Origin of the sequence: Egbenema bharatensis FJBBOT/2019, from assembly GCF_048077055.1 — a bacterium.
In the GTDB taxonomy this organism is placed as follows: Bacteria; Cyanobacteriota; Cyanobacteriia; order Elainellales; family Elainellaceae; genus Egbenema; species Egbenema bharatensis.
The window spans coordinates 5,554,960-5,610,715 of the sequence record NZ_CP182236.1; the positions used below are offsets into that span (position 1 = coordinate 5,554,960).

A 55,756-nucleotide genomic window follows, 5' to 3' on the forward strand; every position below is an offset into this window, starting at 1 on the left:
ACCGTCGAATCACATCCCCTAAAACTAAACCCGCTAAAGCAATTTGAAAGAACCCACTGATGAATGCAGCCCGCACTTTGTTAGATTTGCTGTTTCCAACAGCAGATAGCCCAATTCCGTAGACCACCGCATCCGCAAGCATATCCAGGGAGTCTGCAACCAGTGCTATTGAACCGGCAAACAGCCCAATTCCCAGTTCAATCACAAACATGATGCCGTTGACTACGAGCAACTGACGTAATGTCCTGCGCTCTTCTTGTCCTTTGGCTTCCAATTCGCAACCGCAATCTGCCATGCTACTGCCCCAAATCTTAATCGTACCCACGGTTTGAGAAATGGTTCACCCTTGTTTCTGATTCTAAATATGACTATATGGTTATGCTACTATGTAAAAGTTGAGAAAGAGAAATTTGCCATGATCGCTAACATGGGTTTGTTCGATCGCCTGATTCGGCTGCTGCTGGCGGCTGTGTTGCTCTATTTGGGGCTGGTTTTCTATGCCCAAACAGCTCTGGGAATTGGCTTGGCGATCGTTGCCCTGATTCCCCTGCTGACCGCAGTGGTTGGAGTGTGCCCGCTCTATCGCTTGCTGGGCATTCGTACCTGTTCGATTAAAAATTCTTCCTCCAATTTGTAGCACTCGATCTCTATCCAATTTGACCTTTATGTATCACTTCAGCAAAATTGTAAACTGCTCCTTTGATGAGGCGATCGCCCAGGTAACGGAATCCCTCCAGGAGGAAGGGATGGGCGTATTAACGGAAATCGACGTTCAGGCAACGCTCAAAAAGAAGATCGGCGTGGATTTCCACAGGTACAAAATTTTGGGAGCTTGCCATCCGCAGGTGGCGTATCAAATGCTCCAAACCGATGACAAAGCCGGTGTTTTTTATCCGTGCAATGTGGTTGTCCAGGAACACGAAGATGGTCGTGTTGAAGTGTCGGCGGTTGATCCACTGGCCATGTTTTTAATGATTCACGATCCGAGAGCCAAGGAAATTGCCCTAGATGCCAGTCAGAAAGTCCAGCGAGTCATCGATCGCCTTGGTGCAGCTCAAGCCGTTGCCTAAGTCGCCTCAAGTCGTTTCCAGCACAATACCATGTCTTTTCTGATTCCTTTGGCCATCGCTCTGGTGGCTATCTATATTCAATATCAAACTCAGGAAGAAATTGTTGCCATTTTCTCGATTGTGATTGCGATCGTTTGTTTCTTCCTGAGCCTGGTTTTGGCTCCCTGGATGGTGCAAATTTTGATTCTGGTGGCTGGATTAGGAGGGATGCGCTATTTTTGTCGTTCCCATTCCTGTCAGGATGCGGCTGGGAAAGAACCTGATGTCTAATTCGGATGGGGGATTGAATCACTGGTGCGATCGGTTAGCTGGTTAGACTGGGCGGGTAAGATGCCCACCCCACACGCAGGGGCGCACTGCTGTGCGCCCCATAACCCTATACGCCTCTATATGTTCCTATACGCCCTACACCACCTGAGACAAGGGATTCAACCAGAACCGATCGTGGGAGCCGTCACGCTCACCGGAACCGCATTACCTCCGGCTAACACTTGGGGGAAGTGATGGGTATTTGGAGCATGCATCACCTGAATCCCCAGCGTAGCCCGGTTCAGCAGGTCGGCATCGGTGGGAATCACGTGACCCTGGCTATCCAGAATCGAATGGTTGAAGTTGAAGCCATTCAGGTTGAACGCCATGACCCCAACGCCCACAGCGGCTGACCAGATGCCGATCGTTGGTAATGCTGCCATGAGGAAGTGAATGACTCGGCTATTGCGGAATGCCAACGGCGGAATCAGTAGTCGTCCTAAATAGCCAACATGACCTGCCATCAGGTTATACGTGGTTTCCTGTTGCCCAAAGCGATAGCCTATATTCACCGACTCCAGTTCAGAGGTTTCCTGAATCAGGCTGGCTGTTACCAGAGAACCGTGGGTTGCGCTCAACAGTGCGCCGCTAAAGATCCCAGCCACCCCAATCATGTGCAACGGATGCATCAAAATATTGTGACTCGCCTGGAAGGCAAACATGAAGTGGAACGTGCCTGAAATGCCCAGGGGTAAACCTTCGGAGAAGCTACCCTGACCGATCGGGTAAATGAGCAGAACGGCAAATGCGGCGGCCACGGGAGCCGAAAACGCGGCGGCAATCCAGGGACGCATTCCCAGACGATAGCTTAACTCCCACTGCCGGCCCAGGTAAGCCACAATCCCCAGCAAAAAGTGCAGCACAATGAGCTGATAGGGGCCACCGTTGTAGAGCCATTCATCCACGGATGCCGCTGCCCAGATGGGATAGAAATGGAGTCCGATCGCCGCCGAGGTGGGAATCACTGCGGCTGTAATTAAATTATTACCGCTGAGTAAAGCACCCTGAATCGGTTCACGAACGCCTTCCATATCAACAGGTGGAGCCGTAATAAATGCCAGCAGGAAAACGATCGTTGCGACGAACAGAGTCGGAATCATCAGCACACCGAACCAGCCAATGTATAGCCGCCGATCCGTACTGGTGATCCAATTACAGAACCGATCCCAGATTCTGAAGATATCCAGGGACGGTCGTTGTTTAACGGAAATAGTCATGATAAAGCCTCCTGAAATAAGGAGAGATGCATGATTTGCCAGAGTACTACGGGGAGAAAAATGCAGAGGAACCCGATCGCACTCTAGGGGCATCGCCTTTCAGTTAGATCAAACCTTTAGAAGGTTCTACGAAAATTGTAGAACGATACTTCATCGTCAGACAGTTATTTAATGATTATTTAGGGGATGATGACAATCCTTGAAGCAACGGCTTCTGTGAAGGAATGCGAATGGAAAGCGGCACTTCCTGAGGCTCTGGGTATGATCAAAGCAACCACACTGGCCATAGGATGTTGATGCAATAAGGGCGGCCCTATGAACCTCGAAATGACCTCTACTGCACCGCTTTCGCCTCCGTCGATCGGGGATTCAGAGCCGTCGTTACCGCTGGGCATTGCGGTTGGTCATGCCGTGACGAGGGATGAGTCGTCGATCGCAGAATGCAAAAATTGGTTAAGTTTACATCCGGTTTTGGGACAGTTGCCCGTCGCTACCGTACAGTCGATCGCCCAGTCGCTCATCGGTTTCCAGGTGGCAGCCCAAACCCTGATCTACCAGGCAGGACAGCAACCCGTTGGACTGTATCTGCTGCGGCAGGGAACCGTGGAAATTTTCCGCCAGTCGCTCATCGGCAATTCTCTGATCGCTCATCGGCACCAGGGAGATTTGTTTGGCTATACGCTGATGGGTCATTCCGTGGAGGCGGTGTATCAAACCAGTGCGATCGCCCTGACGGCCAGTGAAATCTGGTTTTTACCCCAGACAGCGCTTCAGGCTCTGGTGGCGCAATATCCCTCTGTGCAGCAGCTCATTCACTCGTTGGTGACCCAGGATCTCAATCATTACGCTGCCCGCATTGCCTGGGAGGAGATTCGGCTTCAGGGCTTGCAGGCTTACATCCAATCCGTGCCAGGGGAATCTGGCATTCTGGGGCATAGTAAAGCGGCTCAAAAACTGGCAGAACAGGTCAAGCAAGCGGCAGGAAATCTGAATCCTGTGGTGGTTCAGGCGCAGTCGGGTACGGGTAAAACCTTCCTGGCGGGTTTGATCCATGCTCGATCGGTGCTGGCGGCTCAACCGTTTGCTGAACTGGATTGTGCCGATTTGCCCCGTACCCCTGAAGGCGGCTTAAACACGGATGCTTTGTTTGGTCGAGAGGGACAGAAACCCGGCATTCTGGAACTGCTGGAGCGGGGAACCCTGCTGCTGGATAATGTGCAGGCGTTGAGCCAGGCCGATCGCACTCGCTTAATTCATTACCTGAAAACGGGCTTGATTTTGCCGAATCATGGTGTGGTGAATCCCTCCCATCTGGCAACGGAACCACCCCAACCGCTTCGATCGTCAGTTCGTCTGATTCTGGCATCGCCGCAAAAACTCGAGCTTTCAGAGGTGGAGGCGATCGCCATCAAGCTGTTTACCCTGCCGCAACGCAAGTCGGATATTCCAGAGTTTGCCCGTTTCTTCTTGCAGCAGTTTTGTCATGAGCAAAACCGGACGGTGCTTCAGTTAGATCAAGCGGATTTGCGTCGCCTGCTGAGCTACGACTATCCTGGCAACCTGGCGGAACTGGCGGAGATTTTGCATCGAGCGGTGATCATGACACCCCCAGACCATACGGTCATTGCGGAACAGGTGCTGTGGTCGGTGCAGTCTACGAAGAATGCCTTTCGGCTGGATTTGTTGACCCATGTGCCTGGGTTGCGGCAGGTATTGCTGAGTCGCTGGTATCCAGAAGGGATTTGGGCGGTGATGATGGCGGTGTTTGTGCCGATTACGATATTGGGCTTCATCGGCCCTCAGGATCGCGGCAGCAGTGTCACCCTGAATCTGTTTTGGGCATGGTGGTGGCCGGGGTATTTGTTTTTGTTTGCCTTTGTGGGGCGGCTCTGGTGTGCTGTTTGTCCGTTTATGATCACGGCGGAAGGGCTGCGGCGGTTGTCCCTCTGGCTCTGGCCGCGACGGCAATTGCCCTGGAATCCGCAATGGCTGAACCGTTGGGGAGCCTGGATTTTGTTTGCGGGCTTTGTTGCCATTTATCTGTGGGAAAAACTCTGGGATTTGCCGCACCATGCCTATCTTTCTGCCTGGCTCCTGTTGACGATTACGGCTGGGGCCGTGATATTCAGCCTGATTTATGAACGGCGATTGTGGTGTCGGTATCTCTGCCCGATCGGCGGCATGAACGGCCTGTTTGCCAAATTGTCGATGATTGAATTGCGATCGACCCAGCAGGTTTGTGGCAGTCAATGTCAGACGTTTGGCTGTTATAAGGGCAGTGCTGCAACGCCAATCACCTTTGCCGATGCACTCCCCACGGAAGGGCAGGCCAGTGAAGGATGTCCCCTCTATTCCCATCCAGCGCAACTGCAAGACAACCGGGATTGTATGCTGTGCATGACCTGTCTGAAAACCTGTCCCAACCGATCGGCGCAGTTAAATCTACGCTTCCCTGCTTCCGATCTATTGGACAATCATCGGGGCTTTTGGGCAGAGGTTGCCCTGCTTTTGCTGTTGTTTGGTGGGGTGTTTATGCACCATGCCGACAAAATCTTGGGATGGTTAGGGTTGGGTGCGCTTCCGGTGGATGCCGACCATCTGCGGGTCAGTGTGCCGATCGCCCTGATGCTCTTGAGTATTCCGGCTGTCTTGACCTATTTCACCCATGCGATCGCCCGCCTGCTTGATCCAGCCCAACCCAACTATCTCAAGGTCATCTACGCCTATCTACCTTTTGCCCTCGCGGCCAATTTGCCCACTACATCCCGGCTGCTATGACCGAAGCGGGAGAAATTTTGCCTGTGCTGGCGCAGACGATCGGCTGGAGGGGTGCAGGATTGCCGACCCTGACCTGGAGTTTAGATGTGGCCCAATTTCTGCAAGGGGTAACGCTGTTATCTGCGCTGGCATTTAGCCCCTATCCCCTTTTGCGCATCACGAAGCGATCCTTTTGCCACAATCTGCCCCATCTGTTCCTCATGTTGGGTTTTACGGCGTTCTTGTTTAAATTAATGATTGGGTAGCAGCGAAGCATTAGTAACCAAACGACTGGCTTGAAACAAAAGTTTTCTATGCAAATGCTTTGTTCCTAATGTTCGATCGTGCAGGTAAAACGGTGTGATTTTATTCATGGTTTGCCACCGTAATCATTTGTAGCAGGCAAAAGCTCCAATGGGATAGATGTATGGATGGACTTTGGGATATCAATCTCCCCCTAACTGAGGTGATGCAGTCACTGGGCTGGCTGGAGTTACCGATGCGGGTCATTACCTGGCTGGGATCGGAACTGTTCTTTTTACTATTCGTTGCGCTGGTGTATTGGTGTGTCAATTCACGGTTAGGAATTCAGATTGCCCTGATCTTATTACTCAGCACCAGCCTGAACAGTGTACTGAAGCTAACCTTTGCCAGTCCACGTCCCATTTGGTTCATGACTCCAGTGGAGGGAAGTGTGGCAGCAGCCTCCTTTGGGTTGCCCTCTGCCCATGCGCAAAATGCAGTCGCAGTGTGGGGGCTGATTGCCCAGCGGCAGCGGTATTTATGGATCAAGATTCTGGCGTTACTGTTGATGGTGCTGATTGGTCTCTCTCGCCTGTACCTCAATGTTCATTTTTTCATCGATATTCTGACTGGCTGGATGGTCGGCGGGGTGGTTCTCCTGCTGTTCGATCGCTATTCTCAACCTGTAGCGCAATGGTTTCAACGATATTCGTTCAAGCAGCAGACAGCGATCGCCTTTTTGGTTTCTCTGCTTTTGCTACTTCCCAGTCTTCTGGTTGTCCAAATTCGAGCCATCTGGCAAGTTCCCCTACCCTGGATGGAAACGCTCCAGCAAGCTAGTCCCGCAGCCTCACCGCCACCTTTTTCGCTGGAAGTGCCAGTGTCCGTTGCGGGAACCTGGTTTGGCTTTGTGACGGGGATACAATGGCTCTCGAACCGGCAACCGTTGGAGTTGAAAGGCAAACGACAACCCCGATTGCGTTACCTGATCGGAATTAGCGTGACTGTGGTGATTTGGGCTGGTCTGGCTGCTTTATTTCCCGATGGCCAAACCCCGATCGCCTATGGCTTACGCTATTTACGTTACGCTCTGGTGGGTGGATGGATTGCGGTAGGTACACCTGGCAGACCTTGACAGAGTCGCGCCACGGCTGAACTCCGTGACGTAGGAGCATGGATTAAATAACCTGTGCAACGTTTTACTCTGCTGACTGGGCGGGCAAGACTTCGGCTTGGCTCAGTCGAAACGCTGCCCACCCCACAAGAGTTCCAGTTTATTAAATTTGCATTCCTTAGGAGGGATCTGTAGAAGCTTTCAAAGGGGTGTATCCCAATTTTGCATTGACATTACGACTATCTCCCTGGCAGGCAAGATGCTGGCGCTACGGAAATCGCTCCATTTGCATCAATGGGATGCTTCCGAACAAATTTATCCGTTTGTAAGGGCGCACCGCTGTGCGCCCCTACGGGTTGTTGGGGTTGTTGGGGTTGTTGGGGTGAAATTGATTTTGTGGCTAATTCGCCTGTTTCCCTTTTTCTGCCTCCTTACCTGACCAACACCGTCATGTATTTCCCGGTGGCAAAGGGAGCGGGAATGATTGGGGTGAACTGAACTCGATCGGTGGCAATGCGGCGAACGTAAAATTCATTCATGGTGAAAATCACCTGATCTCGCGTACCGATAATCCAAACCTGTACCCGTTCGTCTTGGGCGACGGGCAGCAGTTCATTGAACTCTGAAGACATATTCTGTTCCTCGCTGATGGGTTTAGGAAGAAAAGCTTAAGGTGTGGGGGAAGAGGGTTTCAGAGAAACAACCCCCCAAGCGTCGTCATGCATCAGCGAGACTGCCGATCGCAGACACAATGATCTACAATCAAACAGCCTTGCCCTCTGCTGGTTTCAGAGTGCCAGGTTAGCTGGTTAGGGTCGTTGGTCGCTTCCCTAATCAGCGTTACACCTCACCTTAAGCGGGTTTGAGTGGACTGGCTCGTTCGGGTGAAAAAACCAGTATCGCAACAGCATAAAGGATACGCGCTCACAATACAAGCGTATCCAGATACTTTTTGGTTGATTGGTTCAAAACCGAGTCGAGAGGGGCAGAAACTTGACTGTCTGGAACAGAACCGCCGCCCAGTCAAAGCCGATCGCCAGGAATGCAAATTGAATCACCTGAAATTCTTGTGGGGTGGGCATCTTGCCCGCCCAGTCAAAGCAGCAGAACGGTGACAGGCGATTTAATCAATGATCCTGAGGAACTGCAACTGGAACCCCAGCCCTATAGGCAAGAACGGCTACTAAAAAAACCGGGGTTATGCCCCGGCTTTCAGGTCTGCGTCGTTTGGATTCAACAACCGTCTGGCCCGCAGAAAGTATGCGCGTACAGTACCTCCGCATCACAGATATAGGCAATGCCGGCATAGTCGTTGAAAAACTTCATTGCGATCTGATCCGCAATATTCTCGGCCATATCCCGATTCGGGGTGAGCACCTCAAACTTGATGTTCCCGTGGGTGTCGGAAACGTTGGGTTGTCCTGACGATCGCACATTGCGACTGCCTTTACCGCCAGTTTCCACCACCGTATAACCCGTCGCCCCAGAGTCATCAATGATATGGGCGATCTTTTTCAGCAAAATCTTTTCCGTAACGATGACGAGCTTTTTGGCTGGCTTAGCCATGTTGGTACCTCCTGACCTACGTAGATTGATCTTATATATTGAGTTGCAGTGGTCTACTGGGGCAAGGGAGCACCGGCAGACCATACCCGTCTGGAATCAGCCGCCCATCAGCGTCTGGGCAAGCCCAACGAAGAGTGGAATGCACAAGGCGATCGCAACTGGTGTACCGATGGCTGTGGATGCGCCGATGTAGGCAGAGGGATTGGCGGAGGGGATACCGGCTCGTAAAGTGGGCGGCCCTGAAATGTCTGAGCTGGAGGCAGCAATAACCGCCAGAAGCGCGACACCGCCAGCACTGAACCCTGTAACGTAGTGGGCAATCATGCCGAGACCGAAGGCGATAAACCCATGCAGAAATGGAGCTACAAAAGCATACAGAGCGTACCACTGAGCCACCTTGCGCAACTCGCCCAATCTTGCCCAGGCCTCCATACCCATGATCAACATCAGGATCGACAGCAGACCGCGGAAGAGGGGATCGTAGAAGCTTTCGTAGACACTTTCCGGTCGGGTTACAATGCCCAGAGCAAGACCCAACAATAGTGCTGATAGGGCAGATCCCTGGAGGCTTTCCTGCACAATGGGCCAGATCCTGACGCGATCGTCTGAAGCACCGCGCTTCTGGCTGAGATACTCCTGCCGGGTTGTGGGATACTCCGGCTCGCTGGGAGCCCCACCTGCGGTACTGGCAGCCCCCCCTGCGGTACTGAAAGACGCGCCTGCGGTACTGAAAGATGCACTTGCAACACTGGGAGCCCCTGCGGTACTGAAAGACGCGCCTGCAACACTAGAGTACTTGTCGCGCTTCTTGTTGGTATAAATGCTGGCCACGACGATCGCCGTCACGAGTGCCGAGATGTCCATGAAGGGATACAGGGCACCGGCCCAGGCCTCGAATTCCATGCCCTGCCCTTCCAGCATGGTGATGCCAGCGACCATCGTAGAACCACTCACGGCACCGAACAAGCCTGCGGTCGCAAGGGCATCCACGACTCTGATGCCCGGCAGCTTGGCAAACGTATAGCGACCGATGAACACAATCAGAATCCCCGTTACCACAGCGAACAGCGCGGGCAACAGCATCTCCGCCAGACTCGCATTGCGAATGGCCATGCCGCCAGTCAGTCCGACTTTGATCAGCAGCATGAAAACAATGAACTTATAAATTGCATCCGGAATTTGCAGTTGGCTACCGAGGGCAGCAATGACGATACCACCCATCAGAAAGCCGAGGGTCGGCGACTGCAACTGAGATCCGAATCTCGTCAAGAAATCAAACAAGAAATCCACGAATACCTCCTTCCGCCGCCTCCAACGAGGAGCGATGATTGTGACAAGTGAACTTTTAAAGAGTTGAAGAACGTAAGGGTGAAATGGTTCACCCCTACAAAACAGGGGTTACGCGAGGGCCTGTCGATTGGGTGTTCAGAGATGGACGCTCTATCAAATGGGACTGGAAGGGTCGCTGTCCCGCACCACTCTTCATAGAGTTTTGTCTATCAAGAACTGAATCTCTATGTAGTTAAGTCTATACTTGAAATGGTCGGATTTTTGCACTCGCTAACCTGAATTTGCAACGCAATGTCAAATTCGGGACATAAGTTTTTCTTTTCAATCCACTTGCAAGGCAGGAGGCTCTGTCGGTGGGGTGGGTTCTAAGGGGGGACTGTAGCGAGCGGCGTTAACCCAAATGACTGCAAGCAGTAAACCAACACCGCAACCGATCAAGAAAATCCAACCGTGGGAGGGTTCTAAAACCCAGAGCAAGCGGCGATTACCGCCATACACCTGCACGACCCACCCCTCATCCGTATTCAATTTTGGCTGTGACTGCCTCGATTCAAACTGATTCATGATTTTCGCTCCATGCTGATTGTGTGTATCACTTACAGTCCGCTTGCCCGTATCGCGCGGCACACCTGTCGAAAATCCCTCATGTGATGTGCGTAGCGGCTTCAGAACAGTGATTGTGTCTTTAAGCTGCTTTTGCTGAATTTATAGATACAAATCTATGCTTCAAGCAAACACCATGTATTTAAGTTTATGCAATGTCTGGCTAATCAGCAGCATTTTTTACAACCTATCGCCTCAAACTTACCGAACTTTTTAATAAGCAGAACTTATAATTATGGAGGTACTGTAGGCGCACAAGTTTTGACTCACCACTCCTCAGTGGTGTAGAAAACATTCATTGCATCGGTTAGGGTTCCAATGCTTCGCCCGTACAGTCCATGCCTGAGCCTAGGGTTTTATGAGTGTAAGTGAGACATTCCTGAAGCAGATCTCCGCCCAACCGCGATCGCTGACATTACCTGACCTGGAACTCTTTTATTGGGAGTGGGATCAGGGGCAGGAGCCATTGCTGTTGTTGCATGGCATGGCGGATCACAGCCTGGTCTGGGCTGGATTGGGGGAAGCTTTAAAAGATCGCTACCACATTCTGGCTCCTGATCTGCGGGGGCATGGCAATAGTGGCAAGCCAGGGAGGGGGTATCGCTGTGCTGATATTATTGCTGATCTGGAAGCGTTGATGGCCGATCGCGGTTGGTCATCGGCCCATGTCGTGGCGCATTCCTGGTCGGCGAAAGTGGCAGCGGTTTGGGCCACTCAGCATCCTGAGATGATTCGGAGTTTAATCCTGATCGATCCCTTTTTCATCAACGCCATTCCCCGTTGGTTAACCTTCACCTTCCCGCTGTTGTACCGCACCCTCCCCTTCCTCAAGATGCTTGGCCCATTTGCTACCTATGCCCAGGCAGAACAACAGGCCCGCCAACTCAAACAGTTTCGCGGTTGGAGTGAATGGCAGCAAGCGGTATTTGAACAGGGCATGGAACAGAAGCCAGATGGCACCTGGGGCAGTAAGTTTGTGGTGCAAGCCAGGGATGAAATCTTTGCGGATGTCATGGTGGTGGCCGGACTCACTACCCCGATCGCCATTCCGACGCTGTTTATTCAGCCAGAGCAGGGATTGAATCGAACGGCATGGCAGCTCAAGCCCTATCAAACCTACCTGCAAAATCTCACCCTGGTTCAGGTTCCGGGCCATCACTGGTGCTTCCTGGTGGAACCGATCGCATTTCAGCAGGCTGTGGCTAAATTTTTAGAGGCTCAATGAAGCAACCTGCTGTAAGAATAACCATCTACCAGCAATACAGCGTTTTTCCAGCTCGTTCAATCAGAATGGTTTGGATGGAAGACTTGAGGCGGGCGATCGTCCTGCGTAGTTGGCACTGCCCTTCGTCAAACTTCCAGGTGGTGGCGTAGTCCTTGCAGTTAATCACCAGGGTATCGGTGGTGGCAAAGGCATAGATGATGCCCTCTCCCTCCAGTTCGCTGAGGGTGAGGATTTGCTGCCCCGCCAATTGCGCAGCGGTTACTTGTTCTAAAAGAATTTCTGCGATCGGATTCATATTAAACCTCTTTGCATAACAAAATTTGCCCTTCCCATAAAACTGGAGAAGGTGATAAAGGCAGGCACAGCAAAAACGGCTCGGATGAATGTTGCGATCCAGGCACTTGCTGAAGCCTGACGGATAATTCAAACGAAAAGAAAGAAAAATCTCGATTCATTCTGTATTCTATTTGACAGAAATTTGAAAATTGGCAAATCTTGGGAAAACTTAAAATAAGGCGTTGTAAGCTAGCGGTGTAGGCTAATTGTGACTGAAGACGCTATGACCCTTGCTCCCCTCAGTTGGGCAGAACTCGAAGCCCTGACGGACTTTCAAATCGATCCCGTCAATGGTGACACCAATGCTCAAGCTCGATTACGCCTCTTTGGTTACAGTGAATCGGAGGTGCGCGTTACCCTCTACCGCGATAACCACGCCTGGTGTCCCTACTGTCAGAAGGTCTGGCTCTGGCTGGAGGAGAAACAAATCCCCTACCGGATTGAGAAAGTGACGATGTTTTGCTACGGGGAGAAGGAACGCTGGTACAAACAGAAGGTGCCATCGGGAATGCTGCCTGCCCTGGAGCTAGATGGACGGCTGATTACCGAAAGTGATGATATTTTGCTGGCCCTGGAACAGGTCTTCGGGCCGTTGAACCAGGGAATGACCGATCCCCAGGTGATGCCCCTGCGACGGCTGGAACGGCTCCTCTTTCGCGCTTGGTGCAATTGGCTGTGCTATCCCACCTCGTCCTCTCGCCAGGAACAGCAAAACCGATCGCAGTTTATTGAAGTGGTGAGCAAAGTTGAATCTGCCCTCGCCAGCACACCCGGCCCCTACTTCCTGGAGCAGTTTGGCACGGCGGATGTCATCTTCACCCCCTACGTGGAACGGATGAATGCCAGTCTGTACTACTACAAGGGCTACTCCTTGCGGGAAGAAAATCCGCACCTGAGAGACTGGTTTGATGCCATGGAAAGCCGATCGACCTATCGCGGCACTCAGAGCGACTTTCATACCCATGCCCATGATCTCCCCCCCAGATGGGCGGCTGCTGGGAAAACGGTGAACCGCAAATGCAGATCAACAAACATCGCGTCGATCATGGCCCCTGGTTTGGCCTACCTGATGTGACCTATCCAGAGCCAGAAAACTCCCGCCAGGAAGCCCTCCAGCGGGTGATCAAACATCGGGCCAACATGATTCGCGTGAATCCAGCGGACGATCGGTTATTTGATCAAGCCTTACGATGTGCCCTGACGTTCATGATGACGGGTGAACCCTGTACGCCTCCCACAGGTTCTGATTCGGCATTGCGATACTTGCGCGATCGGATTAACGTTCCCCGCGATATGTCAATTTATGCCGCTAAACGATTCAGGGCAGCCCTGGAGCAAACGGCAGCCCTTGTGGGGGATGGACAGGGAACGCCGATTCCTCTGCGGCATCGACGCGATCAAGATCCAGCGAATTTTGCCAGGCAATAGTCAAATCGAGCCTGGGCGGGCAAGATGTCCACCCCACAAGAATTTCAGGTGCTTAAATTGCATTCCTGACTGTTCCCTGAGATGTTTCAGCTTTGAATGGTTGCAGTACCGAGTCCGCTCGCTGAGTCAGTTCTGCTGTACCTCGCACAACAATGAGATACTTGCCGGATTCAAGCTGCTGACGATAGGGCAGTAAATCACTCCTTCCTGCCGTCAAGGGAACGCCCTGACCAAATACATAGGCTCCCCAGCCACCAGCGATCGAGGCCAGTAAGCCACCCAGGATGTGATTACCAAACCCGCCCAGGGCTGGAACCAGTTCAATGCCAGTCAGGGCATTAAATGCGAATCCGGCAACAAATCCAAATAGAACAATCCAGGAAAAGCGAATTTGTCCGGTGGGAATGGGTTGGTTAGGGTCGAGCAAATCATACGCCTCTGCGCTTTTGTAGCCATGGCCCAAAATATCAATTTGCGTATTGGGTAGTGCTGCTTGTTCCAGGGCAGCATAGGCGGATTCGGCCTGAGTTCGATCGGGTAAAACAGCAATTAAATAACGCATCATTCCACCTCAGTTGGTTAACACAACGAACGAATCAGGAGCACGATTGCGATCGAAACCTTCACGCATTCCCACCTCATCCTAGAGAGCCAGTTCATTCCTCTCTTCCTGCTAACGAGGGGTTTTATTAATTGCTTTACCGTTTTATGACTATTTAGTTATATTAGTAATGTTAGTTTACATCGTGAAGAAAGTTGAGCCATCCTATGGATAGTCATCTTCCGTTTGAAAGTCCTTCTCTATCAAGGCGGCAACTCCTCAACTTTTTGACTGGAGCAACCGTTGCTGCGACGACCGGCTCTGTGCTTTATACCGTCGGCAAGTTTTTTATACCTCCATCCGAAAACGCTGGAGGAGGCGCAATTCTGGCTAAAGATATCCTGGGAAATCCGATTCCTGCTGCCCAAATTCTGGCAGAACCAGCGGGAACCCGTGCCTTGATTGCTGGATTGGGCGGTGAACCGACTTACCTCATCGTTCAAGATGACAATACCCTGAACCGGATGGGAATTGTTGATAACTGTACTCATCTAGGCTGTACCTTTCCCTGGAACCCGATCGAGCAGCAGTTTCAATGTCCCTGTCATGGTTCTCTCTATGCTCCAGATGGAACCGTCGTACGAGGCCCTGCTCCACTCCCCCTTAAACTGGTTCAGGTTGCTGTGGTTGAGGATGGCATTTGGATTTCGCCCTGGACTGAAACCGATCCTCGCACCGGAGAGAAACCCTGGTGGGTTTAATGGCAATCATCACCCAGGCAAATACAGGTGTAGAGGTTGGACGGTATTCACTCCAGAGGTTCCGGGATTGTTCTAGATAAATGCGTTAGCTTAGTAAATGTGACATTCAGATTCAAGGAGAATCAATATGTTTCCGTTTTGGATGAATCCCTACTGTCATTCCGGATCGATGTCTCAGCAATCCTATCGGCAGCATAAGTTAGAGTTTTTGAAGCAGATGCGCGATAGCCTCGAAACTCGGTTGGCTGCAGTCAATGCAGCGATCGACACAATGGAACGGCAAATGAATCAGGATAACCCATCCAATCCCACGGCTTGAGGTTGCTCTGGGTTGCTGGTAAGACTTTTAGGATCGTGAATCAAATAACCTGTAGATTGTTTTACTTCGTTGACTGGGCGGGCAAGATGCCCACCCCACAAGAAGTTCAGTTTATTTAATTCGCATTCCTTAGCATAGATCGCACCTGATCACACCATCCGCTCTGAATTAATGACAGGGCGGATTTTTGGCACTCCATTCTGAATGCTATCCGGCAGCTAACCCCTGGCTAGACATTTGGAGAATTTCCCGCAGGCTGAAGCCAATTTGACTGAGGGCATCGGTATATCGCAGGAGAAACTCTTCAATTAGCGGCGGTTTGCGCATGCCGATCGCATTAGCATCAGATTCGACCTGGTTCAGCATTTGCCAAATTAAGGGTAAAACTTTTTGGTTGGTGGCCTTCAGTTCGTCTTTGACTGCCTCGAAGTTTGCCTTCAGCCAGACTTCACCAAAGTTGAGATGCTGGTATTCATCCGCTACCACGGACTCCGTTACTTTGCGGGCAAAGTCATCTGCAACTGGAATGTAATTGTTGTAGGCGGCGATCGCAAAGCATTCAATTACCAGGGCTTGAATTAATAGACAAGTCGCGGTTTGATGGCTGGCTGCTGCCGTTTGAAACGCCTGGCGTAACCGGGCAAAAAACTGTTCAGCAAACTGAAGATCTGGAATGACCTCTAAATTGCGGCCGCAGGCTTCAAAGCTTTTGCGGTGGCGATACTCCATTTTGCTGAGACGAACTAACTCTGCGGTGTGCTCTGGCAACAATGCTGCTAACTGCCTGAAATTATCAGCCGCCTCTTGCTCCCCTTCAATCACGATGCCATTGATCCGGCTAAAGGAATCGCGGTAAGCAGCACTGTAAAAATCAAGGGTCTGATTTACTGGAAACTGAGCCACAGTCAACTGTCCTCCTCACATCGGATTGATTAGTTTTATACTGTATCACTATATAAACATTTATAGCTGCAATAACCCGTCAGACCCGTGCAACCTGATTTCGAGCCAACCTGGCAAATCCGCGATCGCTTTCTGGTGCTTCACTCTCGCTGGATCACCCTGATTGGCGAACATCTGCAAACGCCTCAGGGTCAGGAATTAGAATATTGGCGAGTTGAGAAGGCGGATTCTGTCATTGTGTTGCCGATTCAGCAACACCGGATTTTGCTACCCCGGCCCAGCTATCGCCCCGGCATTCAACAGGCAACGCTAGATTTTCCGGGCGGACGGATTGCAGATGGACAAACGCCCGCTGATGCTGCGATCGCTACCTTGCAGCGAGAACTGGCGATCGATGCTTCTGATGTTGGTCATGTCTCACCGTTGAATCCGCAAGGTTGGAGCGTGAACAGCTCTTTTCCAATCAAAACCTCTATGGCTTTGTGGTTCAAATTCGAGAAAACATTGTGGTACAGCCTGATTTGCTGGCAGATCCCTATCCGGTGAGTGCGGCTGGCGTGCAGCAACTCTTGAAAGAAATCACCTGCTTGCAGTGCCGGGCTGTTTTGTTGGAGTGGTGGTGGCAGGAACTCAACCCTGGCTGAATATCCGCAGCAAAGTATTGCCAGAAAAGTATCGTCAGCAAAGTAAAGTTTTGTGAGCGTCCCTTTTTCCGCTTTACCAAGGCATCTGTCTCCCTCCCCCGATCGATTCTCCCAGACGTCTGTCCAGATAAACTAAAATACTATATAGCTATTAATCTGCTGTAGTACTTTGCCTGGACGATGTCGAGATCCTCTGAACCACGAGTCCCTGTGACTGTTTTAGAAGCCGTTGCAGACTATTTCAAAATCTTCGCGGAAACAAGCCGATTACAGATTTTGCAATGTCTTAGAAATGGCCCGATGAATGTCATGGAGCTGGGCGAAGAGACCGGGTTGGGGCAGGCCAATCTGTCCAAGCATCTGAAGGTGATGACCCAAGCAGGGATTTTAACGCGCCAACCGAAGGGAACCAGTGCCTACTACGAAATTGTGGATCCGCTGGTGTTTGAGTTTTGCGAGCTGGCCTGTGCTCAGATTGGCGATCGGCTGCAACAACAGGCGGATACGTTTCTCCGGGCGGCCGCGCTTCAGTCCAGGGAAAGTGCTGTAAAGAAAAATACCAAAGCGTAGAAAGCAGTCTTCAGGCGGTATGATTGATTAATCACTATTTAGTTATTGATAAATCATTGCGTATGCTGCGATCGCTTCCTCCGCTCAAAATTGGTCAACATACGGTTCCCTATCCCATTGTTCAGGGTGCGATGGCGGTGCGCGTGTCAGGTGCCCGTCTGGCGGGAGCGGTTGCCCAGTCTGGAGGTGTTGGAGTCATCTCGTCCCTGGGATTAGGGCTGAATTCACCCTACTTTAGGGTTCAACCCCGACAAGGGGACTTTTTCACGGCCAACCCGCTCGCGTTGATTGATGAATTGCAAAAAGCGCGCACCATTAGCCCGGATGGAGTGCTGGGGGTCAATATCCTGCTGGCTACAAAGGATTATTCTGTATTGGCCAAACGGCCGCTGCCCATGGAGCCAATCTGATCATTACCGCCGCCGGATTACCCCTGGACTTACCCGCTCATACCGCAAACCACCCAGAGGTGGCTCTTGTGCCGATGGTATGTGGACTGGATGCAGTGCAAACGATTTGCCAAACCTGGCACCAACGGTACGATCGCCTGCCCGATGCCCTAATTGTTGAGAATTCCCAGGCCGTCGGTGGCCACATTGGGACAACCTGCGATGATTTCAAGGGTCAGATTGAACGATTGCTGCCCCAAATTCAGGATTACCTGCAAACGCAATTTCAGGTGGAAATCCCGCTGATTGCTGCGGGTGGAGTTTGGGATCGAGCCGATGTCGATCGGATGCTGGCATTGGGGGCGAGCGGGGTTCAGGTGGGGACTCGGTTCATTACTACGACAGAATGCGATGCCGATCGCCGTTACAAAGAAGCTCATCTCAATACCAGCTCTAAAGATGTTGTGATTTTGCCCAGTCCAGTGGGTAAGCCGGCTCGTGCCCTCCGTAATGCCTTTGCGGAGAAGGTGATATCCGGCTCTGCCGATCTGGAACGACGCTGTGTGGCCAACTGTCTGGAGTCCTGCCTGTGCCGGGATCACCGCAAAACCTATTGCATCCTTCAGTCCCTTGCCAATGCCGCTGCTGGAGACATTGAACAGGGTTTGCTGTTTTCGGGGGCGAATGTGGGGCGAGCAGAGGAAATTGTGTCCGTGGCTGAGGTCATGGCAGCGTTAACGGGTGTGCGGGAAGCAGTCGTTGTTTAAGGAATGGTTAAAATGCATGCACTTTCAATTCCCACCTGGATAGTTCACATTCTGAGCGTATCTGAGTGGATGGTGGCTATGGGGTTGGTCTGGATCTATGCCGATGCCAGCCAAAACCCTGTTTGGAAGGGATTTGCGATCGCCATGATGCCGGCCTTGGCCAGTGCCATTCTGGTTTGTACCTGGCATTTTTTCGACAACGCGCCTGCCCTATCGTGGTTAGGAACTGCCCAGGCGGCAATGACGCTTTTGGGTAACTGTATGCTCATGGTGGTGGCCGGGTGGTTGTGGCGACAATCGGTTCGGATTGGAACGTAGCCTAGAGGAGTAAGTTTAATGATTTCTAAAGATACCCTATTTGCCCTTTCGCTCTTTCCCTACCTTGCTTTCCTCTGGTTTCTGGCGCGATCGAAGCAGGCTCCCCCTCTGGCGATGGCTGGGTTTTATTTTACGTTGGTTTTTGTGGGGGTGACGATTCCCGCTGGCATTTATACCAGGGTGGTTTATGGGGAGTCTCTGGCGAATGTGGACTGGCTGCACGGTACGGCTGAATCGTTTTTAACCCTTTCCAACGTCCTGATTGTTCTGGGGTTTCGTCAGGCCCTGTTGCGTTGCCGTTCCATTCATCGTGCTTAACTCGATGAAGCAGATGACTAGATGACTGGCATGGCCCGGTTCGATGGACTGGAATGGGGCGATCGGAGTTCACAAGTTTTTCATTTTCTTTATTTATTAAGTGGGTCGAAGCACAATCCTGATTTTTGAATGGCGATAAAATAGCGATGGCAAAGTTAACCTCGTTTCAACCCAACCCTTTGCTCAAAACCATGAGGATAACGCTCGAAGAACTTTTGCAGCGGTATGCGGCAGGGGAACGTAGCTTTGAAAGGGCAAATCTCCGAGAGATCGATTTGCACAATGCGCATCTGCACGGTGTGAACTTCAACCAGGCGGATTTGCGCCAGGCTCGACTGGGCAAAACAGATTTTGGTCAAGCCAGCTTTCGGGAGGCAGACCTGAGCGAATCCCTGTTGTGGGGCACGAATCTGAGTCAGGCGGATCTGGGCCAGGCGATTCTGCGAGAGGCGGATTTGAGTGGAGCCAGGCTCACGGAGGCGAACCTGGAGCGATCGAACTTGAGTAAGGCAACCCTGGGTGGGGCAAATTTAGTTCGGGCGCACTTGCTGGGAGCGAATCTGTTTGAGGCAGATTTACGTCCCACGTCCGATCAGATTACGGATCTGGGTCAGGCTATTTTGAGCCATGCCGATCTGTCCTATGCCTATCTAAGTGGAGCCGTTTTGTACCAGGCTAACCTGGCAGGAGCCAGGCTCTGCCGTGCGCATTTGAACCGAACATTGCAACAGGGAATGAAGCCAACTGACCTGAGTGAAGCGAATTTGCAGGGCGCAGATTTGAGCTATGCCGATCTCACCGGGGCAGTTTTGCGTCGGGCTGATTTACGCAACGCAGATTTAACGGGTACGGTATTGACGGATGCAATTTTGCAGGGTGCAGTAATGCCGGATGGAACGGTGATCGAGTCAGAAAAGACTAACTTTCTCTAAAGATTAGGAGAATATCAGGAATCTGACCTGATGATGAAAAAGCGCAGCAAAGAAAAACCAGCGGATTGTTCAGCAACCTTTAATTTAACAACTAGCTCCGTTACGATTACTGAAGTATTTGAATCTATGGTTACTACTCATGATGACTCCCATGCTAACGCAGAGTTAACTTTATTTGGACGACCTGCGGATCAAGGTAGATGGCTACTGATTCCTCTGGGGATGAGCATTTTACTGTGTTTAGGAACGGTCTACTCCTGGAGTATTTTCAGAAAACCGCTGGAGGGTGAATTCAATATTGGTGCAACGGAAAGTCTTTTGCCCTACACGGTTGCCCTGGTTTTCTATGCAGCTCTGATGCCGATCGCGGGGTTTTATATTCCTCGGATTGGCACCCGCACGGTTACTGCGATTGGTGGTACGATCGTTGGGCTGGGCTATATTCTCTCTAGTTTTGCCACTCAAATTGGCATGATGACCCTCACCTACGGAGTGATTGCCGGAACTGGGGTGGGCATTACCTATGGGGTACCGATGGCGGTGGTCGCCCGTTGGTTTCCAGACAAAAAGGGGCTGGCAGTGGGGCTAACCATTGTTGGATTTGGATTATCACCTCTGATTACGGCTCCCCTGGTGAATCATCTGATTGATGCGTATACGGTTAGACCCGCACTCCGGATTCTGGGGATCGCCTTTATTTTGATCATTCTGGCGATCGCCACTACCTTAAAGTTACCTCCCCAGGACTGGTTCCCTAAACGGCTTTTAGCGACTCAATCAACCTCTACTCCAGCACCGACCTACGCTGCTAGTTTGCTCAAAAGCCGCTCTTTCTACGGACTCTGGATCTGTTACACGATCGGAGCGTTGGTGGGTTTAAGTGCCATTGGCATTTCCAGTCCTGTCGGGGAAGAAATCATTAATATTGATCCCAAATTAGCAGCCAGTAGTGTTGCCTTGTTTGCCCTGTTTAACGGAGTCAGCCGTCCTTTGTTTGGCTGGTTGTGCGATCGGTTTAAACCCCACTATATAGCGATCGCTTCCTATACGTTGATTTTGATTGCCTGTGTGCTGATGCTGAATGCTCAGGAGGGACAGGTCGCAACTTATCTCATTGCATTCTGCCTGTTCTGGTTCTGCCTGGGCGGTTGGCTGGCAATGGCTCCTACCACGACTCTCAGATTCTTTAACCCAGATCAGTACGCCCAAAATTACGGCATTGTCTTCACTGCCTACGGTGTGGGTGCTTTATTAGGAACACTGGCAACGGGACAAATTCGAGATTGGTTTGGCAGCTATACCTATGCGTTTTACCCGATGGCACTGCTGGCAATGGTTGGAATTGTGGTGGCTAGCACGATGCTGAAGCGCGATCGACTGATTGAACGTCCCTAACCAGAAGACCATTGCACCCATCACATACGCTAAGGTTTGGGCGATCGTTTGTTGAATACTGAAGCCATAGTCAGTAGATCGCAAATTCATCCTGGGGAGGGTAAGTGAATCGCAGTCAGCACAGACTACATTGAAGTGGGACGATGAGAACAGGATTGACCTCGTACATTTGTACTTGTATTATTAGTCTAAGATTCTCAATAAAAAATGGAAGACTCTGACATGGAAGACAATCCCAGTATTCTCTCCCATATTTCCCTAGGCACCAACGATTTTGAGCGATCGATCGCCTTCTATGATCGAGTTCTGCCGACGATCGGTTGTCAGCGAATCATGGAGCATCCGGGAGCCGTCGCCTACGGGAAGCAGTATCCAGAATTCTGGGTGCAAACGCCCATTGACGGTCAACTTGCAACGGTGGGCAATGGCACTCATATTGGGTTTATGGCTCCCAGCAAAGAATCGGTTCATGCCTTTTATGAAGCGGCCCTGGCAGCGGGTGGGGTTGATGAGGGTGCGCCTGCCCCAGACCCGATTACGGTGAACCTTACTATGGCTGCTTTGTCCGCGATCCCGATGGGCATAAAATAGAAGCTTCTTACTGGGATATGCAGCGAGTGGAAGAACTCTACCTGGATTAACTAGAGTAATTTAGCTGGTTCTGTTGGAGGCACCCACTTATTTGCCCTGCGATGAAGGAACCTGGTAGCGTAACTCAACAAATTCATGCCCCACCCGCTCCACGGATTGAAGTTGAAGTGGGGGATGAACGGTGCGCGGAAACAGGGGTGCGCCACTTCCCAGGGTTACAGAAGCAAAGGTGACGGTGATTTCATCCAGTAAATTAGCATCATAAAACTGACCCGCCAGATCGCCACCGCCGACAATCCAAATGCTCTTTTCCCCTGCAACCTCTTTCATCGTTGTATGGATGGGTTCAACTTCGCCCCGCACAAAGCGAATATCTGCATCCGCAACAATCGGCAATTCGCGTGTGGTAAATACCCAGGCAGGCATTTGATAGGGCCAAACCTGGGGTTGAGGATTGGCAATTTGGTGGTCATAGATCCACTGGTATGTAGTAGAGCCCATTGCAATAGCTCCGATGCCGCTCAGAAATTGATTGAACGTATCACCATCGGGTTCTCCAAACTGAAACAGCCACTCCAGGGAGTTATTCGAGTCGGCGATAAATCCATCCAAACTGGATGCAGTGTAATAAATCGTTTTCACAATCAATTCCTATGGTGTGTTTTCTGGATGATGCGATTCATCTTCAGTCTCTCAATGCTTCAGTCCTCCAGGCTTCCAAACGATTTTGCATCTGCCAGATCAAAGATTTCAACTGCATCTTTTCGGCGAAACATTCGCTTTCCTAAATGCGGAAAATCTGCAATTTCCACCTCTACATTTTCTCCCCCCATCAGGTAAACCAGATCCTCATTTCCGGCATTCTTCAGGTGATGGGCCACTGAAGGGGTTGGAAAAGCCATAAAGTCTCCGGCATGAACCTCAAACACTTCACCGTTGACTTCCGCAATTCCATCACCTGATAGGATATAGATCCATTCTTCCTCCCGGTAATGGGCGTGGTAAACAAAAGATTCTTTGCCAGGCGGAATTTTGGCAAAGTTGACTCCGGTGCGCGTTAATCCTAGAATTCGTCCCATCTGAGTTCCTGAGATTTCAGAGTTTGGATTCCAGGGATGCGAGAAGGACTGCAAGTTCTCCTCAATTTGCTGTTGCCGCATTAAAAAAGGCGTTTTGTCGGTCATGTTTTTAATTCCCAGGAAGATTATGGATGATTGATCCGGTTGATCGAGTTTATGGGTTGATTTGGTAGTGAACGACCACGACACCGTTACTGTAGATTTTGCTGTCCGTCAGCTTCAGAGCCGTTTGGGCGATCGTTCCTGCAAAAAGAGGAATTCCTGCACCCATCAAGAACGGATTAATTTTCAGGATCAGTTGATCAATTAGCTGCTCTGCAAATAAAGCTGCCGCTAAATCTGCACCTCCACACAGCCAAATTCCTTGCCCCGATTCCTGTTTCAATTTTTTGACCCGTGCGATCGCATCTTCTGAAATCAGTTCAACTGCTGCATCAGGACTTTCCCTCATGCTACGAGAAAACAGGTATTGCTTCAGGTGCGGGTAAGGATTCGTTACACCGACCTTTAACCCGACCTCATAGGTTCTACGGCCCATCAGTACCGTATCAAACCACTGGTTTTCCCCCTTGACACCCATTACATCATGCAGATGGGCTGGAATGGTTTCAGGAAAAGTCGCTACAATTTCGGCAAGATATTCGCTGTCCTGAGAAAATCCATCATGGGAGCCATCCTGATGGGCAATATATCCATCAAGGCTGCACGCCACATAATACGTTAGTTTTCGCATATTATCCTCTGACTGCGATCGGTTTAATTACTGTTTCGTTTTTGATCATGATTTATTTTCTTTTACAGAAGTCACCCAAACCCAGGCAATCAGAAAGAATTGCATTGGAACCCGGAAGAGTAGATAAATTGGCCCAGCAACATTGCCACCAAAGTCTACCGAATTGAGCGCTGAGTAAACATTGGAGGGAAACACTGCAATGAGAAAAGCGATCGCCAAAATGCCAGTCAGCCGAATAAATTTGGGAAGGAGAAAACCAACCGAAAAGGCAATTTCCATCAAGCCTGTGATATAGATAATTTCATAGCGAAAAGGGAAAACCAGTGGGAGCATATTAACCATGCCATCGGCAAGCAAAAAGTGGCTAATACCTGCAAACAGAAACATTGATGAGAGGGCAATCTGACCGCAGAGCCGATAGTTAACGGATGGCGATCGGAAGCGACGAATGAGAACAGCGAGAACAAAAGTTGCTAACAGGACAATCAATACAGCCATGATTGATCTCATCTTGTCTGCTGACACAGAACTGTCATCGGGCAAAACTGCCAAAGTGTAAAAATATCATTCTCCAGGTTATTTCATTCACGATCCTGAGAACGCGGTTTTCGCAACATTGGAAAGAAAGTTGGAGACGAGCCGACTTGAATGGTTCCCAGCAACTCAAATCCATATCGTTGATACAGTGCAAGGTTACGCGAGCTTGATGCTTCGAGATACGCAGGGGCATTCTCTCGATCGCATGCAGTTAACGTATGGTGCATCAATGCCGACCCATAGCCATTGCCGTGTAGCGTCGGATCAACCCCTAGCAGCGGTAAATACCAGTGCGGCTCATCTGGATGATAGCGATCCATTTGCTCGATCATGGCAAATACTTCCTGCTGATGCGATTCGGACATCGTTTGCTGAAAGAGGGCAGCCAGTTCATCTTCTTGCGGCTGAACGTTGGGTGGTAGCCAAAGTGCTGCACCCCGAAAGTCATCAACAGCATAAACGGTATTATGTTCAAACGCGCTTCTGAAGGCTCTGACAATACTGGGAAAGTTTTTAAAGTAGTCGTGAGGGTCAGGATACGTCCAGCGCGCAACGGGATCTGCGGAGAAGGATAGCGTCATGACCGCAGTAATGCGAGGTTCATCATCGGCTGTTGCGATCTGAACGGATGGTATCATCAGTACTTCCTCAGGGATGCAGAGTATTGCGTTTTAGCAGGCAGTTCTAGCGCATGGCAAAACGCCATTCCAGTAACGAGGGCGGATAGGAGGATAGTGACAAAACGCCAGGTTCTCACTAACATGATCAATCCCTCCATATTCCAGGGCAAAGCCCCAGGGCTAAGAATCTTTTCAGCCTAACCGTCGCGCGCTCCCTTCGCCTCACCCAAACGAGTCATCCGATCGGGGGATTGAGGCAGATGTTTTACTGGAAGGACGATGTCTGAACCTGATTGGCTGACAAAAGTTGTGTGCCCTCACCCCCAACCCCTCCCCTAAAGGGCGATGGGAGCCAATTTACTTCTTTAGTTTCCTCTCCCGAAGGGAGAGGGCTAGGGAGAGGGCTTCCAGGGTTTTGGCTGAGAAGTTTTGTCAGTCACCCAGTGTCTGAACTGTGGAAGTGCGATCGAGTAACTGTTTAAAGTTTTCCCGCCAGGGAGCGAATTCAGTGACAAAGTTGTAACCACAGACGGTGTCTAAGGCGCGATCGGCAATCACTTCCCAGATCCGGGCTGCCCGACGACGAGTTTCAACCTGCGACCCAAAGGGATTCAATCGCATTTTAGATCCTGGTGGAAAGGCATAGTCGCAGATAAATAGCACCTTTTCGTAGATGTACAAAGTGAAACCTGGCGAGTGTCCGCCAATGTGGAACGCTTCGATTCCATGTTCCGTGAAGTCACCATCAAATGGACGATCAACTGGAAAGGGTTGGGCGATCGGAAGTTGGGCATCTAGAGTGTGTAGATGAACTTTTGCCCCCCAGAGTTCACGATACTGATTAGACGCGCCCATGAAATCTTTGTGAGTAAAGTAAATCGTCTCTACTGGCTCTAAATCGCGGTTAAATGCTGATGGACAATCAATCCAAACTGCACCATCCTTCGTTTCAACGCGGTAAGCTGCATGTTCAAACCCTAAACGCGGTACAGAGAGTAATTGCATCACATAGTCATTAATACGATGTGATGTCACCCGATAGATTTTTTCTGCCTCATCCCAGAACACAAACTTGTCATGATGCGCTCCGCAAAATGGGCAGACATCGGGCATCTCACCGATCATATTGTAGCCGCAGGTCTGACAAACCCATTGTTGATGAGATGTGGCAGGCTCCATTGTTTTATTCTTTAAAGTCATGCTTCAAATCTCCTTTCTGTAATGTTGATTTTTGGCTTACAACAGTTTTCACTTGAATCGCCACAGTTTTATTTACGATCGAAAATTGCTGCAAAGGTGAGGACATCATTGGTTGCAAATCTGCTTGAGCTTTCGGGGATTTCTGACGGTGTAAACGGATTGAATATGTCCATCTACAATGTCGAATGTCGTTACGCTATGAACATTGAAATCTACAACTGTGACAATACCGGGATGTCCATTCACTTTCACAATATGAAAAACAGCAGTGGAAAGCCATTTACGGTGAATCGCTAACACAAATCGTGCCACTTTCATTGCACCATGTAGGGGTTTGAGAGCAGCAGCCACTTGTCCTCCACCATCGGACCAATAGGTGACATCCTCCGCTAGCAGCGTCAGCAGACCTTGCAAATTTCCCTGTGTTGAAGCTTCTAAGAATTGTTCGGTAATATGTTCCTGCTGCTGCTGGGAAACAGAAAAGCGAGGGCGTTGGGAGGCAATATGCTGGCGCGATCGCCTGAGAATTTTCCGACAATTCGTTGAACTTTTTCCTACCATTTGAGCAATTTCATCATAGTCATACTCAAACACTTCACGCAGCAAAAATACGGCTCGTTCAATGGGCGATAAACGTTCTAGCATGACTAAAAACGCCATTGAAAGTGAGTCTGCCAACTCTATCTGCTCGGCTGGATCATCAGATTGGGGCATCGTAATCGGTTCGGGGAGCCACGACCCAACATACTGTTCCCGCTGCACACGGGCAGATCGTAAGGGGAGCATCCCACTTTCGTGAAAATAGTCAACTGGCAAGTTGCCCATATCGGACGGCAATACTGGGGGCGGCACTTTACTAGCCTCAATTGCTTGGGTTAGCTGATAATCCAGATGACTACGAATAATCCTTGCAGCCTGACTGGGCAGAAACTCAGCAATTCTTTCCGCGATTACAGCAACATCATGCCATCCAATGTTGGAGCGTTGAATGATCTGTTGTGTTAAGCAAACTCTATCGGGAGTCCACTGAGTGGTGTTCCATATTACTTGGATACTGAGAAAGTCATAGGTTTGCTCATCCAACCAATACTCTTCTAGCAATTCCCAAACATCCTCGGCTGCAAAACTTACGGCAGCTTGCAGGATTGGACAACAATAGACTGCCTGTTCTGCTGGTTTCTCCAACCACTGTCTAAATTCAGGGCGATCGCGCAACTTTCTGAACCAACCTGGACTACCAACCACGGCATTCAAGACTTTAATTGCTTCTGTTTCTGAGTTCAGCAAGGGAATGAGCAGCCCTGCTTCCACAGGATCAGGATTGGGTTGTGCTCCCACAAACTCGATCAGCAGATTACGAATGTGAGGTCTTATCTGCTGTTGGAAGGTTTGCAGCAGATTTGTTAATTGCTTTTGATATTGCCGAGTAGCGGTACCACGCAAATAGTTCAGGCTTCTTAGCAAAACAGGTCTGATGAATAACCCGTCCTGTCGCTCCAGCACAAGATCGGTTAAGGATTGTGCGCCACAAGCAAAGGCACGGGCAAGGGTATGGTCGTAGTATGTTTGGTGACGAAATCCAATGGTTCCATTTTCTGGATTAGTGATGAGCAACCCAGCCTGTTCCAGTGTCTGCCACGCTTTTGGAGATTGATCGGCAAATGCACCGGGTAACCACAAAACTTCTTCCTCAGTCATACGATCGGCCAGCTTTTCCAGGAACGTGATACATTCTTCAGTGTTCGGTTGCTTCTTCACTCGTTCTTCCCAGAGACGGTCTAAAAGATTTTGGGAGGAGGTAAAGGCATCTCCTGGCTGGGCAATAGCGAGAAATATATTCAGGTGAAGTGGATTCTGCAATAACTCTCGAAGAGGTTCTCCCATACCTGCGGGCTGATGTCCTGCCAATTCTAAAATTGAGGCAATCTCTTCCCATGTGGGAAGTTTCAAGAACAAGTGATCAATTTCTGCAAGCCGAGCAAATTGAGAACCGTAGCGGAACTCAAACTCTCGGCAAGTCGCAACAACATGAACATTTTTACTGCCAGATAATCTCTGAATCAGAGACAGGAGCAGGGTCAGCCGTTGGGATTTGCGATCGAGTAATTCAGAGACAGCATCTAACTGATCAATCAAAACAATAATTCGCTCTTTGCTGGCGATCGCATAAATGGCATCACTGGGATGCAACGTAAAATGCAAGTCACGCTGCAAGTCTTCAATCGTGTTGATAGCTCCATTCAACTGGTCAGCTTTAATTGCCAAAACTGAATAGCCTTGTGTGATCAGTTCATTTCCTAAGGTTGCCATCAATGCTGATTTACCTGATCCAGGAACACCTAGAACGATTGTTGTCGATGAGTCCGCCGTTTCAATACAGTTCAGCAACTCATCCAATTCAGGGCGCTTAATCTGCCGACCGTTACTGAGTGTGCGCTGCCAACTCAGTAAACCTTTCGAGGCATCTGCTAAATGCTGTTTGAGCTTGGTGTACTCGGCTGAACTTAGACCGATAGAGGAAGTACCCTCCAATTTTGCTAAGATTTCAAAGGCAAAGGCACTTGCATGTTGAGCCGCAACTATTCTTGCCTGGTCTGGATCGATTGTGCCATCGTGATCGATAACGTGGGTAATGCCTCGAATAATTAGAGCGTTAGTTTCAGCATTTGCGTGAACTGCTTTCAAGACACCGTACCCTGTGACATCTACTGCCAGAGCATCGCCATAGTTCGATTGTAAAAGTTGGTAAATTGCAGATTGACTGGAAGTAATCTCCTTGTCACCTGCTGCGATCGCACCGACAACTGCTTTTGGCATCCAGCTTGAACGATCTTCTTGTTGAATACGCTCCAGCCAATCTTCTCGTCTGGCTGTTGCCTTTGCCCGCTGTTCGAGCCGATAGCTGGCTAATCCCATTTTGGGTCTGGTTAAGAATCCTGACTCCGTTTCTTTGCCAAACTCATATCCATAAACTTCGATTGCAGCAACAACGTCTCCCGTAGTGACATCCTTTTTAAGTCCAGTCGCTACACCGACTGAGAGAATGACGTTGGGTTGCCAATGGGCGATCGCTCGTTCTGTTTCTGCTGCTGCATCAGAATTTCCTGCATTGACCTCGGCGATCGCTACTTCCCATGTTTGACCATTTGCAGAAAACCGTCCTAATTCATAGACTGTTCCTTGGGAGTGGGTTTCTTCCTTGAGGCTTATCAAATAGGAACGAACAGCCCAACAATCAGCAGGGTGAGTAGTTAGAATGACTGCACGAGGCATTCGCAAATACCTATGATTATGCATCTAATTTACAACTTTCCAAACGCTCAAGAAATGTTATTCCTTCCCACATTCTTTCTCCTTCTTTTTCTTTTTGCTTTATCCTTGGCTCCTCACTTTTTAACCAATCTTTAGCATCTTGCACTCTTTCACGGTATATTTCTTCATTTGCCTTAAATTCTAGTATATGAACTTTTTCCCTCCATTCTTTAAACTCTTCTGTTCCTAAGCACCACCAAATACATATTGGAAGAAATCCCATAAAAATTTCATCTTCACTTATATTTGTTTCTCTATAGCTCTCGTTAGAACTTGTTAGCTTCTTTAGATTATGAGACCATGTAAAAGACCTTTCTTTGAGCCAATTTAATCGTCTGGCAAGTTCTTTTATCCTTTCCAATTCTGTTTCTAATCCATTTAGTTCATCATACATTTTTCTTTGAATGCTAAACCCTAGTCTTCCATTGCTTAATCTCAACCAAAGGCAATCAATAATCTGTAATTCCTCACAGGAGATACTTTCTATATCTTTCCTATCTAAAAGGTCTTCCTTTTGCTTGCCAGCAGCTTGGCATAATATGTTCCACGTTTCCCGATCTGCTTCTTCCCATTCCTTCTTAATCAAGAGCTCATGAAGCTTAGTATAGTCAATACTTCCTCTTCTAAGGATTCTAAGCTTGACGTTTTCCTCAAGAGAAACAGTGTCGTTTAATTTAAGCCGAAAGTACTCTTTCAATTTCTTCAGTTCAGCTAAAGTTTCCTCCTCAAAAGGGTATCCTCGTTCAGCGGTCAATTTAGTAAGGTGTTTTTCATATTGTTCTAAACTTTTCTGATATTTCTTGTACGGTGCTAAAACTTCATCTTGAACTACACTAACCTCCGATTCGGTTAACCCCAGTTGAGTCTGCAAATTCTGCAATATAACTGACTCGATAGGAGAAATTATTCCATCAGAGGCATATTCCTCAAATCGCTGACGGTACTCATCAACATTTTTATTGTCAGGTTTTGACTTAGATACATTAACATCCTCTTCGGATATGTTTTGGGGAGTTCTTGGCGATGGTTGCTCAAGGCAGAGTTTTGTTAAAATTTCAAAAGCGAAAGCAGTGGCGTGACAGGAAGCCCTTTGTTGCCGAACGTATTCAGGTTCTTGCCCTGATTCTATAGAGTCGTCATTTTTGCCATCAACTAAGTCTGAAATTCCCCGAATCACAATCGCCTTAAGCTCTGGATAGGCAAACGCTGCACTTAAGAAACCAAAGCCTTCCATCTCGACTGCGATCGCATCGTTATAACTCGCCCTGATAAAGTTAAAGACATCTGATTCTTTTGAGGCAATCACCTTCTCCCCAGCAGCAATCGGAGCCACAAACACATGAGGCTTTGAAGTTGGTTGGTTGGATAGCCTTTGCAACCACTCTTCTTTTCTCGCTTCTGCTCTAGCTCGTTGCACTAATGCATGCGCCGATTGTCCTAGTGCAGGTCGAGTAAAAAACTGATCTCCTACCTTTCCTGACTCATACCCATAAACTTTTGTGGCTGCTACTACATCACCGATTGCAACATCTTTAATGCCTCCAGCTATGCCCACAAAGAAAAGGACATCAGGCTTGAAGTAGGTAATCGCTCGTTCTGCTTCAACGGCTGCCCCAGCATTACCTGCTCCCACCTCAGCAATCCCGACTTCCCATGTCTGCCCACTCGCAATGAATTTTCCCCGCTCGTAGATTGTTCCCTGGGGATGCATCTCCTCCTGGAGATCCGTCAAATAGGTACGGACGGCTGTATATTCAACGGGCAAAGCAGTCAGTATTACCGCACAAGGCATGGGCTAAACCTTCAGTAACCTAAATATCCACTATTCTGACTACTCCATCTCAAATTGACCAGAGTTTGGAGATTTTCTTTGGCTTTTTGAGGGACTGATCACTCATCAGCCACAATAGATACAGGGTTCGAGAAAGTATCAGCTATGAGCGACAAAGACCAAATTCTGGAAATCCTCCTTGCCGAATATGACAAGCTGAAATCGGAGCAAACGCAACGGATTGGCTTCCGGGATAACCTGCTTTACGTCACACTTGTTTTGTTTGGAACAATTATCTCTTTTGCCGTTTCCAACCCCGCCCATTACTATGCTTTACTCGTCATTCCCTGGGTCTGTCTGATTTTGGGTTGGACGTATGTGGTCAACGATGAAAAGATTTCGGCGATCGGCAGGTACATCCGCTACAAGCTGGTAGACAAATTGCAGGAACATACAGGCTACACCGAGCTAGAAACCCTGTTTGGCTGGGAAATTGCCCACCGGGACGACAAACACCGCAAGCGCCGCAAAATTCAGCAGTTGATTGTCGATGAAATTACCTTTGTCGTTTCGGGGTTGATTGCTCTGGGGGCGTTCTGGTTTCTGGTTCCCAACCCGCCGATCGGAGTCACAATTCTTTCTTGGGTGGAACTGCTGTTGCTGATAGCATTGGGAGTTGAAACGTTTATCTATGCCGATCTGGCAAAGGGACGTTAATGTTTGATCAAGTTTGATCAAGATCGGCAATTCCACAAGGGAGGGCGGCGATGCCGAAAGGGAAACCGGATGAGGAGCGGGAAGAACGCATTACGATGGAAATCGTAGTGGATGCCTATGGTGCAGAAGAGCAGGCAATGGGCTGGTACTGCTACTTGCAGGACACGATGCAATTCCCCTTTACCGCAGTTTGCATCAGTAAGCGACGCATTTCTCCTTTGAAGGAAGGTGCAACGGTTGAAGTCGTGGACATGGCTCCGGAGGATGAGTGCGATCGGGAAATGTTCGTGGAGATTGAGTGGGAGGGTGATACGCTGGCAGTGCCCTTGATTCAATTAGAGGCACCAGAGGCAGACGAGGAGACTCAACAGGCAATTGCCGACTGGCACTACTGGGTCGATCAGGGCTATGAGTTTGGGTAGGGTTCAGTGCCCTGGGTCTACCATCTACCAGTTCCATTGCTTCTTGGTGAAGAGTTTCTACATCCTGCATTTTTCTGCGATCGGTGCCCTGGGAGTGCCAAATTCAACAACCGTATTTTATTCATCGGAGTCAGTAAAAAGGGCTGGTAGGTCACGATAGCCACTGACAACTCGAAGAATATCTACATCCTGATTTGTTGGTATGTAGAGAATGAGGTATTGATCCATTGGAAGACTACGCAATCCGGGTAAGATTTCGCTGCGCTGTCGTCCGAGATTGGGAAATTGAGCAATTTTAGAAAATTTGGCATCTAGTCTAGCGAGAAACCGATCGGCTTGAGCCAAACCAGATTCACGGGCGATGTAATCAGCAATTTGTTCAACATCTCGAATCGCAGGTTCGGTGAGGCGAAATTTTGGGGTCATGACTCGGCAGCATGACGAGAATGCAGGTTAGCGCGAATTTGTGCCATTGCAGTGGAACCATCGAACAGTTCACCCCTCTGAGCAGCGTCCCATCCAATTTGGGCTTCCTGTTGCAGTTCTTGCAGTCGCCCCTGGTAAATGTCTTCCTGCTGCTCAAGGAGTTTGGCACCTGCGATCAGAACTTCGATCGCAGTCTGATATTTGCCGCTAGCCAATTGCCGTTGCACGAGTTCTTCAAGTTCGGGTGGGAGAACAATTTGCATAGAGAACTATGTCAGGAATGTTGCTTTTATTGTAGGCGATCGCAGTTTAGCCTACCTCTGAAAGAACCATCGCAATCCAGGATCACTCGGGAATCAGGAATGGTGGTCGCTAAACTGGGAGCTTCGCGTTCGCCTGCACCGAGGTTTGGAAGATCTGGAATCAGGATGGACGATGGCAGTTGGCACAGTGTAATCCAAGACAGGGAGGTTGGATCGGGCAATGATATACCCTGAGCAAGCCCTTGAGCTAATTACATCGGCTACTGCCTGGGGCATTCTGATCTGCCCATACAGAGTGGGGAGCAGATCCAGTTGAGCAATTTAATAGAGATATTGAATCGGTGAGGTATCGGTGATGACCTCAGGCATTTGCAAAATCCTCAGCCAGTTCAGCTTCGGTTAGGCGAAAGGTATCTACGCCGTAGTCCCCGCACTTCAAGCGGGTAACAGGCGATCGCAGCCCTACCTGGGTAATCGATATACTAAAGCCACACCTTGCTTGCGCCCTACGATGAGTCTCATCATTTCTAGTGAACTGGTTCAAGCTTCTGGGCTTTCTGAGTCGGAGCTTTTACAGGAATTAGTGCTCCTATTGTTTCAGCGAGAGAAAATCACGCTGGGCAGTGCCAGTCGTTTTTTGGGAATGACTCAACTGGAGTTTCAGGCTCTTCTGGCGGAGAAAAATCTCTATGTTCACTATGATGTGGATGAGTTACGTGAGGATGTGAAAAATTTGCAGGAATTCGGTTTGTTGTGATTATATCGCTCATCGTGCTTCAACCTGTTAGCAGACGATCTCACCCAGATTTGCAGGGGCGATCGCCTCACTCTCGTCAGCATTTTGCCTGAATTTACAACCCAAATGTAGGGATCGCTTTCGGCACTAAATGCCGTGTTCATCCAGATAGGCTCTGATCCCCGATTCCAGATCCTGGAGTGCTGCTTCCAGGCTGGGATAGCTGTCTTCGCCTTCGTAAACAGTGCCACCTAAATCGTATGCCCGGACAAACGATGAAATCATCTCATGCTGTCCAATTTCAATCCAGCCGATTTCTTCAACAAAGCGATGGATGGTTGGGTATTGTTCTTCAAAAGTTTTGGATTTTGGCATCGGTTTTCTGATTTGAGCACGATGTCATCATTCTACGGAGTAATGGGCGATCGTCTATCGACTGTTGTTATAGGAGCGATCGCAGTTCCCGAATTTCCAGACTAGCAGTTGACTATACGATGAAACGCTTAACCTTACGATTATGCGTGTATGCTTTTTCCTATGTGTAATAGTGGCTATGTTTTTTTATGCAAAATAGAACTTCTGTACATAATGAGAGAGTAGTGTTGATAAACTTACATCTACTCCCACTCAATTGTTCCAGGTGGTTTTGTCGTGATGTCATACACTACTCGATTCACGCTCCTAACCTCATTTGTGATTCGAGTGGAAATAGTTTCTAGCAAATCGTAGGGAACCCTTGCCCAATCAGCAGTCATGCCATCTTCGCTGGAAACAAAACGCAAAACTATTGGGTAAGCGTAAGTATGTTTTTTATCTATGGTTATACCTGTACTACGAATGGGGAGTAAGACAGCAAAAACTTGCCAGAAGTCCTGATACATTCCGTAGCGGTTAATCTCTTGCCGAACAATATAATCTGCTTCTCTCAGAATATCCAGCCGTTCCTTAGTCACTTCACCTAGAATTCGAACTGCCAGGCCAGGTCCTGGAAAGGGATGCCGTTGAATAATTTCTTCGGGTAGTCCAATGGAACGACCGAGGTTGCGTACATCACTCTTGAGTAGCTTGTGTAAGGGTTCTATTAATTTGAAGGGTAAATGCTGAGGTAGACCACTAACGTTGTGATAGCTCTTAATTCTAGTAACAGTCTGTTCACCTATTTTAGGAGCAATATCAATTCCAATTGATTCAATTATGTCTGAATATAAAGTACCTTGTGCCAGATAATCGAAAGAACCTAAACGCTTAATTTCCTTCTCAAATACATTTATAAATTTGTGACCAATACGCTTACGTTTTTCTTCGGGATCAGTAATACCTGCAATAGCTTGCAAAAAACGATAATGCTCATTTACATACTCCACAACAACATCAAACTGCTCCTGAAAGAGCTTCATTATCCGTTCTGGCTCATTCTTACGCATGAAGCCGTGATCAATGAAAATACAAGTTAGTTGCTTTCCAATCGCCTGATAAAGTAAGAAAGCAAGTGTTGAAGAATCAACACCACCAGATAGCGCTAGTAATACCCTCTTGTCTTTTACTTCGTCACGAATTGCCTGAATTAAATCTTCTGCAGAGACCATATAGTTTTCTGCAAAAATGGTTGTTGTCCTTGCTTGCCGAATAATTCTAGTTTCGGGAAGAAGCAGTACTTTAATTGGTACACCCCATTTGTTAGACAAAATTATTTTGACTCTTTCCTGCATTGCTTCTTGTATTGCTGTCAGTAGGAACTTTGCCTCACCATAACTGCCACCAAAACGATGCAAGACAACAACAGGTTCCCCAACAGATTTGCTGCTGAATAAATCACTATCTACCGTGCAGTAGATTGGATACTCTTCTTCCTCGTACTGCCACTCAAATCCCTCCTCCGATTGCAGATCGATCGTCATCAAATAAGTCTTCCCAACCTGCGCTTCACGCGGATAGGTAATAATGGGCTTAACCGATAGGAGAGGAGCGTTTGACATGGGGATTTTAGATTTTAGATCTTGGATTTTGGATTTTGGGATAGTGGCAGTCTAAGCAATAGGTGGGAGGATGGTAGTGAGGGTGAGCATGATATCGGGAAATGATAGGGGAGAAGCTTCGTTGGGTTCGGTGAGGATGAGGTGACTGGTGTAGCCAGTGGAGGTGGGGTTGCGGAAGAGGTGGAGTTGACGGTTTTTCAGGTCTAGCACCCAGTATTCGATGATGTTGGCTTGGGCGTAGAGTTTATCTTTTATTTCGCAGTCCTGTTTGAGGGTGGAGTCTGCTACTTCTACGATGAGATAAACCTGATTGGGGCGAGGATGATGATCCACGTAATCTAAAATGGTTCCTTGAACGATCGCCAAATCCGGTTCTGGTTCCGAAAAGTTATCTAGTTGAATCGGGTCTTGAGTCCGAACTAAGGCAGTGGCACCCAGCAGGTCGCGCAGGGCATTTGCCAGCAGGTGTAGCGAGGTGACATGGGGAGTTCCTTTGGCAGCCATCAGTGTAATCTGTCCAGCAATTAATTCCGTTCGTTCATTGGGGTCGAGAATGCCCAGTTCGCTCATCCGGTGATAGTCCTGCACCGTCCAACGTTTGAGTGTGGTTGGCTCCAGCGTAAAAGTGGGAATAGGAAGGGTGTTTGAGGAAGTCATGGTTGGCGATGGGTTAGGAGTGGTCAGAGAAGTGGCGGTCAGGAAGGGGACAGGGTCAGTTGCAATCGGGTCATAGGATTGCCATAGTAGACATGCAAAAAGGTCGCCAGATAGGCAGCACAGGTTGTCTTCATTCACCTCATCTTCCAGTGCCTCCCACACCCGTTCGCGGAGCTGTCGCAAAATTTCAGGAACCGTCCATTCAGGATGTTGCCGATGTTCTGCCGAAAATTGCTCCACAACTGCTTTTGCCCTTGTGCGATCGAGCCGTCTCAACGTACCCACAATGCCTTTTGCTCCATGCTCCAAAAAATTAGTCAACAGCGTTCGATGCGTTAAACCAACCGCTGCATCCAGATGAAGCTGTCCGCTGATAAACACAATACTCGTTCCTCCCCTAAATAGCTTCGATCGTTTAATGTATGCAGTTGGGCTAATCTTCAACGGTTCCTCAATACTAAACCCATCAATAAACACCAGCCCAAACTCACTTGCTGGTTTTTGCATTTAGCTCAAAAACTCTTGAAACACCGTAAACTGCTGCCGCTGATACCGCTGCCATCCCCCATATTTTGCATGGGCATACAGCAGAACGCCGCCTCCACAACAAGCATTCACGGGCAGTACCTCTGACTCCATCTGCCGCTGCCGCACAGTTTGAAACGCAACCCCGACAGGCTTTGCCCCTGACTCCAACAACTCCCAGGGAATCTCAAACTCAGTGCGCTCATCAATCATCAAACACGGAATCTGATCCGACGAGTCATTTTGCTGTCGGTGGAGCCATGCCAGAAGTTGACCTGCAAGGCAATCAACCGAATTTTTAACTCTGGCATTGCAGTCATCAATCGCGCTCAACAAATTATCAGCAGTTAGATTGCCCTCTATCTGCTGATGCAAGTTCATGAGCGATCGGTCAAACTGTCCCCGGTTGGTAAACGTCCTTTTTCCATGATGGGCATGGATATAATACTGATTCTCCTCCAGCAGCGCCTGAACGTTCAGGCTAATCATGTCTTCTGGCAAAGTACTATCAAGAGCGACCTGCGCTGTGGTTTGATACACCTCCGATCGCTCATTTACACCCTCGCCATCCAGTTTCGCCAGCAACGTAAACGCAAAAGCACTGGCGTGATGGGCTGCTCTCTCCTGCCGCACCTGTTCCGGTTCTATTGAATCATCATTCTTGCCATCCAGCAGATCTGAGATACCTCGAATGACCATTGCTGAAACGTTTTTAACTTGCTGGGTTGCTTTCAGGAAGCCAAACCCTTCCATCTCAACGGCGATTGCATCATCATAGTACTCTCGCAAATACTCATAAACCTCAGCCTGACGTGACGCAATCACCTTTTCTCCCGCTGCGATCGGTTTGACATAGACAGAGGGAGCAGCATCAGAGGAAGAACCTGAGTGAATCTGTTCACGCCAGTCATCCTTTCGGGCTTCTGCCTGTGCCCGTTGCTTAAGGTCATAATCCGCTTCTCCCAGCTTTGGTCGAGGGAGAGTGCAATCGTCCATAACCTTGCCACACTCGTAGCTATAAACGATGGATGCCGCTACAACATCGCCAACCTTCACGTCTTTAATGCCTCCCGCAACTCCTACGAACAAAATCACTCTGGGATTAAACTGCATCATGGCACGAACAGCTTCTATGCCTGCGCTGGCATTTCCCATGTCAATCTGGGCGATCGCCACATTCCAGGTGCAGTTGTGAGCCTTAAATTGCCCCTGCGTATAAATCGTGCCATTCGGGTGAATCTCTTCTGATAGGCGACTGGCTTGCCCGATGGGTTCAAGGTGGGCTTCAATGGCTTTATGCTCCACGCCCAAAGCAGTCAAGATCACTGCCCAATCAGTTGCCGTTCCGCCTTCAATTCCTTCATAGGGTGCAGACACAGGTGGTTTAGGAACTTCTGCCTGTGCGATCGCAGTAGGCAACGCACCCGTTTGTCGGATACTGCCACTTTGTACAATCGACTGGCGGAGGTTCCCAGACATTACTTATCCACCTCCCAATCCCTGAGCGATGGAATTGCCGCAATCTTTGCCCCTAATGCCTGCGCTAACTTTACAGGCAGATCTGCGTAGTACTTTGGTTGCGGATTCAGTACCACCGCTTTAACCTGCTTCAAACCAGCAATCTGCTGCGCCACTTGCAACGCATCCTCGATTCCCTGACGATTCACGGGCTTCTCAGGCTTCTGATTCATCTGACTTGCCTTGAGCGGTACATTCCCGCGCCCATCGCTAACCACAACCAATACGGCTTGTCTTACGGCACTCCGCCCGTGTTGCAGAGCATGGCGCAACGTCTGCAATGCTAGATCCAGTCCATGCGCCAGTGGTGTTGCCTGTCCTCCACTTACCTCTAGCCCATTGCTAATTCTGGGTACCAAAACATTCTGCGCGACAATCTTCTCCGCCTGGAGTTCCTGGGTTGCCCTTGCCGCACCGACTTGAATCAGGCAAAGACTGGCACGTTCAACGTACGCCCACTGCAAATAGGGCAACAATGCTGCCTGCCACTGGCACTCCCGTAGACAGGTATAATCCATGACCAGCATCAACATTTGCTCTGGCACCACTGCCCGACGATATCGCCGCAGGTCCGTCGGTTGCAGAATGAGCGATCGCGAAACGGCCTCGCAGGAGAATTGCTCCCCATTCAGATTGGCTTCACTCCCAGACTCCACCAGATCGCCTGGAGAGCCATGCCGCTCCAGCCAAGCCGATCGCCGAATCTGCTGATATTTCGTGGCTTCCAGAAGGGTACTGACGATCGCCAAATCCTGAGGTGTGGTTGCTGGCTCAACTCCTACAATCGCTCCCCGTCCTGTCACCGCATTTTTGAACCGTCGCATCGGCAATCGTAGCGAAGCCGCCTCTCGCTGAACGGGCGTGGTGTCCTCAGGATAGGGATTGGCGATCGCACCATCCATCAAAATCGGCTGCGACGGCAAAGTTTCTGTCGTGTCAGAAGCATAGACAGGTTCCTGAATTGGAGCAGGTGCCCGTTCTTTTATCAAAACCTGGTCTTCAGCTCCAGTTTTCCTAATAGAGGAGTCTGGATTAGGGGAGAATTCGGGTTGGATCGGTTGTTCAGATTTTCTGGAATTTATATCCAGAGATGACTTTATTTGTTCCAGTCCAATCATCTGTGCTGCCCGATCCACCTGCTGAGCTGTCACCTGACCTGCTTCTGTAAGTTGGGCATTTGCCTGAGCCAGCCGCAGGAGTGCCAATTCTCGCCGGACACTGTAACCATCTGTCAGTGAAAAATAATCGAGGACGCGCTTTTGAGCTTCCAGCGTGACTTCAGGGTGGAGCAATCTTGCCCGCTGTAACGTATTCACCCACTCTGGTAACAGCGGTTCTTCCTCCTCGTCCTGCTGATCCGATTCTTGTAGCCATTTCTGAATTGCTTCTGCGCGATCGGTTGATCAACAACGGATACCCAGAGCAAGCATTACAGACGGAGTTGAATAGGCAGATTCCCCATATTCTTTGGAAGTGGTACCGAGCAGCTTGGGAGCTTAACAAATCTGAGAAATATTTAGGTCGAATTGCTGCGATCGCAAAAGAAGTCATTGGAGGTGAATTACTATCTGACCAAGCTAGACTAGCAATGCAAAAAGATCTAGCGATGTTTTCTCAACAGGAGATCACCAAACGTGCAAAACTAGATTTTTCGTTACCCGGAAAACAACAAGGATGCAAAGGATTTGAAATGGAAAAGTGAGAAGATTTACGCAGTTGGTGAGTTTGTGGCTGAAAAGCTTCATCCATTGAGAGTCAGTTACTTGTCAAACGGTTTGGGTTGAATCTGATCGTCATTCGTTAAACGATTAGTGTGGGATGGGCATTTTATCCGTTTCCCTTCTGACAGTAGATTGAAGCTGAAACGCGACGATGAGATGATTTAACTCATCCACATCGATCAAAAATCCATCGTGACCGTGAGGAGAAGACAACCGCGCTAACTGAGCCTGGGGTATGGAACTTGCCAACTCTTCCTGTTCCACAGGGGGATACAAAATATCAGAATCGATCGCCACCACCAGCGCAGGTTGGGTAATTTGAGCCAGTACAGTTTGATACTCTTCCCGTTGCCGAGCGACATCGTGGCTGTCCATTGCCTGGGTCAGCGTGATGTAAGTATTGGCATCAAACCGTTCCACCAATTTCTGTCCCTGATGCTGCAAATAATTGACGATCGCATAGGGTTGAGCGGGCGCATAGGGTTGATCGGGGAATTCTGCCTGCCGTTGCCGACTAAACTTTTCCTCGAAGCTGAACCAGGAACGGTAGGTACTCATGGCTATCATGCGGGCGATCGCCAAACCATTCACCGGAGGCTGTTCTGGGCTGTAATTGCCCCCCTGCCAGTTCGGGTCAGCATAAATTGCCTGTCGTTGGGACTCACTCAACCCAATGCACCAGGCTGAATGCCGCCCCGATGCCGCAATGGTAACGATCGCCCCCACTCGTTCTGGATAGAGAAGTGCCCATTCCAGCACTTGCATGCCGCCCAGGGAACCGCCAACTACCAGCTTTAAACGAGAGACAGAGAGCGCATCCAGTAACCGAGCCTGGAGCTTCACCATGTCGCGTATGCTGATAGCAGGAAACTGGGAACCATAGGCTTGCCCCGTAGCCGGATTCTGGCTGGTGGGTCCCGTGGTGCCGTAACAGCTTCCCAGAATGTTGCTACATACAATGAAATCGGTCGTTGGATCAAAGGTGCGATCGGTTCCAAACAGCGGTTCCCACCAATCATCTGCATCAGCCCAACCCGTCAACGCATGGCAAACGAGCACGGCATTATCTCCAAGAGCATTCAACTGTCCCCAGGTGCGGTAAGCGATTTGAACTTTCGGCAACACTGCACCCGATTCCAGCACAAAAGGTTCAGACAGATGATGAAATCGGGTGTGGGGCGAAATGAACGATTGATAGTTCATAGTTCATCAGAGAGCCTGAAACGCTTGCTCAAAGTCCGCTTTGATATCGTCGATGTGTTCAATGCCGACAGAAACCCGCACCAGGTCAGGCGAAACGCCAGCCGATCGCTGTTCTGCTTCGCTCAGTTGTTGATGGGTGGTGGAGGCGGGGTGAATCACCAACGTTTTCGCGTCACCCACATTGGCTAAATGGCTGGCGAGTTTAACGTGATTAATAAACGATCGTCCTGCCTCCAAACCGCCTTTGATGCCGAAGTTTAAGACTCCGCCAAACCCATGCCGCAGGTATTTCTTGGCGCGTTCATGGTAGGGGTGTTCTGGCAGTCCAGGATAATTGACCCACTCCACCTGGGGATGTTGCTGGAGCCATTGCGCCAGTTCCAGGGCATTATCTACATGGCGTTGGACTCGCAGAGAGAGGGTTTCTAAGCCTTGCAGCAGCAGGAAGGCATTGAACGGACTTAGGGACGCGCCCACATCCCGCAGCCCTTCCACGCGAGCGCGAATGATGAACGCAATATTGCCCAACGGACTTTGGGGTCCAAAGGCTTCGTAGAAATTCAGCCCATGATAGCCAGGGGCGGGTTCAGTAAACAAGGGGAATTTGCCATTACCCCAGTCAAATCGACCTGAATCGACAATCACGCCACCGATCGAGTTACCATGACCACCAATCCATTTGGTGGCAGACTGCACCACAATGTCGGCTCCATGTTCGATCGGACGAGCGAGATAGCCCCCTGCGCCAAAGGTGTTATCGACAATCAGGGGAATGCCGTTTTCATGGGCGACGTGAGCCAGGGCAGCAAAATCCGGCACATTAAACTGGGGATTGCCGATGGTTTCAACATAGAGGGCTTTGGTGTGTTCGTCGATCGCCTGCCGAAAATCCTCCGCCTCATCCCCCTCCACGAACTTGGCGTGGATGCCCAATCGCGGCAATGTCACCTTGAACTGGTTGTAGGTTCCCCCATAAAGGAAACTGGTGCTGACGATGTTATCCCCCGCCTGGGCGATCGTGCTGAGGGCTAAAAATTGGGCTGCCTGCCCGCTTGCCGTTGCCAGGGCTGCGACTCCCCCTTCTAATGCCGCAATCCGCTTTTCAAACACATCGGTGGTGGGGTTCATGATCCGGGTATAGATGTTGCCAAATTCCTTGAGGGCAAAGAGATTGGCTCCGTGATCTGCACTGTCAAAGGTGTAGGAGGTGGTTTGGTAAATGGGCACGGCGCGGGCGTTGGTTCCGGGGGCGGGAGTTTGTCCGGCGTGAACCTGAAGCGTCTCGAAGCGGTAGGAGTCAGTCATGGTCAGTTCACAAGGGTTCTGGAGTAGGAAGGGACTGCAAAGATTGAAAAACGTGGGACAGGAAGGGCGATCGATGAGCAGGGACTCAGGGAATTCAACGATCTCACCTGCAACTCAAAATAATATACTGTAAATCTATCGGCTTACAGTATTTGGCTATCATACCGATATGGGGCGAATTTGAAAAGTGTCTAACCGTACAGTGTCCAACCGTGCAGTCCATGACTGCACCTCACGGTGCCTGATCAAAATTGCCACAGTATGGCAGGATGGCTGTATCTTCGTGGCATCACTCAAGAAATGCAAAGCATCATCTGGAGTTTTTGTGGGCATCTTGCCTGCGCAGTCATCCAGTCAATGCTTGCCCAAGTGATTAAACCCAGAACCCCGGCTCAGTTGCCCAACCCTAAACCCAACCGATCGCCCTAACTGCCAATGCTCACTGCCTCTTTGCCCATTCCCCAATTGCTCCTGTTAATCGCTGTGTTTTTTGGCACCAGTCTGATCAGCGTCGTCACAGGCAGCACCTCGTTGATTACCGTCCCGGTAATGTTGCAGATGGGGATTGAACCCCGCACCGCGATCGCCACGAATATGTTTGCCTTGTTGCTGCTGAGTGTGGGGGGTGCCCTGCCGTTTCTAAAGAGTCAGCGCATCGATCGCCAGCGGTTGCCCGGTTTGATCAGTCTGACCTTGGCGGGTTCTATTCTGGGGGCATTGCTGGTGTTGGTGATTCCCGCAACCTCGATCGCGCCGCTGATTTCTGGCTTCATGCTGATGATTGCCCTATTTTCGCTTCTGAACTGGAATGCTGGGATTAAACCCGTCAGTGGAGAACCGTCCCGATTGGCGAAATTGGCGGGTTATGCCGTGACCTTTGGACTGGGCATCTATGGGGGATTTTTTAGCGGAGGCTATGTCACGATGCTAACGGTGGCGTACATTACCCTGTTCCGAATGTCGTTCGTAGAGGCGATCGGCATTACCAAGTTGGTGAATGTCTTTTCCTGTCTGGTGGCAGTGGTGATTTTTGCAACGCAGGGAATTCTGGACTATCAGCTTGGCTTTATTCTGGGAATCACCATGTTTGTTGGTGGCGTAATGGGTGGACAATTTGCGCTGAGGTTGGATGATGTTTGGTTGAAGTGTATTTTTATTGTGACGGTAGTAGGGTTGGCAGTAAAGTTAATTTTGGTTCACGATCGCGTTCCTAAACAAAGTAATTGAATGGGCGGGAAAGATGCCCACCCCACAAGAATTTCAGATGATTCAATTTGCATTCCAAGTGATGACCGTCCCGCAAGCGGTATGAATGATTGAATGCTTCAAGACTGCAAAAGAGTCGCTGATTCTGTTCGAGCAATTTGCCCGTAGAATGTGGTGTTTAAACCGATCGCCATGCTTTGAAACACCTGGGAGAGGACTGCATTGGTGTCGGTGAAGGGTAAGGGTTGACCCCGATCGCCGGTTTGACAGATGCGAGGATCGATAGGAATGTGTCCGAGAATAGGAGCCTGAAGTTCCTGTGACAATTGTTCTGCTCCGCCCTGACCAAAGATGGGAGTACGATCGCCACAGCACTGGCAAATCAGATAACTCATGTTTTCAATTAAACCCAGAACCGGAACGCCCACCTGACGAAACAGATGAATGCTGCGGCGAACGTCACCGACTGCGACCTGCTGCGGAGTTGTAACCAGAATTACCCCGCAAATTGGACTTTCCTGGACGATCGTAATTTGGGCATCGCCTGTACCGGGAGGTAAATCAATCAGCAGGTAATCCAACTCCCCCCAATCAACTTCTGCAATGAATTGGGTCAGGATTTTGTGCAGTACGGGCCCACGCCATGCTAACGGATGATCGGGTTCTGCCAATAATCCGACAGACATCAGTTTGATACCGTGGGACTCCAGAGGACGAAATCGCTGTCCCTGGGGAGTCTCTATGACTTGAATACTGGCTTGCCCTAACCCCAACATTTGCGGCACGTTTGGCCCATAAATATCTGCATCCAGTATCCCCACTTTTGCCCCTGTCTGAGTTAGGGCTGCTGCCAGATTTACGGTTGTGGTTGATTTGCCGACTCCCCCCTTGCCACTGGAAACCGCCAGCGTCGTGCGAACGCCCGGAATCGTACAGAGCTGCACATAGGCTTTCTTACACCAGGATAGGGACGACAATCCCTGTTGCACTTGCGCCTGTAAGCTTAACTGGTGGCTACCCACATAGAGCCGCAGGTACAGATAGTCATCCACAATTCGCAAATTCCGCACCATGCCCAACCGCACAATATCCGTGTTGAGGATGGGCACGATCGTCTGTTTCAGGCATTGGATGGCTTCCTGTTGGCGAGAGATGGCGATCGGATCAACATTTTGATCGACTTGATCTGCTTCAGACGGAACAGAATGGAGCAAGGGAGAAAAATGATTAGCCATGATGATTTAGCTGTTGGGAGTTGCAGAGGTTGAGGCTTGTAGTTGTTGAATGGCGCGTTGGGAGAAGATGCGAACCTCCATATCGGGGTCATCCAGGGTTTGGTGCAGGGCAGGCAGGACAGAAACATCGCCTAAATTCCCCAGAGCCACCGCCCCATCTCGTCGCACATCAGCGTATTCATCGGTTAATATCTGAACTAAAAGGGGCAACACTCGATCGTCTGCCGTGGTTTGTAATGCCCGTGCCGCAAACTTCCGTACCTGCCAGTGGTCATCCTGAAGTGCCTGTCCCAAGGCGGGAATTGCCTCCGGGGCATTGTGGAGGGCGAGGGATTGGGCAGCATTCCGGCGCACCTGCCAATCGGGGTCAGTAGTTAATGCCTGACAGAGGGCTGGGATCACTTCGGTGTCGTTCAGGTGTCCTAACGTGAGCGCAGTTGCCCGTCGGACTGTGGCATCCGGATCAGATAATAGGGCGATCGCGGGTTGACAGCAAGATACCTGATTTAGATAGCGGAGGGTTGTCACTGCCGCTTCTCGGAGGGCAGGTTGCTCAGACTCAAAGAAGGGCAAAATGAAAGGCAATGCCTGAACATCGTGGATCTTCCGCAGCAGAATCAAGCTATTCAACTGCATATTCATATTCGGCTGCTGAAGCGCATCCAGCAGTTGCAGCAAATCATCGGGAGCCACCAGTTCTTTCAGGGCAGACAGAGCTTCATCCCGCATGTCGCCATCCGCAGATGCCAAACACTGAATCAATGCAGGCACTGCTACCGGATTGGCAAACTCCCACAGGGCAGTCACCGCCAGTTTTTGCACCGCAGGACTCTCATCTTGTAATGCGGCTAGCAAGAAATCGATCGCCCCCTCATCGCCTAAATGCTGGAGCGTTTTCACAGCAACCAACCGATCGTTCACATCAGGCGATCGGAGCAACTCCACCCACGGCTGAAGTTCCGGGTCTAATTCTTCGGTGTACATGGTGTCTCTTTTGAAAATGATTCTACGGTTGTGGAGTGGGCATCTTACCCCCCCAGTCTTGGTAAGGGCGAAGCATTCGGCAAACAGAGTTTTGGTGACAGCAAAAATAGCTTGATCGAATGCTTCGCCCCTACTCAACGCAACAAAAACGGAATTTGTACCGTAATCGCGTTCGTCGGACATTCCTTTTCACAGGGCAAGCAAAACCAACACTCGTCGTATTTCATATAGGCTTTGCCCGTTTCTGGATTCTTCGCCAGCACGTCTAATGGACAGACCTCAATACAGGCATTACATTTTTCCAAACATTTCGATTCGTCTACAATGACAGGTACATCCACCCGTTGATTAGTTAATGCCATGATTCATCTCCCAATGATTCACTTCGTTGGTTAGCGAACCGCCACATCGTAGATTTCCTGATTCAGATTCACAGGGATGATGTAGGGTTCCACAGGACGCTTAAACAGAATCATGTCGCCTGATTCAACGCGCTTCAGATTGACATGACAAAACCATTCCTCGTTGTTCTTTTCTGGATAATCCACCCGGTAATGGTACAATCCCCATCGGCTCTCCTTGCGATACAAAGAGGCTCTTGCTGCCATCTCAGCACAGTCACGAATAAAGTGAACCTCCATGCAGCGCATTAGTTCGTGGGGATCGCGTGCCCCCATTTGATCGAGTACTTCCTGATAGCGGACAAAGTGCCTTAGCCCAATGTCCATCTTGTGGCTCACCTTGGGCGGTTGCAGGTAGTCATTCACCAAGCGTCGCAGCTTGTACTCCACCTGAGTATGGGGAATACCGTCGGGTTGCTGGAGCGGTCGGTAAATCCGGGCTTGCTCTGCCTCCAGCCATTCTCGATCGGGTGCAACATGATCCAAGTCCCGCCCGTGGGTCATGCCATCGATTCCGGCAATCCGACCAAACACAAATGCTCCAATCATGTAATTGTGCGGCACACTGGCCAGATCTCCCGCAGCATAGAGTCCGGCGATCGTGGTTTGCGCCCGTTCATTCACCCACACCCCAGAGGCACTGTGCCCACTGCACAAGCCAATCTCGGAAATGTTCATCTCTACGCCGTGGGTGCGGTAGTCTTCTCCCCGGTTGGCGTGAAAGCGTTCACGGCTGGGGCGTTCGTTTGACCAGAGAATTGATTCAATTTCAGAAATCGTATCCTCGTCCAGGTGGGTCATTTTCAGTTGAATGGGACCGTTGCCAGAGTTTAGCTCTTTCCAGACCTCCAGCATCATTTGTCCACTCCAGTAGTCGCAACTAATGAAGCGGTAACCCTCGGCATTGGCGGTGTATGCCCCAAACGGACTAGCAACATAGGCGCAGGCGGAACCGTTGTAGTCTTTGATCAGGGGATTGATCTGGAAGCATTCAATATTGGTCAGTTCTGCCCCGGCATGGTACGCCATTGAGTAGCCATCTCCGGCATTGGTGGGATTTTCGTAGGTGCCGTAGAGATAGCCAGAGGCAGGCAGTCCCAACCGTCCGCAGGCTCCGGTACAAAGGATCACGGCTTTGGCTTGAATCACCACAAAATCGCCACTGCGGACATCAAACCCCACCGCACCGATCGCCCGTCCATCTTGCACCATGACGCGAGTTGCCATAACCCGGTTCGTCACCTGTACCTTGTGGCGTTTGACCTGCCGCGCCAAAATCTTTTTCAAATCCTTGCCTTCGGGCATCGGCAATACGTACTTCCCTACCCGATGCACCTGCTTCAGGTCGTAGTTGCCCTGGGGATCTTTTTGAAACTTTACGCCCCAGCTTTCCAGTTCCTGGATCACCTCGTAGCCCAACCTTCCAGTTTGATACACGGCCTGCTGATGCACAATGCCATCATTGGCGATTGTTACTTCGCGCACATATTGTTCAGGCGTAGAGTGACCGGGAATCACTGCTGTATTTACGCCATCCATCCCCATAGCGATCGCCCCACTGCGGCGAATATTCGCTTTTTCTAAAATCAGCACCTCCCCCTCTGGATAGGTCTGCTTGGCTTTGATGGCAGCCATCGTTCCGGCAGTGCCACCCCCAATCACCAGCACATCTGTTTTCAGCCACTGCGTCTGCACAGTCATCTCCTTGATTCAATCTTCTGGATGAAATGCGATCGGTATTCAGCTAAATCAATCAAGCTATGAACTTCATTCCTAATTCGACTTTAATCATAAGCAATTCGATGGATAAAACCAAGGCGAAATGTAACTTGAGTTACAATTTATCAATTCACACCTTTTATGAGTTGATAAAAGATTTTGATGAGTCAAAAACAGGCTAGAATAATTTGCTGAATAACAGATAGAAATTGCCAAAACTTTTCTATTATTTTACGAAGAATAATCTATTACTTCTCGTTGTTGGACTGGAGGCGATCCATGGAAATTTATCAAATCAAAGTATTTCTAGAAGTTGCCCGCTGTCTCAGCTTTACCGAGGCGGCAGAAGCGTTAAACTTGACTCAACCCGCCATCAGTGCCAAAATTAAAGCTCTAGAAACTGAGCTGGGTACGCCCTTATTCCATCGATTAGGGCGAAAAGTAAAGCTAACTAAAGTGGGCGAATTTTTACAGACGGAAGCTCCCAGTCTCATCCACTTAGAAGCACGATTATTAAATCAAATTCAGGAAATTAAACGCGGCAAAATCGGAATTTTGCAACTTGGCTTTACTGCCGGAATTGGCGATGAATGGTTGCCCAGACTGCTATTTCAATTTCGACAGGAATATCCTGAAATTCAAACTCAATGTACTGCTTTCGATTCACCTGAATTACTTTATCAAGCTGTAACTAATGGTGCGGTTGATGGCGGAATTTCAGAAATCAGCTTTGCCCATTCTCCCGAAATTTCAGCTATAACCCTTGACACGATCGCCTATCAGGTGATGGTGGCTGCATCTCATCCTTTAGCCGCGCAATCCTGGTTAAGTTTAAGGGAATTACAGCAAGAACCCTGGGTACTTTTGCCCACCGGAACCACCAGCCGTTTAGTCTTTGAAACGCGCTTATCTGAACTGGGTTGGAGTCTGGCTGACTTTGCCCATCTTGAAGTGGTTGATAGCGTTAGCCTGATGCGAACCTACATTTTACAAGGAGGGTATTTGGGATTTGCATCTAGTTTAGAATTCTCGATGGAATGCCAATCTCACCTGATGCAGGCGATCGACCTCCAGGAATTTCCCATTCCTGCCAACCTGTTTTTGCTGACTCCCAAACGGTTAAATTTGCTCAGTCCCAACGAGAACCAGAACTATCCAGAGGCTAAATTACAATCGAAAACCTGTGATTCTGACCCCTTACAAAAGTTTCTGCGACTCGTTCACACGACAGCCCAATCTGCCCCCCCAACGTCGATCGCACACCCAACAACAACCTTCAGTTCCTTGCCACCCCCACCCCCAGCAAGACTGCGATCGCCCAGCTTGACTCACCGTGCGGCTCCTTCCCGTCCAGATGTCCTGACCCTAAGTATCGGCACTCAAAATGGCACGATTCACACCGTCACTGCCGGGTTAATCATTCAGAAACTCGGACTTTTAGAACATTTCCTCCCCAAATCTGGACGCTACAGTGCCACCCAGTATCAAATTCAATGGCAGGATTTTGCATCGGGTGCGCCCATAGCTAGCAGACTGCGATCGGCACAACTGGACATTGGTATTTTAGGGGACTATCCGCTACTTCTCAGTGCTGTACCAGAAGCCGATTCTACCGCCTGCAAAACCCGTCTGATTAGCTTTATTGCCAGCAACCCCAGTGGCTCCGGAAATGCCGTCATCGTGCCCAACCATTCTTCCCTGAGCAGCATTGCCGATTTGCAGGGGCGAGTGATTGCGGTTCCCTTCGGTTCGTCCGCCCACGGCATGATGATTCGATCGCTCCATCGGGCAGAATTGCTTGCCGATGTCACCCTGACTCCCAATCCCGATTTAAGCCTGCATTGGATGCCCCAACCGCCCGCCTCCATTGATGGCTATGCCCATTTTGCGCCCTTCCATGAAATTGCCCGTCGCAGTGGATGCTTCAAACCCCTACTAGATACTCACTTTCATGAGTTCCCTGCTTTTCACGGCATTGCAGTGCGGGAGGAATTTGCCGATCGCTACCCAGAGTTGGTGATTGCTTACCTCCAAGCGTTGCTGGCAGCCCAATACTGGTATTTCCATACGGCTTCGGCTCCCCTGCTGGTCAGCCAGTGGTTAAAGGTAACGCCAGAGGTGATTTCCCATATCCTTTCCGGACAATACCACCGGGAACAGACTGGATTGTATTTTCCAGAAACGCAAATTCGCCCAGACTGGGTAAGACAACATATTGACCATTTGAAACAAATTTCCGGTAATGAACACTTAGGCGATATTGATCTCGATCGCTGGATTCAATCTGAATTTCTGGCAGCGGCTCAATCTTTTGCCTGATTGATTCAAGGCTCTGAAAACTTGAGGAAAACCACTTGCGTTTCATGAATATCTGTGCAATTATGCTGAATTAAAATACGGCAAATCGATAGATTTACAGGATTTTATTGATGCACCTCCTCGAAGTGTCCTGCCCTCAAGAGCGCAGGGTTGCAGATTTTCTGTGGCAATTTTTCCCCTCGATTTCAGAAACTCATGATCCAAATCAGCAGAGCCTCCTCCGGCTGCGATCGGCGTTATTCCTGCTCATCGGGTTGTTTCTAGTGGAAATGGGCGTGGGTTGCTGGAGCCATAGTCTGGCATTGATGGCGGATGCTGGACATGTGATCGCGGATATTGGCGCAATCGGGCTGACCCTGTTCGCAACTGGATGGGCACGGCGCGAGCGTCTGGTGTCCAGTCACTCGTCTCAACCGCCTCAATCGGAAGCCTGGGCTGCTTTGGTGAATAGCGGGAGTTTGCTGGTGATTGCCCTCTGGGTGGCGATCGAAGCGATTCATCGGTTGCAGTCGGGTGATACGGAGGTCTTAGGTTTACCGATGTTGCTTACTGCTGCCGTTGGGCTGGGAGTCAATAGTGTCAATGCCTTCTGGTTAAAAGGCTGCTGTCATCACAACCTCAATCTCAAAAGTGCATTTTTGCACATTGTTGCAGATGCGGTGAGTTCGATCGGCGTGTTGATTGGGGCGATCGTGGTTTCTGCCTGGGGCTGGGGCTGGGCAGATGGAGTCATCAGCTTATGTGTATCTGGGTTCATTTTGTTCATCACCCTACCCTTAATGCTGAAGTGCAGTCAGCAAGTCACTGATTCGTTCAAGGAGGGAGCCAGCTTAAATTGTGATTGTTGTCCGGATGATGCTGAAAAACTGTTGTTTCCAACGTTAAAGGAGTTGATCAAATCATGAAACGTTTTCTTCCGTTTGACTTACTGTTTGTAGTGAGCTTTCTGATCATTTTATCGTTCACAATCCTGGCTCAACCCGATCGAGTTCTGGCTTCACCGCCGCCGGATGGGCAAAGCCGCATCACCAATATCTATGATGCCTTTAGCGATCGATCGGATTTATCAGAAGACTGGGGCTATAGTGCGCTAGTGGAGTACAACGGCAAACGCATTTTGTTTGATGCTGGGAACAACGCCGATGTGTTCAAGCAAAATGTAGAACGATTAGGTTTAGATCTCCGCACGATCGATTTTGCCGTCCTGTCCCATCCCCATGCCGATCACCTGAGCGGATTTGACTATCTGGTGCAGGTTAATCCCGATGTCAAGCTTTACCTGCCGGATGATATTCACGTTCTGGGTGCGCCTCGTGACTTTCCCTTTGGGGTGCCCGAACCCGATGCGGCGGAGGCACTCCCGCCAGAGCAACGGTACTTTGGCTCAACTGACCCTCAACGCTACGTGGTGCCCAGTGGACGCTTCTATGGAGCCACTAACGTAGAATATCTGAACGATGATTTGGAAGTTGCGCCTGGCATTCAGATCATTGCGACTCGATCACCCTATCTCGGTGGGTTTAATGGCTACCCACCCAATTCGCCGGAAGCTCCTGCCCTCAACGGCTTGCCTGAACTTTCATTGGCTTTGGATACGCCGGAAGGAGAGGTGCTGGTCGTGGGTTGCTCCCATACAGGAGTTGAAAACTTGATTGAGGAAACTCAAACCGTTACCGGACGGCAGGTTGACACGGTAATTGGCGGCTTTCACCTGTTTCCCTACGATCGCGCTTACATTACAGCCTTAATTGATAAGGTCAAAAATGACTTGGGAGTGCGACTGGTCGCTCCGGCTCACTGCACTGGACATTTGGCGTTCCGATTGTTCAAAGAGGCATACCAGGATCAATATGTCTACAGTGGTTTAGGTTCTCAACTGATTTTTCCGTCTTGATGGGTGATCGGTAATGGGTGATAGGTAATAGGTAATAGGTAATAGGTAAAGGGCGATCGGTTGGGTAGATATTGGGTAGGTAGTTGAGTTACCTGTTGCTTCAGGACAGGCAAGATGCCCATTCCACAAGAGGTTCCAGAAAATTCACATTCGGTGAATCTTGTTACCCATCACCCATTACCGATCGCCGCTAACTGCAACAACCGCTCTGATTGTTGCACCTCGACGAGTTAATCTTGCCTTTGCCAAATACAGCACTTTCGAGGTATATGAGGTACACTTAAAAGGAGATTAGAGGTATCAAGAATCCCGATGAAAGCCTACTCCGTTGATTTGAGAGAAAAAATAGTTAATGCTTATGAGAGAGGCGATACTTCAATTAGAAAAGTAGCCACTCAGTTTGGCGTTGCGAAAAGCTATGTCCAAAAGCTGCTCCTCCTTAAGAAAACTCAGGGACACTTGGCACCCAAGAAGCAAGGTGGAACAATGAAGGGACAGTTAGATGAGTACGGTAGCGAATTAACTGCAATGGTACAAAGCCATCCTGACGCAACTTTAGCAGAATATTGCGAGTATTTTGGAGAGCAATACAACGTTTGGGTCTGTCGCAGTGTCATGTGCTGTGCCTTGCAAAAACAACAACTCACGCGAAAAAAAAGACCTTACGCAGCACTCAAGCGAACACAGAGCGGGTGCAAAAGCTGAGAGTAGAGTATTGGGAGAAGGTCAAACCCATCGAGGTAGAGAACCTGGTGTTTCTAGACGAGATGGGAGTTCTACTCGGGTTGACCCGTACCCATGCTAGAAGCAATCGAGGCGATAGAGCGTATGACTTTAAGCCCTACTATCGAGGTGAAAAGGTGAGTGTGATTGGGGGCATCAGTTGCAAGCAGGTGTTGGCTCTCATGACACTAGATGGTTCAGTCAATGGCGATGCCTTCAAAGTTTTTATCGAGCATTTCCTGCTGCCGCAGTTATGGGAGGGTGCAGTAGTGGTGATGGATAATTTGCCTGCTCATAAAGTTGAAGCAATCGAGCCTTTAATTGAATCAGTAGGTGCCAGTGTTTTGTATTTGTCGCCCTATTCTCCTGAATTTAATCCCATTGAGCATTGGTGGTCACAATTGAAAGCATTCCTGAGACTATTTTCTCCAACTACTGCATCTGGTGTGGATGGTTTAATCGGAATAGCACTTGAGTTAATGAATCCTGAACACCTCAAAAATTGGTTTACACATTGCTGCTACTGTACCTCATAAACCCCGAATCCGCTGTAACTATGGGATACTCTTAAAAAGTACGGTTTATCGGTCAAAATACAGTATTTTTAGAAAGGTCGTTACCCATTGACTGGAAATCAGCCCATGAAGCTACACTACGTTACTCTCAACACCCCTAGAGAGTCCCGTTTGCTGGGTCGGGCATTGCTTGAACAGCGGATTGCCGTATGTGTGAACTGGTTTCCCATTACCTGCATGTATCGCTGAGACGGCAACATTGTTGAGGAACAGGAGGTTGTGCTGATTGTGAGAACCCAGGAACGCTATGGAGAGTCGATCGCAGAAGTGATGCGTCAACACATCCCCTACACCCATTTCCTTGCCGAACTCACGCCTGATACCGTCAATCCTGCTTTTCTAGAATGGCTCAATACAGAAGTTCCCGCCCGTTCAACAGTGCGACAGTCGATCGGAATTTGAAGGTGAAGGTGGGGGACGTTGTGCGCCTCAAACAGCCGTTTCGACCCACTTCAACGAATGAAAAGGCATATCAATATGGGGTTGTGGTTGGGTTTGCTCAGACTGGAAGTGATGCTCAGACTGGAAGTGATGCTCAGACTGGAAGTGATGCTCAGACTGGAAGTGATGCTCAGACTGGAAGTGATGCTCAGAAAAGGGAAATCATTTTGCATCTATACAATCCTGATGCTCCTGAAGCGAGGGCAATTTATCGGGATGAATTCGGCAGATTAGCAATTTTTTGGTTTCGACGGGATGAAATCGAATGAGTAACTTTTTGTTCCCCAGAATCGAGCAAAGACTTTTCAATCCAATTCGATCGCTTGCCACTAAACGTCCGATCGCTGCCACCAGTCTGTTCATTTTTATCACCTGCATTTTTGTTTATCTGATTAACAATCGTACCGATTTAGACTCCAGTGATAATGTCACAAATACGTTGTTAGCATTCAACTGGTTGGAAAACCATGCGTTGAATTTTGATGCCTTCCGGGAGGGCTACCTGTATCAAGGTGGCGGTATTCCCTATTACTTTATTGAATCTCCAACCGGACATTTATCTTCCAGATATCCGATCGGCACAGCGTTAGTCACTTTTCCACTATACGTTCTGTTTTTTATTTATCTTAAAATTGCCAGCCTGGTTGAGTGGGTGATTTCTGGTGTTCCCGCAACGCTTCCCGATGTCACTGGCTCAGAATTTGCCGCCTACCGCCGCAGTTTCAGCAAACTGGCTGCAACTCTCTCTACAGCTTTAACGGTTGTCATTTTTTATGGCTGTGTGCGACTGAAGTTTCGTCCTGGTGTTGCGCTCCTATCTACTTTTGTGTTTGCCTTTGCCACTGGAACCTGGGTGATTTGCTCCCAGGATTTGCGGCAGCATACCATTTCTAATCTGTTGCTGATCAGCATTGTGTTCTGCTTAATCAAATTGGAACGCAGCCAGGGGCAAAAGCGGAAAGCGTTACTCTGGGCAGCCGGATTTTTCTGTGGGTTATTCCCAGGGGTCAGAATCACCAGTGCTTTGTTTGCAGTGGCGATCGTGGTGTATGTGATTTTCACCTATCGCAAAGAAGCGATCTTTTTCATATTCGGGCTTCCCAGTGCATTGTTCAGTCTGGGCTGGAATTTGTACTATTTTGGCTGGGAAAATATCCTGGTCGGTGGGTACATCAAGCACCTGGAGGAACGCGCATCTTCCTACGCCTTTACATTGGAGCAATTCACCTCCGCCTCCTTGGGTTTGTTGATCAGTCCCAGTGATGGACTTTTGATTTACTCCCCAGTGCTGCTGTTTGCTATTCCTGGAGCCTACTTAGTCTTTAAGCGCAGAGCCAACCGAGATGAGGCATTGATGCTTTGTCTAGCAATCACCTGTTTTGCCCTGTATTTGCACTACTGTTTCTATATCTTCTGGCTGGGCGGAAATGATTCCTTTGGTTCCAGAATGTTGACGGATACACTACCGATTTCTGGCTTACTGATTGCCTACTTTTTAGCAAACTTAGCTGAAAAACTCGATCGCGCCAGTAAATTTGCTCGTCCCATTTTATCAGTATTTCTCCTGAGCTTAATCCTCTCTACCCTGATTCAAACGGTCGGCGCATTTACCCAAACCAGTTGGGGAGCCAGCCCGATTCCTTTGGGAGCCGATCGAAGTCGGCTTTGGCAGCTAGCAGACAGCAAAATTGAGCGACATCTTCGACATTTAATCGCTCAAATCAATCCACCCATTTCTGACCGAGATCATTACCTGGAGAACTTCCAGGGAACGGTTAAACAAATTGAATTAGAGAGTCGATCGGGGGAAAGGGAACCTGTGGGCGATCGATTAACGGTGCGAGCGGGACAGCGAAGATTATTACGAGTGGGGCTGAAAAATACCGGACAATCCCAATGGTTTGGCTATCAGACGGGTATTGGCGACCGAGG

Annotated in this window: 59 protein-coding genes and 4 pseudogenes (2 of these 63 running past the window's edge); 32 read left to right on the top strand and 31 right to left on the bottom strand. The window is 49.5% G+C overall.

The annotated features are described in order from the left end of the window. On the bottom strand, positions 1–295 hold the 5' portion of the coding sequence (locus ACM1PF_RS25855; RefSeq protein ID WP_416676799.1) for a cation transporter. The gene continues 305 nt to the left of window position 1, outside the view; only the first 295 of its 600 coding nucleotides appear in the window; the start codon lies at positions 293–295; the stop codon falls past the left edge of the window. Positions 296–415: 120 nt separating this feature from the next. On the opposite strand from ACM1PF_RS25855, the gene ACM1PF_RS25860 reads away from it, so the two are divergent. The 3 genes from ACM1PF_RS25860 to ACM1PF_RS25870 are packed head-to-tail and all read left to right on the top strand — an operon-like array spanning position 416 to position 1,340. Further along, on the top strand, positions 416–637 hold the full coding sequence (locus tag ACM1PF_RS25860) for a YgaP family membrane protein (protein WP_416668653.1): 222 nt from the start codon (positions 416–418) through the stop codon (positions 635–637). Between the two features lie 28 nt (positions 638–665). Next, on the top strand, positions 666–1,070 hold the full coding sequence (locus ACM1PF_RS25865; protein WP_416668656.1) for a DUF302 domain-containing protein: 405 nt from the start codon (positions 666–668) through the stop codon (positions 1,068–1,070). Positions 1,071–1,100: 30 nt separating this feature from the next. Next, positions 1,101–1,340, top strand: coding sequence for a hypothetical protein (locus ACM1PF_RS25870; protein ID WP_416668659.1), 240 nt, complete (start codon positions 1,101–1,103; stop codon positions 1,338–1,340). 158 nt (positions 1,341–1,498) lie between these two features. On the opposite strand, the gene psbA is transcribed toward ACM1PF_RS25870, so the two are convergent. After that, on the bottom strand, positions 1,499–2,596 hold the full coding sequence (gene psbA, locus ACM1PF_RS25875; RefSeq protein WP_416668662.1) for a photosystem II q(b) protein: 1,098 nt from the start codon (positions 2,594–2,596) through the stop codon (positions 1,499–1,501). Positions 2,597–2,911: 315 nt separating this feature from the next. On the opposite strand from psbA, the gene ACM1PF_RS25880 reads away from it, so the two are divergent. From ACM1PF_RS25880 to ACM1PF_RS25890, 3 genes are all read left to right on the top strand, one after another. Further along, on the top strand, positions 2,912–5,374 hold the full coding sequence (locus ACM1PF_RS25880) for a sigma 54-interacting transcriptional regulator (protein ID WP_416668665.1): 2,463 nt from the start codon (positions 2,912–2,914) through the stop codon (positions 5,372–5,374). Continuing rightward, positions 5,371–5,619, top strand: a complete 249-nt coding sequence (locus ACM1PF_RS25885; protein WP_416668668.1) for a hypothetical protein — start codon at positions 5,371–5,373, stop codon at positions 5,617–5,619. Before ACM1PF_RS25880 ends, ACM1PF_RS25885 begins: the two co-directional genes overlap by 4 nt. 161 nt (positions 5,620–5,780) lie before the next feature. Further along, entirely contained in the window at positions 5,781–6,731 is a 951-nt protein-coding gene (locus tag ACM1PF_RS25890) for a phosphatase PAP2 family protein (RefSeq protein ID WP_416668670.1), read from the top strand. Between the two features lie 410 nt (positions 6,732–7,141). Here the strand turns inward: ACM1PF_RS25890 and ACM1PF_RS25895 are convergent, their stop codons facing one another. The 4 genes from ACM1PF_RS25895 to ACM1PF_RS25910 form a co-directional block, all read right to left on the bottom strand. Continuing rightward, complete coding sequence (locus ACM1PF_RS25895; protein WP_416668673.1) at positions 7,142–7,342, bottom strand: hypothetical protein; 201 nt, start codon at positions 7,340–7,342, stop codon at positions 7,142–7,144. Positions 7,343–7,943: 601 nt separating this feature from the next. Then, positions 7,944–8,276, bottom strand: a complete 333-nt coding sequence (locus tag ACM1PF_RS25900; RefSeq protein ID WP_416668675.1) for a P-II family nitrogen regulator — start codon at positions 8,274–8,276, stop codon at positions 7,944–7,946. 96 nt (positions 8,277–8,372) lie between these two features. Then, positions 8,373–9,566 (bottom strand): sodium-dependent bicarbonate transport family permease, encoded by a 1,194-nt coding sequence (locus tag ACM1PF_RS25905; protein WP_416668678.1) that lies wholly within the window; start codon positions 9,564–9,566, stop codon positions 8,373–8,375. Positions 9,567–9,887: 321 nt separating this feature from the next. Beyond that, positions 9,888–10,130: a hypothetical protein gene (locus tag ACM1PF_RS25910; protein ID WP_416668680.1), complete on the bottom strand. Its 243-nt coding sequence runs from the start codon at positions 10,128–10,130 to the stop codon at positions 9,888–9,890. A gap of 397 nt (positions 10,131–10,527) precedes the next feature. On the opposite strand from ACM1PF_RS25910, the gene ACM1PF_RS25915 reads away from it, so the two are divergent. Beyond that, positions 10,528–11,394, top strand: coding sequence for an alpha/beta fold hydrolase (locus ACM1PF_RS25915; protein WP_416668682.1), 867 nt, complete (start codon positions 10,528–10,530; stop codon positions 11,392–11,394). A 25-nt stretch (positions 11,395–11,419) separates the two neighbouring features. Here ACM1PF_RS25915 and ACM1PF_RS25920 read toward each other — a convergent pair whose 3' ends face one another. After that, the gene (locus ACM1PF_RS25920) at positions 11,420–11,689 is read right to left on the bottom strand and encodes a hypothetical protein (RefSeq protein ID WP_416668685.1); all 270 of its coding nucleotides are present in this window, start codon (positions 11,687–11,689) and stop codon (positions 11,420–11,422) included. Positions 11,690–11,953: 264 nt separating this feature from the next. On the opposite strand from ACM1PF_RS25920, the pseudogene ACM1PF_RS25925 reads away from it, so the two are divergent. Then, a pseudogene (locus ACM1PF_RS25925) lies at positions 11,954–13,158 on the top strand (glutathione S-transferase family protein). Positions 13,159–13,210: 52 nt separating this feature from the next. On the opposite strand, the gene ACM1PF_RS25930 reads toward ACM1PF_RS25925, so the two are convergent. Next, positions 13,211–13,720, bottom strand: coding sequence for a hypothetical protein (locus ACM1PF_RS25930; protein ID WP_416676800.1), 510 nt, complete (start codon positions 13,718–13,720; stop codon positions 13,211–13,213). Between the two features lie 206 nt (positions 13,721–13,926). Between ACM1PF_RS25930 and petC the strand changes: the two genes are divergently transcribed. Further along, positions 13,927–14,460, top strand: a complete 534-nt coding sequence (gene petC, locus ACM1PF_RS25935) for a cytochrome b6-f complex iron-sulfur subunit (protein ID WP_416668688.1) — start codon at positions 13,927–13,929, stop codon at positions 14,458–14,460. A 127-nt stretch (positions 14,461–14,587) separates the two neighbouring features. Continuing rightward, the gene (locus tag ACM1PF_RS25940) at positions 14,588–14,779 is read left to right on the top strand and encodes a hypothetical protein (RefSeq protein WP_416668690.1); all 192 of its coding nucleotides are present in this window, start codon (positions 14,588–14,590) and stop codon (positions 14,777–14,779) included. A gap of 207 nt (positions 14,780–14,986) precedes the next feature. On the opposite strand, the gene ACM1PF_RS25945 is transcribed toward ACM1PF_RS25940, so the two are convergent. After that, positions 14,987–15,682, bottom strand: coding sequence for an aldehyde oxygenase (deformylating) (locus ACM1PF_RS25945; protein ID WP_416668692.1), 696 nt, complete (start codon positions 15,680–15,682; stop codon positions 14,987–14,989). Between the two features lie 87 nt (positions 15,683–15,769). Between ACM1PF_RS25945 and ACM1PF_RS25950 the strand changes: the two genes are divergently transcribed. From ACM1PF_RS25950 to ACM1PF_RS25990, 9 genes and pseudogenes are all read left to right on the top strand, one after another. Continuing rightward, positions 15,770–16,228 carry an NUDIX domain-containing protein gene (locus ACM1PF_RS25950; protein ID WP_416668694.1) on the top strand — a complete coding sequence of 153 codons (459 nt, stop codon included), beginning with the start codon at positions 15,770–15,772 and terminating at the stop codon, positions 16,226–16,228. Between the two features lie 278 nt (positions 16,229–16,506). Continuing rightward, on the top strand, positions 16,507–16,896 hold the full coding sequence (locus tag ACM1PF_RS25955; RefSeq protein ID WP_416668695.1) for an ArsR/SmtB family transcription factor: 390 nt from the start codon (positions 16,507–16,509) through the stop codon (positions 16,894–16,896). Positions 16,897–16,958: 62 nt separating this feature from the next. Further along, positions 16,959–17,306 (top strand): nitronate monooxygenase, encoded by a 348-nt coding sequence (locus ACM1PF_RS25960; protein ID WP_416668697.1) that lies wholly within the window; start codon positions 16,959–16,961, stop codon positions 17,304–17,306. 23 nt (positions 17,307–17,329) lie between these two features. Next, positions 17,330–18,052 carry an NAD(P)H-dependent flavin oxidoreductase gene (locus tag ACM1PF_RS25965; protein ID WP_416676801.1) on the top strand — a complete coding sequence of 241 codons (723 nt, stop codon included), beginning with the start codon at positions 17,330–17,332 and terminating at the stop codon, positions 18,050–18,052. Positions 18,053–18,064: 12 nt separating this feature from the next. Then, a complete protein-coding gene (locus ACM1PF_RS25970; protein WP_416668700.1) occupies positions 18,065–18,370 on the top strand; it encodes a DUF2499 domain-containing protein in 306 nt (101 codons plus the stop codon). Positions 18,371–18,388: 18 nt separating this feature from the next. Next, positions 18,389–18,688: a DUF3593 domain-containing protein gene (locus ACM1PF_RS25975; protein ID WP_416668702.1), complete on the top strand. Its 300-nt coding sequence runs from the start codon at positions 18,389–18,391 to the stop codon at positions 18,686–18,688. Positions 18,689–18,879: 191 nt separating this feature from the next. Beyond that, positions 18,880–19,620: a heterocyst differentiation pentapeptide repeat protein HetL gene (gene hetL, locus ACM1PF_RS25980; protein WP_416676803.1), complete on the top strand. Its 741-nt coding sequence runs from the start codon at positions 18,880–18,882 to the stop codon at positions 19,618–19,620. A gap of 126 nt (positions 19,621–19,746) precedes the next feature. Continuing rightward, positions 19,747–21,015 (top strand): L-lactate MFS transporter, encoded by a 1,269-nt coding sequence (locus tag ACM1PF_RS25985; RefSeq protein WP_416668704.1) that lies wholly within the window; start codon positions 19,747–19,749, stop codon positions 21,013–21,015. A gap of 222 nt (positions 21,016–21,237) precedes the next feature. Continuing rightward, positions 21,238–21,656, top strand: a pseudogene (locus ACM1PF_RS25990) (VOC family protein). Positions 21,657–21,693: 37 nt separating this feature from the next. Here ACM1PF_RS25990 and ACM1PF_RS25995 read toward each other — a convergent pair. The 9 genes from ACM1PF_RS25995 to ACM1PF_RS26035 form a co-directional block, all read right to left on the bottom strand. After that, positions 21,694–22,248: a dihydrofolate reductase family protein gene (locus ACM1PF_RS25995; RefSeq protein WP_416668707.1), complete on the bottom strand. Its 555-nt coding sequence runs from the start codon at positions 22,246–22,248 to the stop codon at positions 21,694–21,696. Positions 22,249–22,307: 59 nt separating this feature from the next. Then, positions 22,308–22,790 carry a cupin domain-containing protein gene (locus ACM1PF_RS26000; protein ID WP_416668709.1) on the bottom strand — a complete coding sequence of 161 codons (483 nt, stop codon included), beginning with the start codon at positions 22,788–22,790 and terminating at the stop codon, positions 22,308–22,310. Positions 22,791–22,839: 49 nt separating this feature from the next. After that, a complete protein-coding gene (locus ACM1PF_RS26005; protein WP_416668712.1) occupies positions 22,840–23,418 on the bottom strand; it encodes a dihydrofolate reductase family protein in 579 nt (192 codons plus the stop codon). A gap of 45 nt (positions 23,419–23,463) precedes the next feature. Further along, positions 23,464–23,916 (bottom strand): DoxX family protein, encoded by a 453-nt coding sequence (locus ACM1PF_RS26010; protein WP_416668715.1) that lies wholly within the window; start codon positions 23,914–23,916, stop codon positions 23,464–23,466. A gap of 83 nt (positions 23,917–23,999) precedes the next feature. Next, positions 24,000–24,593, bottom strand: a complete 594-nt coding sequence (locus ACM1PF_RS26015) for a GNAT family N-acetyltransferase (protein ID WP_416668717.1) — start codon at positions 24,591–24,593, stop codon at positions 24,000–24,002. Further along, positions 24,593–24,718: a hypothetical protein gene (locus tag ACM1PF_RS26020; protein WP_416668720.1), complete on the bottom strand. Its 126-nt coding sequence runs from the start codon at positions 24,716–24,718 to the stop codon at positions 24,593–24,595. Before ACM1PF_RS26020 ends, ACM1PF_RS26015 begins: the two co-directional genes overlap by 1 nt. A gap of 289 nt (positions 24,719–25,007) precedes the next feature. Then, positions 25,008–25,775 carry a rubredoxin-like domain-containing protein gene (locus ACM1PF_RS26025; RefSeq protein ID WP_416668723.1) on the bottom strand — a complete coding sequence of 256 codons (768 nt, stop codon included), beginning with the start codon at positions 25,773–25,775 and terminating at the stop codon, positions 25,008–25,010. A 105-nt stretch (positions 25,776–25,880) separates the two neighbouring features. Continuing rightward, positions 25,881–29,048 (bottom strand): phosphorylase family protein, encoded by a 3,168-nt coding sequence (locus tag ACM1PF_RS26030; protein ID WP_416668726.1) that lies wholly within the window; start codon positions 29,046–29,048, stop codon positions 25,881–25,883. A 16-nt stretch (positions 29,049–29,064) separates the two neighbouring features. After that, entirely contained in the window at positions 29,065–30,879 is a 1,815-nt protein-coding gene (locus ACM1PF_RS26035) for a GUN4 domain-containing protein (RefSeq protein WP_416668728.1), read from the bottom strand. Positions 30,880–31,023: 144 nt separating this feature from the next. Between ACM1PF_RS26035 and ACM1PF_RS26040 the strand changes: the two genes are divergently transcribed. Continuing rightward, a complete protein-coding gene (locus tag ACM1PF_RS26040; protein WP_416668730.1) occupies positions 31,024–31,575 on the top strand; it encodes a hypothetical protein in 552 nt (183 codons plus the stop codon). A 50-nt stretch (positions 31,576–31,625) separates the two neighbouring features. Continuing rightward, positions 31,626–31,997: a calcium-binding protein gene (locus tag ACM1PF_RS26045; protein ID WP_416668733.1), complete on the top strand. Its 372-nt coding sequence runs from the start codon at positions 31,626–31,628 to the stop codon at positions 31,995–31,997. A 117-nt stretch (positions 31,998–32,114) separates the two neighbouring features. Here the strand turns inward: ACM1PF_RS26045 and ACM1PF_RS26050 are convergent, their stop codons facing one another. Then, positions 32,115–32,423 (bottom strand): type II toxin-antitoxin system RelE/ParE family toxin, encoded by a 309-nt coding sequence (locus tag ACM1PF_RS26050; RefSeq protein ID WP_416668735.1) that lies wholly within the window; start codon positions 32,421–32,423, stop codon positions 32,115–32,117. After that, positions 32,420–32,686 carry a ribbon-helix-helix domain-containing protein gene (locus ACM1PF_RS26055; protein ID WP_416668737.1) on the bottom strand — a complete coding sequence of 89 codons (267 nt, stop codon included), beginning with the start codon at positions 32,684–32,686 and terminating at the stop codon, positions 32,420–32,422. Before ACM1PF_RS26055 ends, ACM1PF_RS26050 begins: the two co-directional genes overlap by 4 nt. A gap of 511 nt (positions 32,687–33,197) precedes the next feature. Between ACM1PF_RS26055 and ACM1PF_RS26060 the strand changes: the two genes are divergently transcribed. Beyond that, positions 33,198–33,443, top strand: a complete 246-nt coding sequence (locus tag ACM1PF_RS26060; RefSeq protein WP_416668740.1) for a UPF0175 family protein — start codon at positions 33,198–33,200, stop codon at positions 33,441–33,443. 126 nt (positions 33,444–33,569) lie between these two features. Here the strand turns inward: ACM1PF_RS26060 and ACM1PF_RS26065 are convergent, their stop codons facing one another. From ACM1PF_RS26065 to ACM1PF_RS26085, 5 genes and pseudogenes are all read right to left on the bottom strand, one after another. After that, entirely contained in the window at positions 33,570–33,797 is a 228-nt protein-coding gene (locus ACM1PF_RS26065) for a hypothetical protein (RefSeq protein ID WP_416668743.1), read from the bottom strand. Positions 33,798–34,039: 242 nt separating this feature from the next. Further along, a pseudogene (gene guaA / locus ACM1PF_RS26070) lies at positions 34,040–34,996 on the bottom strand (glutamine-hydrolyzing GMP synthase); the annotation flags it as partial. 453 nt (positions 34,997–35,449) lie between these two features. Next, positions 35,450–36,562: a Uma2 family endonuclease gene (locus ACM1PF_RS26075; RefSeq protein ID WP_416668746.1), complete on the bottom strand. Its 1,113-nt coding sequence runs from the start codon at positions 36,560–36,562 to the stop codon at positions 35,450–35,452. Beyond that, entirely contained in the window at positions 36,563–38,059 is a 1,497-nt protein-coding gene (locus tag ACM1PF_RS26080; RefSeq protein ID WP_416668747.1) for a 5'-methylthioadenosine/S-adenosylhomocysteine nucleosidase family protein, read from the bottom strand. It abuts the gene before it with no gap. Continuing rightward, entirely contained in the window at positions 38,059–39,414 is a 1,356-nt protein-coding gene (locus ACM1PF_RS26085) for a hypothetical protein (RefSeq protein WP_416668750.1), read from the bottom strand. Before ACM1PF_RS26085 ends, ACM1PF_RS26080 begins: the two co-directional genes overlap by 1 nt. On the opposite strand from ACM1PF_RS26085, the gene ACM1PF_RS26090 reads away from it, so the two are divergent. Then, positions 39,393–39,800, top strand: coding sequence for a hypothetical protein (locus tag ACM1PF_RS26090; protein WP_416668752.1), 408 nt, complete (start codon positions 39,393–39,395; stop codon positions 39,798–39,800). The two genes, ACM1PF_RS26085 and ACM1PF_RS26090, sit on opposite strands and share 22 nt — an antisense overlap. Positions 39,801–39,906: 106 nt before the next feature. On the opposite strand, the gene metX is transcribed toward ACM1PF_RS26090, so the two are convergent. Both metX and ACM1PF_RS26100 read right to left on the bottom strand, forming a co-directional pair. Continuing rightward, positions 39,907–41,022, bottom strand: coding sequence for a homoserine O-acetyltransferase MetX (gene metX / locus ACM1PF_RS26095; protein WP_416668755.1), 1,116 nt, complete (start codon positions 41,020–41,022; stop codon positions 39,907–39,909). A 6-nt stretch (positions 41,023–41,028) separates the two neighbouring features. Further along, entirely contained in the window at positions 41,029–42,327 is a 1,299-nt protein-coding gene (locus ACM1PF_RS26100) for an O-acetylhomoserine aminocarboxypropyltransferase/cysteine synthase family protein (RefSeq protein ID WP_416668758.1), read from the bottom strand. Between the two features lie 435 nt (positions 42,328–42,762). On the opposite strand from ACM1PF_RS26100, the gene ACM1PF_RS26105 reads away from it, so the two are divergent. Beyond that, complete coding sequence (locus ACM1PF_RS26105; RefSeq protein WP_416668761.1) at positions 42,763–43,554, top strand: sulfite exporter TauE/SafE family protein; 792 nt, start codon at positions 42,763–42,765, stop codon at positions 43,552–43,554. A gap of 98 nt (positions 43,555–43,652) precedes the next feature. Here the strand turns inward: ACM1PF_RS26105 and ACM1PF_RS26110 are convergent, their stop codons facing one another. The 4 genes from ACM1PF_RS26110 to ACM1PF_RS26125 form a co-directional block, all read right to left on the bottom strand. Beyond that, entirely contained in the window at positions 43,653–44,768 is a 1,116-nt protein-coding gene (locus tag ACM1PF_RS26110) for an Mrp/NBP35 family ATP-binding protein (RefSeq protein ID WP_416668764.1), read from the bottom strand. Positions 44,769–44,774: 6 nt separating this feature from the next. Continuing rightward, on the bottom strand, positions 44,775–45,752 hold the full coding sequence (locus ACM1PF_RS26115) for a HEAT repeat domain-containing protein (protein WP_416668767.1): 978 nt from the start codon (positions 45,750–45,752) through the stop codon (positions 44,775–44,777). Positions 45,753–45,886: 134 nt separating this feature from the next. Further along, a complete protein-coding gene (locus ACM1PF_RS26120) occupies positions 45,887–46,114 on the bottom strand; it encodes a 4Fe-4S dicluster domain-containing protein (RefSeq protein WP_416668771.1) in 228 nt (75 codons plus the stop codon). 30 nt (positions 46,115–46,144) lie between these two features. Continuing rightward, complete coding sequence (locus ACM1PF_RS26125) at positions 46,145–47,854, bottom strand: fumarate reductase/succinate dehydrogenase flavoprotein subunit (protein ID WP_416668774.1); 1,710 nt, start codon at positions 47,852–47,854, stop codon at positions 46,145–46,147. A gap of 297 nt (positions 47,855–48,151) precedes the next feature. Between ACM1PF_RS26125 and ACM1PF_RS26130 the strand changes: the two genes are divergently transcribed. The 8 genes and pseudogenes from ACM1PF_RS26130 to ACM1PF_RS26165 form a co-directional block, all read left to right on the top strand. After that, entirely contained in the window at positions 48,152–50,191 is a 2,040-nt protein-coding gene (locus ACM1PF_RS26130; RefSeq protein WP_416668777.1) for a LysR family transcriptional regulator, read from the top strand. A 110-nt stretch (positions 50,192–50,301) separates the two neighbouring features. Then, positions 50,302–51,096, top strand: a complete 795-nt coding sequence (locus tag ACM1PF_RS26135; RefSeq protein WP_416668779.1) for a cation diffusion facilitator family transporter — start codon at positions 50,302–50,304, stop codon at positions 51,094–51,096. Continuing rightward, positions 51,093–52,085 carry an MBL fold metallo-hydrolase gene (locus ACM1PF_RS26140; RefSeq protein WP_416668781.1) on the top strand — a complete coding sequence of 331 codons (993 nt, stop codon included), beginning with the start codon at positions 51,093–51,095 and terminating at the stop codon, positions 52,083–52,085. The genes ACM1PF_RS26135 and ACM1PF_RS26140 overlap by 4 nt, the downstream gene beginning before the upstream one ends. Before the next feature lie 312 nt (positions 52,086–52,397). Next, a complete protein-coding gene (locus ACM1PF_RS26145; protein ID WP_416666324.1) occupies positions 52,398–52,790 on the top strand; it encodes a helix-turn-helix domain-containing protein in 393 nt (130 codons plus the stop codon). Then, on the top strand, positions 52,778–53,344 hold the full coding sequence (locus ACM1PF_RS26150; RefSeq protein WP_416666323.1) for an IS630 family transposase: 567 nt from the start codon (positions 52,778–52,780) through the stop codon (positions 53,342–53,344). The genes ACM1PF_RS26145 and ACM1PF_RS26150 overlap by 13 nt, the downstream gene beginning before the upstream one ends. 105 nt (positions 53,345–53,449) lie before the next feature. Beyond that, positions 53,450–53,785 (top strand): annotated as a pseudogene (gene cutA, locus ACM1PF_RS26155) (divalent-cation tolerance protein CutA). After that, entirely contained in the window at positions 53,728–54,093 is a 366-nt protein-coding gene (locus tag ACM1PF_RS26160; RefSeq protein WP_416668783.1) for a hypothetical protein, read from the top strand. The pseudogene cutA and the gene ACM1PF_RS26160 overlap by 58 nt, the downstream one beginning before the upstream one ends. Beyond that, positions 54,090–55,756, top strand: partial view of a hypothetical protein gene (locus ACM1PF_RS26165; RefSeq protein WP_416668785.1) — the 5' portion only. Its footprint extends 259 nt past the window's final position; 1,667 of the gene's 1,926 nt are visible here — the first part of the coding sequence; it begins with the start codon at positions 54,090–54,092; its stop codon lies off the right edge, out of view. The genes ACM1PF_RS26160 and ACM1PF_RS26165 overlap by 4 nt, the downstream gene beginning before the upstream one ends.

What these genes read in the sequence shown, in the direction of transcription:
- ACM1PF_RS26135 (WP_416668779.1), top strand. Translation starts at nt 50,302, where the DNA reads ATGCACCTCCTCGAAGTGTCCTGCCCTCAAGAGCGCAGGGTTGCAGAT.
- ACM1PF_RS25860 (WP_416668653.1), top strand. Translation starts at nt 416, where the DNA reads ATGATCGCTAACATGGGTTTGTTCGATCGCCTGATTCGGCTGCTGCTG.
- ACM1PF_RS26130 (WP_416668777.1), top strand. Translation starts at nt 48,152, where the DNA reads ATGGAAATTTATCAAATCAAAGTATTTCTAGAAGTTGCCCGCTGTCTC.
- ACM1PF_RS25920 (WP_416668685.1), bottom strand. Translation starts at nt 11,689, where the DNA reads ATGAATCCGATCGCAGAAATTCTTTTAGAACAAGTAACCGCTGCGCAA.
- ACM1PF_RS25895 (WP_416668673.1), bottom strand. Translation starts at nt 7,342, where the DNA reads ATGTCTTCAGAGTTCAATGAACTGCTGCCCGTCGCCCAAGACGAACGG.
- hetL (WP_416676803.1), top strand. Translation starts at nt 18,880, where the DNA reads ATGAGGATAACGCTCGAAGAACTTTTGCAGCGGTATGCGGCAGGGGAA.
- ACM1PF_RS26065 (WP_416668743.1), bottom strand. Translation starts at nt 33,797, where the DNA reads ATGCCAAAATCCAAAACTTTTGAAGAACAATACCCAACCATCCATCGC.
- ACM1PF_RS25915 (WP_416668682.1), top strand. Translation starts at nt 10,528, where the DNA reads ATGAGTGTAAGTGAGACATTCCTGAAGCAGATCTCCGCCCAACCGCGA.
- ACM1PF_RS26160 (WP_416668783.1), top strand. Translation starts at nt 53,728, where the DNA reads ATGGCTCAATACAGAAGTTCCCGCCCGTTCAACAGTGCGACAGTCGAT.
- ACM1PF_RS26020 (WP_416668720.1), bottom strand. Translation starts at nt 24,718, where the DNA reads ATGTTAGTGAGAACCTGGCGTTTTGTCACTATCCTCCTATCCGCCCTC.
- ACM1PF_RS26080 (WP_416668747.1), bottom strand. Translation starts at nt 38,059, where the DNA reads ATGTCTGGGAACCTCCGCCAGTCGATTGTACAAAGTGGCAGTATCCGA.
- ACM1PF_RS26010 (WP_416668715.1), bottom strand. Translation starts at nt 23,916, where the DNA reads ATGGCTGTATTGATTGTCCTGTTAGCAACTTTTGTTCTCGCTGTTCTC.
- ACM1PF_RS26055 (WP_416668737.1), bottom strand. Translation starts at nt 32,686, where the DNA reads ATGCAAATTGTTCTCCCACCCGAACTTGAAGAACTCGTGCAACGGCAA.
- ACM1PF_RS26015 (WP_416668717.1), bottom strand. Translation starts at nt 24,593, where the DNA reads ATGATACCATCCGTTCAGATCGCAACAGCCGATGATGAACCTCGCATT.
- ACM1PF_RS25985 (WP_416668704.1), top strand. Translation starts at nt 19,747, where the DNA reads ATGGTTACTACTCATGATGACTCCCATGCTAACGCAGAGTTAACTTTA.
- metX (WP_416668755.1), bottom strand. Translation starts at nt 41,022, where the DNA reads ATGAACTATCAATCGTTCATTTCGCCCCACACCCGATTTCATCATCTG.
- ACM1PF_RS25885 (WP_416668668.1), top strand. Translation starts at nt 5,371, where the DNA reads ATGACCGAAGCGGGAGAAATTTTGCCTGTGCTGGCGCAGACGATCGGC.
- ACM1PF_RS26045 (WP_416668733.1), top strand. Translation starts at nt 31,626, where the DNA reads ATGCCGAAAGGGAAACCGGATGAGGAGCGGGAAGAACGCATTACGATG.
- ACM1PF_RS26120 (WP_416668771.1), bottom strand. Translation starts at nt 46,114, where the DNA reads ATGGCATTAACTAATCAACGGGTGGATGTACCTGTCATTGTAGACGAA.
- ACM1PF_RS26030 (WP_416668726.1), bottom strand. Translation starts at nt 29,048, where the DNA reads ATGCCTCGTGCAGTCATTCTAACTACTCACCCTGCTGATTGTTGGGCT.
- petC (WP_416668688.1), top strand. Translation starts at nt 13,927, where the DNA reads ATGGATAGTCATCTTCCGTTTGAAAGTCCTTCTCTATCAAGGCGGCAA.
- ACM1PF_RS25960 (WP_416668697.1), top strand. Translation starts at nt 16,959, where the DNA reads ATGCTGCGATCGCTTCCTCCGCTCAAAATTGGTCAACATACGGTTCCC.
- ACM1PF_RS26075 (WP_416668746.1), bottom strand. Translation starts at nt 36,562, where the DNA reads ATGCAAAAACCAGCAAGTGAGTTTGGGCTGGTGTTTATTGATGGGTTT.
- ACM1PF_RS26100 (WP_416668758.1), bottom strand. Translation starts at nt 42,327, where the DNA reads ATGACTGACTCCTACCGCTTCGAGACGCTTCAGGTTCACGCCGGACAA.
- ACM1PF_RS26000 (WP_416668709.1), bottom strand. Translation starts at nt 22,790, where the DNA reads ATGACCGACAAAACGCCTTTTTTAATGCGGCAACAGCAAATTGAGGAG.
- ACM1PF_RS25900 (WP_416668675.1), bottom strand. Translation starts at nt 8,276, where the DNA reads ATGGCTAAGCCAGCCAAAAAGCTCGTCATCGTTACGGAAAAGATTTTG.
- ACM1PF_RS25865 (WP_416668656.1), top strand. Translation starts at nt 666, where the DNA reads ATGTATCACTTCAGCAAAATTGTAAACTGCTCCTTTGATGAGGCGATC.
- ACM1PF_RS25970 (WP_416668700.1), top strand. Translation starts at nt 18,065, where the DNA reads ATGCATGCACTTTCAATTCCCACCTGGATAGTTCACATTCTGAGCGTA.
- ACM1PF_RS26125 (WP_416668774.1), bottom strand. Translation starts at nt 47,854, where the DNA reads ATGACTGTGCAGACGCAGTGGCTGAAAACAGATGTGCTGGTGATTGGG.
- ACM1PF_RS25940 (WP_416668690.1), top strand. Translation starts at nt 14,588, where the DNA reads ATGTTTCCGTTTTGGATGAATCCCTACTGTCATTCCGGATCGATGTCT.
- psbA (WP_416668662.1), bottom strand. Translation starts at nt 2,596, where the DNA reads ATGACTATTTCCGTTAAACAACGACCGTCCCTGGATATCTTCAGAATC.
- ACM1PF_RS26060 (WP_416668740.1), top strand. Translation starts at nt 33,198, where the DNA reads ATGAGTCTCATCATTTCTAGTGAACTGGTTCAAGCTTCTGGGCTTTCT.
- ACM1PF_RS26025 (WP_416668723.1), bottom strand. Translation starts at nt 25,775, where the DNA reads ATGACTTTAAAGAATAAAACAATGGAGCCTGCCACATCTCATCAACAA.
- ACM1PF_RS25955 (WP_416668695.1), top strand. Translation starts at nt 16,507, where the DNA reads ATGTCGAGATCCTCTGAACCACGAGTCCCTGTGACTGTTTTAGAAGCC.
- ACM1PF_RS26140 (WP_416668781.1), top strand. Translation starts at nt 51,093, where the DNA reads ATGAAACGTTTTCTTCCGTTTGACTTACTGTTTGTAGTGAGCTTTCTG.
- ACM1PF_RS26105 (WP_416668761.1), top strand. Translation starts at nt 42,763, where the DNA reads ATGCTCACTGCCTCTTTGCCCATTCCCCAATTGCTCCTGTTAATCGCT.
- ACM1PF_RS25975 (WP_416668702.1), top strand. Translation starts at nt 18,389, where the DNA reads ATGATTTCTAAAGATACCCTATTTGCCCTTTCGCTCTTTCCCTACCTT.
- ACM1PF_RS26040 (WP_416668730.1), top strand. Translation starts at nt 31,024, where the DNA reads ATGAGCGACAAAGACCAAATTCTGGAAATCCTCCTTGCCGAATATGAC.
- ACM1PF_RS25880 (WP_416668665.1), top strand. Translation starts at nt 2,912, where the DNA reads ATGAACCTCGAAATGACCTCTACTGCACCGCTTTCGCCTCCGTCGATC.
- ACM1PF_RS26110 (WP_416668764.1), bottom strand. Translation starts at nt 44,768, where the DNA reads ATGGCTAATCATTTTTCTCCCTTGCTCCATTCTGTTCCGTCTGAAGCA.
- ACM1PF_RS25870 (WP_416668659.1), top strand. Translation starts at nt 1,101, where the DNA reads ATGTCTTTTCTGATTCCTTTGGCCATCGCTCTGGTGGCTATCTATATT.
- ACM1PF_RS26035 (WP_416668728.1), bottom strand. Translation starts at nt 30,879, where the DNA reads ATGCCTTGTGCGGTAATACTGACTGCTTTGCCCGTTGAATATACAGCC.
- ACM1PF_RS26050 (WP_416668735.1), bottom strand. Translation starts at nt 32,423, where the DNA reads ATGACCCCAAAATTTCGCCTCACCGAACCTGCGATTCGAGATGTTGAA.
- ACM1PF_RS25890 (WP_416668670.1), top strand. Translation starts at nt 5,781, where the DNA reads ATGGATGGACTTTGGGATATCAATCTCCCCCTAACTGAGGTGATGCAG.
- ACM1PF_RS26145 (WP_416666324.1), top strand. Translation starts at nt 52,398, where the DNA reads ATGAAAGCCTACTCCGTTGATTTGAGAGAAAAAATAGTTAATGCTTAT.
- ACM1PF_RS25910 (WP_416668680.1), bottom strand. Translation starts at nt 10,130, where the DNA reads ATGAATCAGTTTGAATCGAGGCAGTCACAGCCAAAATTGAATACGGAT.
- ACM1PF_RS26115 (WP_416668767.1), bottom strand. Translation starts at nt 45,752, where the DNA reads ATGTACACCGAAGAATTAGACCCGGAACTTCAGCCGTGGGTGGAGTTG.
- ACM1PF_RS26005 (WP_416668712.1), bottom strand. Translation starts at nt 23,418, where the DNA reads ATGCGAAAACTAACGTATTATGTGGCGTGCAGCCTTGATGGATATATT.
- ACM1PF_RS25930 (WP_416676800.1), bottom strand. Translation starts at nt 13,720, where the DNA reads ATGCGTTATTTAATTGCTGTTTTACCCGATCGAACTCAGGCCGAATCC.